At 66.7% G+C, this 55931-nt stretch carries 50 protein-coding genes and 1 riboswitch; of the genes, 19 read left to right on the forward strand and 31 right to left on the reverse strand.

What is annotated here, in order from left to right; translation table 11 throughout:
- The first annotated feature begins 108 nt into the window (after positions 1 to 108).
- Positions 109 to 798, forward strand: a complete 690-nt coding sequence (locus tag FHS28_RS09250) for a hypothetical protein (RefSeq protein ID WP_184294456.1) — start codon at positions 109 to 111, stop codon at positions 796 to 798.
- Between the two features lie 97 nt (positions 799 to 895).
- On the opposite strand, the gene FHS28_RS09255 is transcribed toward FHS28_RS09250, so the two are convergent.
- Positions 896 to 3373, reverse strand: coding sequence for a DEAD/DEAH box helicase (locus tag FHS28_RS09255; RefSeq protein WP_088454579.1), 2478 nt, complete (start codon positions 3371 to 3373; stop codon positions 896 to 898).
- Positions 3374 to 3829: 456 nt separating this feature from the next.
- Positions 3830 to 5704 (reverse strand): glutamine--fructose-6-phosphate transaminase (isomerizing), encoded by a 1875-nt coding sequence (gene glmS, locus FHS28_RS09260; protein ID WP_088454578.1) that lies wholly within the window; start codon positions 5702 to 5704, stop codon positions 3830 to 3832.
- 138 nt (positions 5705 to 5842) lie between these two features.
- On the opposite strand from glmS, the gene FHS28_RS09265 reads away from it, so the two are divergent.
- Positions 5843 to 6346, forward strand: a complete 504-nt coding sequence (locus FHS28_RS09265) for an Lrp/AsnC family transcriptional regulator (RefSeq protein WP_088454577.1) — start codon at positions 5843 to 5845, stop codon at positions 6344 to 6346.
- On the opposite strand, the gene FHS28_RS09270 is transcribed toward FHS28_RS09265, so the two are convergent.
- Positions 6330 to 7511 (reverse strand): class I SAM-dependent rRNA methyltransferase, encoded by a 1182-nt coding sequence (locus FHS28_RS09270; protein WP_088454576.1) that lies wholly within the window; start codon positions 7509 to 7511, stop codon positions 6330 to 6332. The genes FHS28_RS09265 and FHS28_RS09270 overlap by 17 nt on opposite strands.
- Before the next feature lie 64 nt (positions 7512 to 7575).
- On the opposite strand from FHS28_RS09270, the gene FHS28_RS09275 reads away from it, so the two are divergent.
- A complete protein-coding gene (locus tag FHS28_RS09275) occupies positions 7576 to 8196 on the forward strand; it encodes a cytochrome b (protein ID WP_184294458.1) in 621 nt (206 codons plus the stop codon).
- A 155-nt stretch (positions 8197 to 8351) separates the two neighbouring features.
- On the opposite strand, the gene FHS28_RS09280 is transcribed toward FHS28_RS09275, so the two are convergent.
- The 5 genes from FHS28_RS09280 to FHS28_RS09300 form a co-directional block, all read right to left on the reverse strand.
- Complete coding sequence (locus tag FHS28_RS09280; RefSeq protein WP_184294460.1) at positions 8352 to 10016, reverse strand: BamA/TamA family outer membrane protein; 1665 nt, start codon at positions 10014 to 10016, stop codon at positions 8352 to 8354.
- 164 nt (positions 10017 to 10180) lie between these two features.
- Complete coding sequence (locus FHS28_RS09285; protein ID WP_088454588.1) at positions 10181 to 11110, reverse strand: tyrosine recombinase XerC; 930 nt, start codon at positions 11108 to 11110, stop codon at positions 10181 to 10183.
- On the reverse strand, positions 11088 to 11786 hold the full coding sequence (locus FHS28_RS09290) for a DUF484 family protein (protein ID WP_088454573.1): 699 nt from the start codon (positions 11784 to 11786) through the stop codon (positions 11088 to 11090). The genes FHS28_RS09285 and FHS28_RS09290 overlap by 23 nt, the downstream gene beginning before the upstream one ends.
- On the reverse strand, positions 11783 to 12649 hold the full coding sequence (gene dapF, locus FHS28_RS09295; protein WP_088454572.1) for a diaminopimelate epimerase: 867 nt from the start codon (positions 12647 to 12649) through the stop codon (positions 11783 to 11785). Before dapF ends, FHS28_RS09290 begins: the two co-directional genes overlap by 4 nt.
- Positions 12650 to 12674: 25 nt before the next feature.
- Entirely contained in the window at positions 12675 to 13565 is an 891-nt protein-coding gene (locus FHS28_RS09300) for an LpxL/LpxP family acyltransferase (protein ID WP_088454571.1), read from the reverse strand.
- Between the two features lie 165 nt (positions 13566 to 13730).
- On the opposite strand from FHS28_RS09300, the gene metK reads away from it, so the two are divergent.
- From metK to FHS28_RS09315, 3 genes are all read left to right on the forward strand, one after another.
- Positions 13731 to 14909 carry a methionine adenosyltransferase gene (metK, locus tag FHS28_RS09305; protein ID WP_088454570.1) on the forward strand — a complete coding sequence of 393 codons (1179 nt, stop codon included), beginning with the start codon at positions 13731 to 13733 and terminating at the stop codon, positions 14907 to 14909.
- Positions 14910 to 15080: 171 nt separating this feature from the next.
- On the forward strand, positions 15081 to 16100 hold the full coding sequence (locus FHS28_RS09310; protein WP_088454569.1) for a GGDEF domain-containing response regulator: 1020 nt from the start codon (positions 15081 to 15083) through the stop codon (positions 16098 to 16100).
- 179 nt (positions 16101 to 16279) lie between these two features.
- Positions 16280 to 17380, forward strand: coding sequence for a DNA glycosylase AlkZ-like family protein (locus FHS28_RS09315; protein ID WP_088454568.1), 1101 nt, complete (start codon positions 16280 to 16282; stop codon positions 17378 to 17380).
- Positions 17381 to 17388: 8 nt separating this feature from the next.
- On the opposite strand, the gene FHS28_RS09320 is transcribed toward FHS28_RS09315, so the two are convergent.
- A complete protein-coding gene (locus FHS28_RS09320; protein ID WP_088454567.1) occupies positions 17389 to 18315 on the reverse strand; it encodes an AraC family transcriptional regulator in 927 nt (308 codons plus the stop codon).
- A 156-nt stretch (positions 18316 to 18471) separates the two neighbouring features.
- Between FHS28_RS09320 and FHS28_RS09325 the strand changes: the two genes are divergently transcribed.
- Positions 18472 to 19572, forward strand: a complete 1101-nt coding sequence (locus tag FHS28_RS09325; protein WP_088454566.1) for an aldo/keto reductase — start codon at positions 18472 to 18474, stop codon at positions 19570 to 19572.
- Between the two features lie 144 nt (positions 19573 to 19716).
- On the opposite strand, the gene FHS28_RS09330 is transcribed toward FHS28_RS09325, so the two are convergent.
- Complete coding sequence (locus FHS28_RS09330; protein WP_088454565.1) at positions 19717 to 20193, reverse strand: Lrp/AsnC family transcriptional regulator; 477 nt, start codon at positions 20191 to 20193, stop codon at positions 19717 to 19719.
- A gap of 205 nt (positions 20194 to 20398) precedes the next feature.
- On the opposite strand from FHS28_RS09330, the gene FHS28_RS09335 reads away from it, so the two are divergent.
- Positions 20399 to 22831 (forward strand): aminotransferase class V-fold PLP-dependent enzyme, encoded by a 2433-nt coding sequence (locus FHS28_RS09335; RefSeq protein WP_088454564.1) that lies wholly within the window; start codon positions 20399 to 20401, stop codon positions 22829 to 22831.
- A gap of 8 nt (positions 22832 to 22839) precedes the next feature.
- Here the strand turns inward: FHS28_RS09335 and FHS28_RS09340 are convergent, their stop codons facing one another.
- Positions 22840 to 23676, reverse strand: coding sequence for an HAD family hydrolase (locus tag FHS28_RS09340; protein WP_088454563.1), 837 nt, complete (start codon positions 23674 to 23676; stop codon positions 22840 to 22842).
- A gap of 30 nt (positions 23677 to 23706) precedes the next feature.
- Positions 23707 to 23802, forward strand: a riboswitch (S-adenosyl-L-homocysteine riboswitch).
- Between the two features lie 77 nt (positions 23803 to 23879).
- Here FHS28_RS09340 and ahcY point away from each other — a divergent pair.
- From ahcY to FHS28_RS09360, 4 genes are all read left to right on the forward strand, one after another.
- Complete coding sequence (gene ahcY, locus FHS28_RS09345) at positions 23880 to 25313, forward strand: adenosylhomocysteinase (RefSeq protein ID WP_088454562.1); 1434 nt, start codon at positions 23880 to 23882, stop codon at positions 25311 to 25313.
- A 42-nt stretch (positions 25314 to 25355) separates the two neighbouring features.
- Positions 25356 to 26132 (forward strand): TlyA family RNA methyltransferase, encoded by a 777-nt coding sequence (locus FHS28_RS09350; protein WP_088454561.1) that lies wholly within the window; start codon positions 25356 to 25358, stop codon positions 26130 to 26132.
- A 4-nt stretch (positions 26133 to 26136) separates the two neighbouring features.
- Positions 26137 to 26976, forward strand: a complete 840-nt coding sequence (gene metF, locus FHS28_RS09355) for a methylenetetrahydrofolate reductase [NAD(P)H] (protein ID WP_088454560.1) — start codon at positions 26137 to 26139, stop codon at positions 26974 to 26976.
- Positions 26977 to 27094: 118 nt separating this feature from the next.
- On the forward strand, positions 27095 to 27742 hold the full coding sequence (locus tag FHS28_RS09360) for an OmpW/AlkL family protein (protein WP_088454559.1): 648 nt from the start codon (positions 27095 to 27097) through the stop codon (positions 27740 to 27742).
- A 323-nt stretch (positions 27743 to 28065) separates the two neighbouring features.
- Here the strand turns inward: FHS28_RS09360 and pepQ are convergent, their stop codons facing one another.
- Both pepQ and FHS28_RS09370 read right to left on the reverse strand, forming a co-directional pair.
- Entirely contained in the window at positions 28066 to 29457 is a 1392-nt protein-coding gene (gene pepQ, locus FHS28_RS09365; protein WP_088454558.1) for a Xaa-Pro dipeptidase, read from the reverse strand.
- Entirely contained in the window at positions 29454 to 30074 is a 621-nt protein-coding gene (locus FHS28_RS09370) for a 5-formyltetrahydrofolate cyclo-ligase (RefSeq protein ID WP_088454557.1), read from the reverse strand. The genes pepQ and FHS28_RS09370 overlap by 4 nt, the downstream gene beginning before the upstream one ends.
- 82 nt (positions 30075 to 30156) lie before the next feature.
- Here FHS28_RS09370 and FHS28_RS24130 point away from each other — a divergent pair, with 82 nt between their 5' ends.
- The gene (locus tag FHS28_RS24130; protein WP_246409868.1) at positions 30157 to 30837 is read left to right on the forward strand and encodes a TfoX/Sxy family protein; all 681 of its coding nucleotides are present in this window, start codon (positions 30157 to 30159) and stop codon (positions 30835 to 30837) included.
- Here the strand turns inward: FHS28_RS24130 and FHS28_RS09380 are convergent.
- Positions 30719 to 31144, reverse strand: a complete 426-nt coding sequence (locus FHS28_RS09380) for a DUF2917 domain-containing protein (protein WP_184294462.1) — start codon at positions 31142 to 31144, stop codon at positions 30719 to 30721. The two genes, FHS28_RS24130 and FHS28_RS09380, sit on opposite strands and share 119 nt — an antisense overlap.
- A gap of 127 nt (positions 31145 to 31271) precedes the next feature.
- Between FHS28_RS09380 and FHS28_RS09385 the strand changes: the two genes are divergently transcribed.
- Entirely contained in the window at positions 31272 to 32270 is a 999-nt protein-coding gene (locus FHS28_RS09385; RefSeq protein WP_088454555.1) for a LysR family transcriptional regulator, read from the forward strand.
- Between the two features lie 131 nt (positions 32271 to 32401).
- Here FHS28_RS09385 and FHS28_RS09390 read toward each other — a convergent pair whose 3' ends face one another.
- Positions 32402 to 32998, reverse strand: a complete 597-nt coding sequence (locus FHS28_RS09390) for a 5-formyltetrahydrofolate cyclo-ligase (RefSeq protein WP_088454554.1) — start codon at positions 32996 to 32998, stop codon at positions 32402 to 32404.
- Positions 32999 to 33009: 11 nt separating this feature from the next.
- Here FHS28_RS09390 and FHS28_RS09395 point away from each other — a divergent pair, with 11 nt between their 5' ends.
- The gene (locus FHS28_RS09395; RefSeq protein ID WP_088454553.1) at positions 33010 to 35070 is read left to right on the forward strand and encodes a lytic transglycosylase domain-containing protein; all 2061 of its coding nucleotides are present in this window, start codon (positions 33010 to 33012) and stop codon (positions 35068 to 35070) included.
- An 86-nt stretch (positions 35071 to 35156) separates the two neighbouring features.
- The gene (locus tag FHS28_RS09400; RefSeq protein WP_088454587.1) at positions 35157 to 35864 is read left to right on the forward strand and encodes a glutathione S-transferase family protein; all 708 of its coding nucleotides are present in this window, start codon (positions 35157 to 35159) and stop codon (positions 35862 to 35864) included.
- 92 nt (positions 35865 to 35956) lie between these two features.
- Here the strand turns inward: FHS28_RS09400 and FHS28_RS09405 are convergent, their stop codons facing one another.
- On the reverse strand, positions 35957 to 36265 hold the full coding sequence (locus FHS28_RS09405) for an LPXTG cell wall anchor domain-containing protein (RefSeq protein WP_184294464.1): 309 nt from the start codon (positions 36263 to 36265) through the stop codon (positions 35957 to 35959).
- Between the two features lie 161 nt (positions 36266 to 36426).
- On the opposite strand from FHS28_RS09405, the gene FHS28_RS09410 reads away from it, so the two are divergent.
- A complete protein-coding gene (locus FHS28_RS09410) occupies positions 36427 to 37662 on the forward strand; it encodes a multifunctional CCA addition/repair protein (RefSeq protein WP_088454551.1) in 1236 nt (411 codons plus the stop codon).
- On the opposite strand, the gene FHS28_RS09415 is transcribed toward FHS28_RS09410, so the two are convergent.
- The 11 genes from FHS28_RS09415 to purE form a co-directional block, all read right to left on the reverse strand.
- Entirely contained in the window at positions 37650 to 38786 is a 1137-nt protein-coding gene (locus tag FHS28_RS09415) for a class I SAM-dependent methyltransferase (protein ID WP_246409936.1), read from the reverse strand. The genes FHS28_RS09410 and FHS28_RS09415 overlap by 13 nt on opposite strands.
- 44 nt (positions 38787 to 38830) lie before the next feature.
- Positions 38831 to 40933 (reverse strand): putative bifunctional diguanylate cyclase/phosphodiesterase, encoded by a 2103-nt coding sequence (locus tag FHS28_RS09420; RefSeq protein ID WP_088454550.1) that lies wholly within the window; start codon positions 40931 to 40933, stop codon positions 38831 to 38833.
- A complete protein-coding gene (locus FHS28_RS09425; RefSeq protein ID WP_088454549.1) occupies positions 40934 to 41956 on the reverse strand; it encodes a uracil-DNA glycosylase in 1023 nt (340 codons plus the stop codon).
- Positions 41953 to 42450, reverse strand: coding sequence for a ribosomal protein S18-alanine N-acetyltransferase (gene rimI / locus FHS28_RS09430; RefSeq protein ID WP_088454548.1), 498 nt, complete (start codon positions 42448 to 42450; stop codon positions 41953 to 41955). Before rimI ends, FHS28_RS09425 begins: the two co-directional genes overlap by 4 nt.
- Positions 42451 to 42461: 11 nt before the next feature.
- Positions 42462 to 43241: a tRNA (adenosine(37)-N6)-threonylcarbamoyltransferase complex dimerization subunit type 1 TsaB gene (gene tsaB / locus FHS28_RS09435; RefSeq protein ID WP_088454547.1), complete on the reverse strand. Its 780-nt coding sequence runs from the start codon at positions 43239 to 43241 to the stop codon at positions 42462 to 42464.
- 49 nt (positions 43242 to 43290) lie between these two features.
- A complete protein-coding gene (locus FHS28_RS09440; RefSeq protein ID WP_221193860.1) occupies positions 43291 to 43986 on the reverse strand; it encodes an OmpW/AlkL family protein in 696 nt (231 codons plus the stop codon).
- A gap of 26 nt (positions 43987 to 44012) precedes the next feature.
- Positions 44013 to 45407 carry an alpha/beta hydrolase family protein gene (locus FHS28_RS09445; RefSeq protein WP_184294469.1) on the reverse strand — a complete coding sequence of 465 codons (1395 nt, stop codon included), beginning with the start codon at positions 45405 to 45407 and terminating at the stop codon, positions 44013 to 44015.
- 339 nt (positions 45408 to 45746) lie between these two features.
- On the reverse strand, positions 45747 to 46685 hold the full coding sequence (locus tag FHS28_RS09450) for an SGNH/GDSL hydrolase family protein (RefSeq protein WP_088454544.1): 939 nt from the start codon (positions 46683 to 46685) through the stop codon (positions 45747 to 45749).
- A complete protein-coding gene (locus FHS28_RS09455) occupies positions 46682 to 47722 on the reverse strand; it encodes an L-threonylcarbamoyladenylate synthase (RefSeq protein ID WP_310736768.1) in 1041 nt (346 codons plus the stop codon). The genes FHS28_RS09450 and FHS28_RS09455 overlap by 4 nt, the downstream gene beginning before the upstream one ends.
- Before the next feature lie 56 nt (positions 47723 to 47778).
- The gene (locus FHS28_RS09460) at positions 47779 to 48939 is read right to left on the reverse strand and encodes a 5-(carboxyamino)imidazole ribonucleotide synthase (RefSeq protein ID WP_088454542.1); all 1161 of its coding nucleotides are present in this window, start codon (positions 48937 to 48939) and stop codon (positions 47779 to 47781) included.
- Positions 48939 to 49403 carry a 5-(carboxyamino)imidazole ribonucleotide mutase gene (gene purE / locus FHS28_RS09465; RefSeq protein ID WP_088454585.1) on the reverse strand — a complete coding sequence of 155 codons (465 nt, stop codon included), beginning with the start codon at positions 49401 to 49403 and terminating at the stop codon, positions 48939 to 48941. Before purE ends, FHS28_RS09460 begins: the two co-directional genes overlap by 1 nt.
- Before the next feature lie 174 nt (positions 49404 to 49577).
- Between purE and FHS28_RS09470 the strand changes: the two genes are divergently transcribed.
- Positions 49578 to 50534 carry a tetratricopeptide repeat protein gene (locus FHS28_RS09470; protein WP_088454541.1) on the forward strand — a complete coding sequence of 319 codons (957 nt, stop codon included), beginning with the start codon at positions 49578 to 49580 and terminating at the stop codon, positions 50532 to 50534.
- A gap of 94 nt (positions 50535 to 50628) precedes the next feature.
- On the opposite strand, the gene FHS28_RS09475 is transcribed toward FHS28_RS09470, so the two are convergent.
- The 4 genes from FHS28_RS09475 to fba all read right to left on the reverse strand — a co-directional run bounded on the left by FHS28_RS09475 (position 50629) and on the right by fba (position 54313).
- Positions 50629 to 51774, reverse strand: coding sequence for a tetratricopeptide repeat protein (locus FHS28_RS09475; RefSeq protein ID WP_088454540.1), 1146 nt, complete (start codon positions 51772 to 51774; stop codon positions 50629 to 50631).
- 11 nt (positions 51775 to 51785) lie between these two features.
- Entirely contained in the window at positions 51786 to 52682 is an 897-nt protein-coding gene (locus FHS28_RS09480) for a phosphoribosylaminoimidazolesuccinocarboxamide synthase (RefSeq protein ID WP_088454539.1), read from the reverse strand.
- Between the two features lie 106 nt (positions 52683 to 52788).
- On the reverse strand, positions 52789 to 53232 hold the full coding sequence (locus FHS28_RS09485) for a gamma-glutamylcyclotransferase family protein (RefSeq protein WP_088454538.1): 444 nt from the start codon (positions 53230 to 53232) through the stop codon (positions 52789 to 52791).
- A gap of 16 nt (positions 53233 to 53248) precedes the next feature.
- A complete protein-coding gene (fba, locus tag FHS28_RS09490) occupies positions 53249 to 54313 on the reverse strand; it encodes a class II fructose-bisphosphate aldolase (RefSeq protein WP_088454537.1) in 1065 nt (354 codons plus the stop codon).
- Positions 54314 to 54691: 378 nt separating this feature from the next.
- Between fba and FHS28_RS09495 the strand changes: the two genes are divergently transcribed.
- Entirely contained in the window at positions 54692 to 55711 is a 1020-nt protein-coding gene (locus FHS28_RS09495) for an STAS-like domain-containing protein (protein WP_184294471.1), read from the forward strand.
- Positions 55712 to 55931: the final 220 nt, after the last annotated feature.

A 55931-nucleotide genomic window follows, 5' to 3' on the forward strand; every position in this document is an offset into this window, starting at 1 on the left:
GGCACGCTCACGCACCTCGGGTGAGAACTTGTTCGACTTGCTCATGGCTCAATCCTCTCAGAGTGTTGAGCCTCCTCAAAACCCGGGTTGATTCAGTGGACCATTGGCATGGCAAAAGTTGTGTTAGACGAGATTCAGGGCCGCTTGAAGGTCATCAATGAACTGCGAATCAAGATTCAGATCGCAGGCATCGACGAGGTGAAGGAACTCCAGCCGCTATTTGCCAAGGGCCTCTGGATGTTCGGCGACAAGTTTGAGTCCATCCACTTCACGTCCAACAAGGGCATGACGACGATCATCCGGGAGCTCTTTGACGGCAAAGCCGAGAAGGCTTCGCTCAACCGCCCTGACTTCGTCATTCGCGGCGACGGCAGCACCGGCTTCTACTCCTTGCCTTCGTACAACGAGGATCACCAAGAAGCTGGCGTGCAGCACCTCGTCATCGTTGATCTGAAGACCACCAAGCTCTCCCTCGGGTCCAAGGAGAAGGAACAGATTTGGAAGTACGTGAAGGAGTTGAAGAAGCGGGGCCACATTCAGCCTGACACCCGCATTGACGGCTTCGTCCTTGGCGACCAGATTGAAAGCGGGGAAGGTGGCACTCGGACCGAAGACAACGACAAGGTCAAGATTCAGCCGCTGCTCTACGGCACGATTTTGAACAGAGCGGAACAGCGGCTTCTGAAACTCTACGACAAGGTCAAAGACGCCCCGTTCCTGCTCACCCAGCAAGAAGAGTTGGCTAAGTTCATTGAGCCGATCCCTGTCGCTCAAGCCTCGCTTGAGAGCGTTAAGTAAGGTCGGCGATCAACTGGGTCGCCGCCTATAACTATCTATTCGAGGCCATGAAAAGTGAGAACAAGGCGCTCTGTAGGTGGATCAACGTTCTGGAAGCCTATTTAGCACCCTGTGATACGGTGCACAGGTCGACGATTTGGTCCGCACCCAGCTTGTGAAACTGCTGCTGTCGCTGCACTTCGTTTGCCACCGTGAAGCCGCCCTTGCTTGCCAGTGCGACGACGTAGGCGCGAACTGCAGCACGCAGTCTTGTTAGGCCGGCCTCGTTGATGATCCGAATCCGGGCGTCAGGTGACGCTGCGTTTTCGAACACGGTTTTGGGGTGTACCAAGATGGGTGTCATGGAGCATGTGGCGTCGTACTGTTGTCCGAACCACACGATGGACCCGTTTAGCTGATTGGTGTCGTGTTTGCACACGCGATCCGCCTGTACAGCTCCGCTCTTGCATTCGATGACCAAGTAACGCCCGATACCGAGAGCCCAAAGGTTGTCGGGGCCACGGCCTACCTTGTCCTCAGGGCGTTCCGAGCCGAATCCCAAGAACAGGCCCAGGTCCTTCATAGCAGCCTCGAACCGCTTGGAGCCCTCCTCGCCCCAATCGAGATCATCGAGCAACCCGTTCACCCAGATTACGAGCTCGTTGCCCTCAATGAATTTGCTCATGAAATCCAGGGCAGCCGCCGTCTGGCCAGAAGCGGGTGCGCTCAGTCGGTAATAGGTTGCCCCGGCGAGCGGCTTTAAAAGACGATGGTTACCGGTCAACGCGGCGAGCTGCAGTTCCTGAGCCGCGGCGGGGTCGGAAAAGTTGGTGTACTGTGCGAGCTGCTGCTTCAAGTAGCTCTTGAGCTGGGAGTCCTGCGTCGCATTGACTGCGGCCTGCACGTGGTGCACTGCGAGGTCATATCTGGTTAGACGCGCGGCATCGAAGGCTTCTCGCAGGCTTACCTGGTTCACATCGAGATGCCCGCCATCGGGCTGCTCTGCATTGACCACTACATTGCGCCCAGCTGCTACCCAATCATCGTTCTGAGAGAAGCACAGGCTCATGATATCGACCAGCTTATTTAGCGGCTGATTGCGTAGTTGGCTAGCGACTTCTTTACCCAGTGCAATCTGCGCCCGCGTTGCCGCCGAGAACATGGCCTCAGTCTCGGGCTGATGCAGCCGCTGCGTCAGCCTGCCCCCCAGCAGCAGCACGACACAGTGATCGTCACTCGAGCGGACGCCTCGGCCCATCCCTTGTTCGATGCGCTGAACCTGACGGACCAGGGGACGCTTTGTGCCATCAAGCAGCACCATCTCCATCCGCTCCCCGAGCCCATATACCTCGGGTAGACCGTCGATGACCAGAAGCTCGCAAGCCTCGCCAGGAAGGTCGATGCCGTCGTACTTGTTAATGAGCACCGTCAGGCCGACATACTCCTTTTTCAGCCGGTCAACTCCCTGTTGAATGGAGTTCTTGTCGAGGGTCTGATTCGCCACGTCCTTCCAAAATTTGGATCGCTCCGTCGAGGGCACGATGACGACTACGTTGACGTCCTCAGCGAGCTTTGCAACCAGGCCCCGGATCTCTTCGAGCGAAAATTCGGGGTTGATCTCCTGCGGTGCCAGAATCATCCGATCGCCAATGTCGCCCCCGCCCTTGGGGCGGATGGGCTTGACGACATCCGCAGGGTCAGCCCTGAAGTGGCTGACTAAAATCGTGTCGTCCGCCAACGTCGCAGTCATGTAGATGCGCCGCTTCGCAGCAGAGAACGACGGGATGCGTTCGATGGGAATGAAATGAGGCGCAATCTCCAGCGTGTCGCCGCCGAATAGGCAGGTGCACAGCGGGATGCAGTCGCTTAAGAGCGGCCAGCTCCACGCCAGCTCTTCAGACTTGCGCTCAGCGTGCAGGAGCTTGATAACTTCGTCCTGTTTTGCTTGCCAGGCCCAGTACGGCACCATCATCACAATGGACCGTTCTTTGGCCTGGATGTCCAGCAAACCGGTCGGCGACTGCGCTTTGAGGTCTTCATCGAAAAGCTCCAATAGCTTGTCGTAAACCCTTGAGCCGCCCGACGCCCTGATAGAGAACTGTTCCTGAACGACGCCGAGGCAGGCGTGCGCATCGTCGATGACGACACAGCCGATCGGGATCTTGTTTTCACCCACACCGAACACTGAGCGGGCGTTGAACAGCTTGTGCACGTTCACGACCAAGATGGCGCGTCCAGCTAAGAACTCGGCATCCTTCTCGTCGTCGGTCGCAGCGATTCCCAGTTGTTGGGCTTCCTCTAGAACCTGCGAAACGAGGAAGTTATCCGGCGTGATGTAGACGGCAGGCCTCACGTTCTCGTTTAGCGAGCTTTGCAGGCACAGCAGCCCGACCACCGTCTTCCCGCCGCCAGTATTCATCTTGATGGTCAAGTCTTTGGCGGTACGGCGCGAATACCACTCGTCCAGAACGTCGGCTTGCTCATCGAGCGGTCGTTTGAAGCGTGCGTCTCGTTTGAGCGTCGTGAAGATCTTTCGGGGGTCGGTCTGTTTGGCGCCGCCAACGGCGTTCAGCTTGCCAAAGTCTAGAAGGCTCATCGCTCGCTCCCTTGCAAATGGTTATCGCCGTGGATTCTCTCTCGATCGGTTGATCGTCGGAACCCGTGCAAAGCGGGACAGTTATGGCGGCTCGCTGCCGTCTCAGAGTTTATTGGCACGGAACGGCTGAGGGACAGGGCTGCGCGCCTCGCGCAAATTAGCGAGCCCCAATCAGTGCCCGGCCCGAAGTGAGCTGGCGGCGGGGGCGGGCCCTGTCTACATGCGAATGGTGGCTTGTACTGGGGTTGCATCCCAGCCCCGAACGGCTTCGCCCCTCCCGCTTCAGGGCCCCTCCCCAATACGGTCTTGACTGAGAAGCTGACCCTGGGTCCTGTTGCTTAGGGCAAGGCCGGTGCCCCCGCGAGTTGTCTCAGACTTTGATGCCGCGTCTCGGACATTAATGCGCTGTCTCAGACATTAATGGCAAAGAACAACTCGCCAGTCCCTCCGCCCGCCTCACTCCACCGTCACGCTCTTCGCCAGATTCCGCGGCTTATCCACATCCGTCCCCCGCGCACATGCCGTGTGATACGCCAGCAACTGCAGCGGCACCACATGCAGGATCGGGCTCAGCGCGCCGTAATGCTCCGGCATCCGGATCACATGCAGACCGGGCTCGCTTTCAATCCGCGTATCCCCGTCCGCAAACACAAACAGCTCACCACCGCGCGCACGCACTTCCTGCATGTTGCTTTTGAGCTTTTCCAGCAGCGTGTCATTCGGCGCCACCGTCACCACCGGCATCTGCGCCGTCACCAGCGCCAGCGGGCCGTGCTTCAGCTCACCGGCGGGATACGCCTCCGCATGGATGTAGCTGATCTCCTTCAGCTTCAGCGCGCCCTCCAGCGCAATCGGATAGTGCAGTCCACGGCCCAGGAACAACGCGTTTTCCTTGCGGGCGAATTCCTCACTCCAGGCAATCACCTGCGGCTCCAGCGCCAGCACCGCCTGCACCGCCACCGGCAGGTGGCGCAGTGCCTTCAGATGCTCCGCTTCCTGCTCTTCCGTCAGATGTCCACGCGTCTGCGCCAGTGCCAGCGTCAGCAGGAACAGGCCCACCAATTGCGTCGTGAACGCCTTCGTCGACGCCACGCCAATCTCCGCACCGGCACGGGTAATGAACGACAGCGCGCATTCACGCACCATGGCGCTGGTCGCCACATTGCACACCGTCATCGTATGCAGCATGCCCAATGAGCGCGCATGCTTCAGTGCCGCCAGCGTGTCGGCCGTCTCGCCGCTCTGGCTGATGGTCACCACCAGCGTGCGCGGATTCGGCACGCTGTCGCGGTAACGGTATTCGCTGGCAATCTCAACGCTGGTCGGAATCTTGGCAATGCTCTCCAGCCAGTACTTGGCCGTGGAGCCGGAGTAGTAGCTCGTGCCGCAGGCCAGAATCAGCACGTTGTCGATGTCCTTGAAGACGCGGTAGGCGCCGTCTCCAAACAGTTCCGGCGTGATGCTCGTCACTGCGTCCAGCGTGTTGGCAATGGCCACTGGCTGCTCGAAGATTTCCTTCTGCATGTAGTGGCGATACGGGCCCAGCTCGGCCGCGCCACTGTGCGCATGCACCGTGCGCACTTCCCGCTCCACGCTCTGGAAGCGCCCCGTCACTTCACCGCGTGCAGTAATCCAGTAGCGGCCCAATTGCAGGTCCACCACGTCACCCTCTTCCAGATAAACGATCTGGTCGGTCACACCCGCCAGGGCCATTGCATCGGAAGCCAGGAAGAATGCGCCGGCATGCTCATCGCGACCGACACCCAGCACCAGCGGCGAACCTTCACGGGCACCGATCACGCGGTGCGGCTCATCCCGGTGGAACACGGCAATGGCGTAAGCGCCTTTGAGGCGACCCACGGCCTGCTGCACGGCATCCAGCAGGTCGCCCTGGTACAGCAGGTCCACCAGGTGGGCAATGACTTCGGTGTCGGTCTGGCTCAGGAACACATAGCCGTGGGCCTTCAGTTCGGCGCGCAACTCGTCGTGGTTCTCAATGATGCCGTTGTGCACCAGCGCCACGCGGCCCGGGCCCTGCGGAGCGTCCACGCCGGGGCCATACGAGAAGTGCGGGTGGGCGTTGTGCACCGCCGGAGCGCCGTGGGTGGCCCAGCGGGTGTGGGCGATGCCGGTACCCGCTGCGACACCATCCTGCGCGGCCAGGGTCTGCAGTTCGGCCACGCGGGAGGTGCTGCGCGCGCGGCGCAGTTGACCGTCCTGGTGCACCGCCACGCCGCAGGAGTCGTAACCGCGGTATTCCAGCCGCTTCAGGCCCTCGATCAGGATGGGAACGATGTCCTTCTGGCTGACGGCGCCGACGATGCCACACATGGGAAAACTCCAGAACTATTGCGAATGGCGGCATCGTAGGCAGGTCCATCGGCAAGAGGCTTTCAATATCACGGTGTAAATGCAATTTTCCTTCGCCGCCGTGGAACGTCGAATTTTCCTTTCATAATCGCCTCTACCGTGGAATATTCAAGCACCCTGGACGCCGTGGACCTTCGCTTGCTGGACCTGCTCCAGTCGGACGCGTCCCTGTCCAACCAGTCATTGGCCGAGCGCGCGCACGTGTCCCCTGCTACCTGCCTGCGTCGGGTCCGGCGGCTGGTGGACAGTGGCGTCATCGAAAAACAAGTGGCCCTCCTGTCTCCCGACAAGCTGGGCAGCGGGCTCAGCGCCCTGGTGGAGATCACGCTGGACCGTCAAGGCGCCGAGCATCTGGATGCATTCGAGGCCTTGGCCGTCGCCGCACCGGAGGTTCAGCAGTGCTGGCGCGTGGCCCCCGGCCCCGACTTCATCCTCGTGCTGCAGGTGCCGGACATGCCGGCCTATCACGCACTGGTGCAGCGGCTCTTCACCCAGCAGGCCAACGTCCGGAACGTGAAGGCCTTTTTCTCGGTGAAGCGGGCCAAGTTTGACCCGCGGGTGCCGCTGCCCGTGCTCAGCGCCTCACTTAGCGCTTCAGGATGAGCAGCCCCTTCAGGTACTCACCTTCCGGGAAATAGATGGTCTGCGGATGGTCCGGCGAGGCGCCGACGCGATCCATGATGAAGCCGTCCACCCCTGCGTCCATCCCCGCACCCGCCACGATCTTGTGGAACAGCTCGGGGCCCACGCCGCCAGAGCAGGAGAAGGTGAACAGCAGGCCGCCCGGCTTGAGCAGCTTCAGACCCAGGCGGTTGATGTCCTTGTACGCACGCGCGGCACGTTCCGCATGGGACGCCGTCGGAGCGAACTTCGGCGGGTCCAGGATGATGGCGTCAAAGCTGCGCCCCTGCTTGAGCATGTCGCGCAGGGTCTGATTGACGTCCGCATCCAGCGCCGTGTGGTGCGCCGGATCAAAACCGTTGAGTTCCACGTGCGCCGTCGCACGGGCCAGCGCGGGGCCGGATGAATCCACGCTCACCACTTCAGTGGCGCCGCCCGCCAGTGCCGCCACCGAGAAACCGCCGGTGTAGCTGTAGCAGTTCAGCACGCTCTGGCAGCCATAGTGGCGCACCAGGTCGGCGAACTTCTTGCGGTTGTCGCGCTGGTCCAGGTAGTAGCCGGTCTTGTGGCCTTCCGCCACGTCCAGGCTCAGCTTCCATTCGTGCTCGGAGATGACCACCGCCGTGTCGCCGTCGCCGCGCAGCCAGCCGGTCACCGGCTCCAGGCCTTCCAGCGTGCGCACGCCCGAATCAGAACGCTCATAGAGGCGCGTCAGGCCGGTGGCGGCCAGCAGCAGGTCGGCAATCACCCCCTTCCACTTCTCCGTGCCCGCGGACAGGAACTGCGCGCACAGCGTGCTGCCGTACCGGTCCACGATCAGGCCGGGCAGGCCGTCTGCTTCGCCGTGGATGAGCCGCACCGCATCGGAGGCGATGGGCATGCGGGCCCGCAAGGCGATGGCGGCCTCGATCCTGCGCTGGAAGAATGCTTCGTCGATGCGTTCATGCTCGTCGAAGCTCCAGGCGCGCACCCGGATCATGGAGGTGGGGCTGAACGACGCCCAGCACAGGAACTTGCCTTCCGCCGATTCCACACGGACGGTTTCACCAGGGTCGGCCTTGCCCTTGTCGATCGAGCCTTGGAAGACCCAGGGATGGCGGCGCAGCAGCGAGCGGTCCTTGCCCTCGCGGAGACGAATCACTTTCATGGGGCGATTGTCCCCGATACCGACTGACGATCGAGTCCGATGCAGCGGTTGCGGTGTGCGGGGCATGCAACGCCCGTCCGCCGTCCGCGAACAGCCTCACGAACTTCGCCTACGGCGTCAGGGACTGACCCGGATGCACATCCATGCCTTCCCTGCGGATCGGCGCCGCTACCCCGCCTTCCTTCGCCATGCCCATTGGCTCTCTGCCGCTCTGGTGCTGCTCGCCTATCTGTCCATCTATGGGCGGGACTGGCTGGCGCGGGGCTCCCCGGAGCGGCTGCTGGTCAGTCAGTTGCACACCTTGACCGGCGTGCTGGTGTTGCTGCTGACCGTGCCGCGATTGCTGGTGCGGTTTCAACAGACACCGCCGGCGATCGTGCCGGCGCCGCCCCTGCCCCAGCGCCTGATGGCCGCTCTCGCGCATGTGGCGCTGTTTGTCTATCTGCTGGTGCAGCCGCTGCTGGGCTTCGCCACGCTGATGGTGTCAGGCAAGGGGATGGGCTTCCCGCTCATCAGCTGGCGTCTGGCTGGCATGGCGGTGCCCAATGAGACGTTGGCCAAGGCGCTCAAGGAAGTGCACGAGTGGGTCGGCGTGTTTTTTCTTTATGTCATCGGCGCGCATCTGCTCGCGGCGCTGTGGCATTGGCGCATCCGCCAGGACAACGCATTGCAACGCATGCTCTGACACCGGGGCCCAGCTCACGCGGCAGCGTCTCTGCCTGAGAATCCGGGCACCGCGCGGCTCCGGGCGTGCCGCGATTCAGCGCCAGCAATTCAACGCCCTGCGATTCCACGCGTCTTGCGATTCCATGCGCCCTGTCGTTCAGAGCGCCCTGGGATTCAGAGCGACCGCGGCCCCAACGTGCCAAACGCCCAGCCGATGTTCAGGCTGACCATCGGCGTGCTCTGCTTGGATCCGCCCAGTGCTTTCCACTGACCCACGCCGACCTTCACCCGCAGGCGGTCCTTCGGCTCGCTGCCTTCCCACTGGGCCCACAGTTCGCCCTGGGTGACGGCACCGCCGCCCACCGCCACATTGCCGCCGCCCGCCGCACCGACCAGTGCTTCCGCCCCGACACGGAACCCGCCCGGCAGACGATGGGTCTTGGCACCCAGGCCGAACATCCCATAAGAGAACGCGCCGGCCTTGCCGAAGGCCGCGCTGCCCGCCTGCGCGGTGCCGTACCAGGGACCGCTGAAGTCGCGTGCCATGCCAATGCCGAGCCCCGTCACCGAGTCCTTGCTGCCGTCCTTGAATTCGAAGCTGTTGAAGCGCGGCATGCTGAGGTACCAGTCCTGCTCACGCACCGTGCCGGATTCCAGCGGCGGCGAGTTCAGCACGCGCGAGCCCTTCTCCAGCGGCAGCGCCAATGACGCACGCACCTGCATCGAGTCATAGTGGCCCCACGGCGCCTTCAGATAACTCGCATCCAGGCGCAGCGTCGGTCCCCACGGCGTGATCCAGCGCAGCGTGGGGCCGGCACGGAACAGCCAGCCATTGCCGGTGTCCAGGTTGCCGCCGCCGCCGAGGCCAGTGGAGATCTGCCCGCCCACCCGCAGGCGCGGCGAGATCACGCCCCAATCCTGACCGGCATTGGCGAAGATTTCCATGTAGCCGTCAGAGCCGCCGGAGGCCGCGCCCGACGCCTCCAGGCCCCACCACGATCCGCCGTTGCCAAAGTACTGACGCAGGTCCGCGCCCGCCTTGCCCTTGCGGTTGCTCACCGATCTGCCGTCGCGGGTGATGCTGCCGTCGCGCGGCTTTTCGACACCGGCGCTGAGGGCGATTTCATCGAAGCCCATGCCGGTGCGGTCCCCAGTGCGGCCATACAGACCCGCGTCGGCCGGCGAGAAGCTCAGCAGGCGGTCCATGCGGCCCAGCGTCAGGCTCCAGGTGGTGTCCTTGATGTTGCCGCTGGGGAAACGCACCTGCGTCACGCCGACGCCCGCATACCAGTTGCCGAATTCACCGCGCAGCGACACCTCCGGGCGCAGCATGAGGCCGCCCCCGGCGCGCACCTGCTCGGAGCTCACGCCGCCCCCCGCGCCCGCATAGACGCCGGTGGCCACGTGCCAGTCCTGAGACAGGCGCCAGCGGCGCTGGACCGTGAAGCCCGCCGTGAACAGACCGCCGTAGTTGCCCTTGGCGGCGCCATAAAACGTCGGCCCCAGGCCCCAGTCTTCATTGACCGCCACCATGTAGCTCAGCCCCAGCAGCGCGGTGCGCTCGCCCGTAGGCATCTTGAGCGGGGTCCAGTTCATCTCGAAGGCCGCCGGCCGGCTGTCGGTGGCGGTGACCGGCGTATCGGCCGTCTGCCCACGCGGCGCCTGCGGCTTCATGCCCGAGGGAGACCCGACGGCCGTGGCCGACAGGAAGCTCTGAGGGCCGCGCGTTTGCATCAGGGACGACGAGGACGCGCCAGCAGGGGTGGACGCGGACTGTGCCCCGGCGTGCCCGGTGACCGCCAGCAGCGCGGAGCAAAGCAGCAGCGGGCGATGCGCCATTGAGATCGGCAGGGACGCAGACAGTGCCCGCAGCGCACCCCGCAAGGAAGGCTGCGAGGTGGGTGCCACGAAGGCGGTCCCGCTGGACGGCTCGAAAGACGACTTGAAAGACGGCTTCAGAGACAGTGGGACAGGCGGCTTGGGAGATCGCATCGGACAGTCGCTTATTTCTTCTTGGCGCGCGGATGCGCGGCGTCATACACCTTGGCCAGGTGCTGGAAGTCCAGCCGGGTATAGACCTGGGTGGTGCTGATGTTGGCGTGGCCCAGCAATTCCTGGACCCCTCGCAGGTCGCCGCTGGATTGCAGCAGGTGCGAAGCAAATGAGTGGCGCAGCATGTGCGGATGGACATGCGTCGGCATGCCGGCATGCAGGGCCCGTTCCTTGAGCCGTGCGCGGACCTGATGGGCGGTGATGCGGCGACCGCGCTTGCCCACCAGCAGCGCCGGTTCCCCGTCCTGCGCCCACTGGCCGCGCACCGCCAGCCAGGCTTCAATCGCCTTCAGGGCCGGACCGCCCAGCGGCACCGCGCGTCGCTTGGACCCCTTGCCGAGCACATGCGCTTCCTGGTTGTCCGGCTCGATCCAGCCGAGCGAGGTCGGGAAGTAGCGCAGGTCCAGGCCCACCAGTTCAGACACCCGCACCCCACCGCCATACAGCAGCTCCACGAGGCAGCGGTCCAGCGCTTCGCCCACCGGATCGGCATTGGGCTCCTGATGGTCGGCCAGCCGCACCGCATCATCCACCGCCAGCGCCTTGGGCAGCGGACGGCCGACCTTGGGCGGACGCAGATCCACGATGGGATTCGCGGTGATCATGCCGTTGTGGCCCAGCCAGCGATACCAGCCGCGCCAGGCGGACAGGATCAGCGCCAGCGTGCGCGGCCCCAGCTCGGCCTGATGCAGCTGTGCCAGGAAGCGCCGGGCCTGGTGCGCGGTGAGCCGCAGCAGCGGCACGTCCGCCGCCTGCGCGAGCACCGTCAGCCGCTCCAGCGCTTCGGCATAGAGCGTGAGCGTGCGGTCCGCCAGACGGCGCTGCACACGCAGGTGGTCCAGGTAGCGCTGCTGCTCGTCAGTCAGCTTGGGCGGCTGCATGCGGGTCCGCGGTGAGCAGTCGCGACAGCGCGGCGCTGGCGATTTCGCCGACGCGCGTCAGGAACTCGGTGCCCATCTCCGCGGTGTAGCGGGTCGGGTCGGGCGAGCCGAGCACCAGCAGGCCAAAGGGCTGCGACGGCGTGCCAGCCGTCAGCGGCACCAGGGCCAGGGAGGCCACATCCTCTTCCAGCCAGCGGGCGGCTTCGAAGCCGGAATTGATGCCGCAATACGGCTGACTCAGGCTGCTGACGAAGGTCTTCACATCGCTGCTGACTTCCGCGGCGAACGGGGCCAGGGCATGACCGGTGTTGATGTTCCACAGGCGCAGATTGGCCTGGGGAATCAGGAACTGGTGACGCAGCTCGCGCAGCAGCACTTCGGGCAACTGGCCGTCCTCGCGGGTCAGCATCAGCGCCAGCGTCCAGCGATGCAGGCGGTCGGCAATGGCCACGTTCTCCTGGCCGTTGCGGATCATCTCGACGATCTTGTGCTCCAGCCCGCGGATCTTGTCCCGCAGCAGCTCGGCCTGACGCTCCTGCAGCGACACGGCGCGCTGCCCATGCGGATGGGAGATGCGCACATTGGCCAGCAGCTCGGCATGACGCTCGAAGAAGCCGGGGTGATTCGCCAGATAGTCGGCGATGTCTTGTTCGGTAATGCCTTCGATGCCACTCACAGTTCGATTTCTCCTTCAAAGACGGTCTGCGCCGGTCCCGTCATGAAGACCGACGCTGTCAGGCCCTCACGCAGGCCGGCCCATTCGATACGCAGGTCGCCGCCATGGGTGTGCACTTCCACGGTCTCGTCGAGCCAGCCCAGCCGGATGCCGGCCACCACCGCCGCACAGGCGCCGGTGCCGCAGGCCAGGGTTTCGCCGCTGCCGCGCTCAAACACCCGCAGCTTCACTTCGCTGCGGCTGACCACTTGCAGGAAGCCGGCGTTGACCCGGCGGGGGAATCGCTCGTGCGCTTCGACCTGCGGGCCGATCAGCGCGACCGGCGCATGGTCCACGTCCTCCACCCGCTGCACGGCGTGGGGGTTGCCCATGGAGAGCACGGCCACCTCGCAGGCCATGCCATCGCCCAGGGCCAGCGGCCACAGTTCGAAGCCGTTCACATCCCGCGGCGTCAGGTCCTCCGGCTGGAAGGGCACGTCGGGCAGATGGAACACAGGGGCGCCCATGTCCACCGTCACCCGGCCGTCCTCGCGCAGGCGCAGCTCCAGAATCTTGTTGACGGTCTGCACCCGCACCGTGTGCTTGTCGGTCAGGCCCTTGTCCACCACATAGCGCACGAAGCAGCGCGACCCGTTGCCGCAGTGCTCCACCTCGGAGCCGTCGGCATTGAAGATGCGATAGCCGAAGTCCACGCCGGGCGTGCGGGCGGCTTCAATGACCAAAATCTGGTCGCACCCCACCCCGAAGCGGCGGTCCGCCACATGGCGCAGCTGCTCATGGGTGAGCTGCATCGGATGCTGCGTGGCGTCCAGCACGACGAAGTCGTTGCCGGCGCCCTGCATTTTGGTGAAGCGCAGTTTCATGGGCGGATTATCACCGTGGCGGGTGTCAGCGCTGATACAGCGACGGCTCTCCCGGCGGGCGGGTCTTGAAGCGCTTGTGCACCCAGAAATATTGCGCCGGATTCTCCAGAATCCGGGCCTCCAGCCATTCGTTGAAACGCCGGGCGTCGGCTTCAAGATCGCCGCTGGGATAGTTCTCCAGCGCGTCATAGGCGGTGACGCGGATGCCCTGCCCCTTGGGCAGCATGGTCACCACCACCGGCTGCACCACCATCTTCATCGTCTGGGCGATCTTGGCCGGCGCCAGCAAGGTGTTAGCCGGTACTCCGAAGAAGGGCACGAAGGCGGAGTCCTTGGGGCCGAAGTCCATGTCTGGCAGGTTCAGGAAGCCGTAGCCGTCCCGGATGTGGCGCAGGATGCTGCGCACGCCTTCATGCCGGTCGGCCAGCTTGGTGGTGCCAAAGCGCGAGCGGGCGCGGCGCAGGGCGACGTCGAAGGTGGCGTTGCTCTGGCGCTGATAGATGCTGCTGCCCGGCTTGGACTGATTCAGCATGATGGCCGGCCCCACCCAGTCCAGGCCCACGAAGTGCGGCATCAGCCACATCACCGGCCGGTCCACCTGCTCGGACAGCTTGATGTTGCCCTCCACCTTCATCATCCGCTGCAGCCGCTCGGGTGAGCAATACCAGAGGAAACCCCGCTCCAGCAGGCTCCGGCCCAGCCAGCCAAAGTGCTCGCGCACCAGCGCCTCACGCTCGGCCTGCGGCATCTGCGGAAAGCACAGCTCCACATTGCGCAGGGCGACCCGGCGACGGGAGCCGGCCAGCCGGTGCAGCACCCCGCCCAGCCCCCAGCCCAGCGCCGCCACCCAGCGCAGCGGCAGCCAGTGGAGCAGCCACAGCAGCCCGATCAATGCATAAGTCGCCAGTTTTCCCATCCGTGCCAATTCCATAGGGCGGCACAGGGCCGCCTTTTTTCTATAATGCGCCCCGTCGCCGAGTTAATCTGGACAACTTGCGGGGCGACTGAAAAATGCCGCTAAAGCGTTCGCCGCCTGATTCTCAGCACGGCAACGCCCGTAGACTGAACTCAGGAGTTTAAATTGGCGAGCGATTTCCTCTTCACTTCGGAATCCGTGTCTGAAGGCCACCCGGACAAGGTGGCCGACCAGATCTCCGATGCCATTCTGGATGCCATCCTGGCCCAGGATCCCCGTTCCCGCGTAGCCGCCGAGACCCTGTGCAACACCGGCCTGGTGGTGCTGGCCGGCGAGATCACCACCAACGCGCATGTCGACTACATCCAGGTCGCCCGCGACACGATCAAGCGCATCGGCTACGACAACACCGACTACGGCATCGACTACAAGGGCTGCGCCGTTCTGGTCGCCTACGACAAGCAGAGCAACGACATCGCCCAGGGCGTGGACCATGCCTCGGACGATCACCTGAACACCGGCGCCGGTGACCAGGGCCTGATGTTCGGCTACGCCTGCGATGAAACGCCGGAGCTGATGCCCGCCCCGATCTACTACTCGCACCGTCTGGTGGAGCGTCAGGCCCAGCTGCGCAAGGACGGCCGTCTGCCCTTCCTGCGTCCGGACGCCAAGAGCCAGGTGACGATGCGTTATGTGGACGGCAAGCCGCACAGCATCGACACGGTGGTGCTGTCCACCCAGCATGCCCCCGAGATGTCGCTGGGCGACAAGATGAAGCCCGAGTTCTACGAGGCGGTCATCGAGGAAATCATCAAGCCGGTGCTGCCCAAGGAATGGCTGCAGGAGACCAAGTACCTGGTGAACCCGACCGGCCGTTTCGTCATCGGCGGCCCGCAGGGCGATTGCGGCCTGACCGGTCGCAAGATCATCGTGGACACCTACGGCGGTGCCTGCCCGCACGGCGGCGGCGCTTTCTCCGGCAAGGATCCGACGAAGGTGGACCGCTCGGCGGCTTACGCCGCCCGCTATGTGGCCAAGAACATCGTGGCTGCAGGCCTGGCCCGTCAGTGCCAGATCCAGGTGGCCTATGCCATTGGCGTGGCCCGTCCGATGAACGTGACGGTCTACACCGAAGGCACCGGCGTCATCCCGGACGAGCAGATCGCCGCGCTGGTCAATGAGCACTTCGACCTGCGCCCCAAGGGCATCATCCAGATGCTGGACCTGCTGCGCCCGATCTACGGCAAGACGGCGGCCTACGGCCACTTTGGCCGCGAAGAGCCCGAGTTCAGCTGGGAGCGCACCGACCGCGCCCAGGCGCTGCGCGCCGCCGCCGGACTCTGAGGTGCCTGGCCGGGCCCGGGCCGTTGCCTGGGCCGGCTTTGCGCAACATGTCACGGTCTTTGCAGGCACTGCAGAAAACCGGGCTTACTGCGCAGTCCAAAGCCTGAAATACCCCTCATCCAGGGCCGCTTCTCGCGGCCCTTTTCATTGGGGCGTGGGCAAAATCGCGGCATGCATGCTGCACCGACTCCGCTGACCATCCTCATCGTCGACGACCAGAACGCCACCCGTGTGGCGCTGACCGCCGAGCTGGATCGCGTCGGCCATCGGGTGCTGGAAGCGGACAGCGCGGAATGGGGCCTGGAGCTGTTCCGCCGCTACCGTCCGGACGTCGTGCTGATGGACGTGGAAATGCCGGGCCATGACGGCTACTGGACCGCCCGTGAGATGCGCGCGGCCGAGCCGGGCGGCTGGACCCCGATCATCTTCCTCTCCCAGTTCAAGCAGGACCTGGACATCTGGAAGGGCATCGAGTCCGGCGGGGATGACTACCTGGTCAAGCCGGTGTCCCCGATGATCCTGCATGCCAAGTTGCGCGCCATGCAGCGCCTGGCCCAGATGCGGCAACGGCTGGTGACGATGTCCGAAGAATTGCGGGCGGCCAATGCGCAGCTGGAAGAGCTCTCCAGCGTGGACGCCCTGACCGGCCTGATGAACCGCCGCGCCCTGGACGCCCGGCTGCAGCAGGAGCTGGATCTGGCCCGCCGCGAAAGCAAACCGCTGACGCTGGTGCTGTGCGACGTGGACCACTTCAAGCGCTACAACGACGCGGCCGGCCATGTGGCGGGCGATGCCTGCCTGCGCCGTGTCGGCCAGCTGCTGAAGGAGACCTGCCGCCGCCCGAGCGACTGTGCCGGTCGTTATGGCGGCGAGGAATTTGCGCTGATCCTGCCCAACACCCCGCGCTCCGGCGCGATGACCTATGCGCGGGCGCTGATGCGCACCATCGAGATCTCGGCGATTCCGCATCCGGATTCGCCGACGGGGGCCAACATCACCCTCTCCGGTGGCATCACCACCTGCGTGCCCGACGAAAGCACCAGCGTGGAAGGCCTGATCATCCGGGCCGACGAAGCGCTCTACAACGCCAAATCCACCGGCCGCAACCGCTTCTTCAGCTTCGAGATGCAGATGGACACGCAGGAGCAGAAGTCCGCGTTCGGCACGCTGGACGGCGGGCGCCGGCCCTGACGCAGGTCGAGCGCGGCAGGGCGCCGGATGCGGCGACCGGACCCGGCCTGCCATAGGATCCCGAAGCGCAGCAGGGGCGGCCCGTCTCCGGCCTCCTGACGACAGCGTCTGCGCTGCTGCCAAAATCCAGCATCACCCCGACGTATCGTGCAGGCTGACCTCAGCCTCACCGCGCCCCGATGCCTGTGATCGATCCTGATGCGCTGCGCCGGCATGCCATCGCCCGCACGCTGTTCCCGCCCACCACCTTGCTCAAGGCCATCCGGCGCCTGGGATTCGTGCAGGCCGACCCGATGCGGGCGCCTGCGCGGGCGCAGGACCTGATCCTGATGCAGCGGGTGCAGGACTACCGCGCCGGTGAGCTGGAACGTCGCTACACCAAGCTCCCTGTGGATGAGGACTGCCTCGTCAACTACGGCTTTCTGCCGCGCGAGCATCTGGCGCTGATGCATCCCCGCACCGCCAAGCGGCCGTGGGATGCCGACACCCACGCACGTGCCGCCGATGTCCTGGCCTTCGTGCGCGAGAAAAAACGCGTCCATCCGTCCGAGGTGCTTGCCGCCTTCAGCCACCATGGCCGGGTCGCCGGCTATTGGGGTGGAGAGCTCAACGCCAGCACTCAGCTCCTGGACGGCATGCATTACCGCGGAATGCTGCGCGTGGTGCGACGCGATGCGGGGACGCGGGTGTATGAAGCGATCGACCATCCGGAAGTGGACGACAGTCCTGCCGCCCGTGAGGCGCGGGCGCTGGCGCTGATGGACCTCGTGGTGTCCCTGTATGCGCCCCTGCCCGCCGCCACCCTCGGCTACCTCACCACCTTGCTGAACTACGGCGCTTTCGAGCTTCGTGCGGAGACCCGTGCCGCCTGCAAGGCGGCGGCGTCCCGATATGCCCATGCCACCCTCGACGGCGAGCGCTGGTACTGGCCGGCGGACGAAAACCCGGCCTCCCGCCGCCACCGGGTGGACATGGAACGGGTGCGCCTGCTGGCGCCCTTCGATCCGCTGGTCTGGGACCGCCGACGCTTCGAGCGGCTGTGGGGCTGGGCCTATCGCTTCGAGGCCTACACGCCGGCGGAGCGCCGCACCATGGGCCATTACGCGCTCCCGATGCTGTGGGGCGATCAAATGATCGGCTGGGCCAACCTGAAGGTGGACCGCCAGCGGCTGGTGCCGGACCTGGGGTTCATCGGTCGGCGCCCCCGCGAGGCGGCCTTCCGGCAGGCGCTGGACGAAGAGTTGCACCGCATGTCGGTCTTCCTCGGCCTGGAAGACTGAGGCGCTGCTCAGCTGACCCGCAGGATCTGCTCGATGTCGGCGCGCGGCGGCGTGCCAAACAGGCGCCGATATTCGCGGCTGAACTGGGAGGCGCTCTCGTACCCCACCTGATGCGCCGCACTGGCCGCATCCAGCCCTTCGGCCAGCATCAGCCGCCGCGCATGCTGCAGCCGCAGCTGCTTTTGGTACTGCATCGGCGAGAAGCTGGTGAGCTGCTTGAAGCGCTGGTGCAGCGTCGACGGGCTCATGTGCGCGACTTCGGCCAGATGCTCGATGCTCAGCGGTTCGTTGAAGCGGCGGGTCAGCTCGTCGATGGCGCGGGACAGGCGGCGCGTCGCGCTGTCCTGCTGGGCCAGCGAGCGCAGCTTCGGGCCCAGCGGCCCGGTCAGCACCCGGTAGAAGATCTCCCGCTGCAGCAACGGCCCCAGCACCCGCTGGTCCTGCGGGTTGTCCAGCAGCTGCATCATGCGCAGCGCCGCGCCCAGCAGCGCTGCATCCACGGGCGCCACATTCAACGCGCTCTGCGCCTGCGGCATCGCGTCCGAACTCATCGGCCCCACTTCCAGCATCAGATCGGCCAGCGTCTGGGTGTCGCAGCTGACGCGGATGCACAGGTAGGGCTTCTCCGGCGTGGCATCGATCACCTGGCCACGCGGCAGCATCGTCATCGACACCAGCAGGAAATGCAGCGGGTCGTAGAACAGCGTCTCGTCGCCCAGCTCCACCTTCTTGCGGCCCTGCAGCACGATCACCACGCCGGGCTCATACAGCGCCGGGCCTTTGGTGGTGGTGGTGCAGGCCCGGATCAGGTGCAGGCAGGGAATCGCGCTTGGATGCGAGCCCTCGCCGCCGACATGGCGCAGGGTCAGGTCCACCATCTGGGCGCGCAGGGCCTGGAGTTCGTCGGCCACGGGGAGGGAAGTGGGAGCAACCATGCTCCGGATTGTGCAAAGAGATCTCGCGCGTGCACAGGGTGCGCACAAGGGGTCTGGAGGATTGGGCAATGACGGGCGAGGTTTGCGCTGGTTCTGGAGGGGGTGGAATTTCTAAGCTGTCGGACATCGCCCCCTCTGCCTTCAAGGAGTGCCGCCATGACTGTCTTCTCCCGCGAACCCCTCAACCAATTGCCGCAAGTCCCCCGCCGCCGTCTGGGCGCCCATGGTCCGGAGGTGTCCGCCCTCGGGCTGGGCTGCATGGGCATGTCGGACTACTACGGGCCGACCGACGACGGCCACTCGCTGGCCGTGCTGCACCGCGCCCTGGATCTGGGCATGAACTTCCTGGACACGTCCGATATCTACGGGATGGGTGCCAATGAGCGGCTGCTCAGCGGTCTGCTGGTCAACCGGCGTCGCGAGGTGGTGCTGGCCACCAAATTCGGCATCGTGCGCAATGCGCAGGGCCTGTCCAGCGGCGTGGACGGCCGCCCGGCGCATGTGCACCGGTCCTGCGACGCCAGCCTGCGTCGGCTGGGCGTGAACCACATCGACCTCTACTATCTGCACCGGGTCGATCCGCAGGTGCCGATTGAAGAGACGGTGGGGGCGATGTCCGAGCTGGTGCGTTCCGGCAAGGTGCGGCATCTGGGGCTGTCGGAAGCCTCGGCCGACACCATCCGGCGGGCCCACAAGGTGCATCCGATCACGGCGGTGCAGACCGAGTATTCGCTGTGGACGCGGGAGGTCGAGGACGAGATCCTGCCGACCTGCCGGGAGCTGGGCATTGCGCTGGTGCCGTACAGCCCGCTGGGCCGAGGCTTCCTGACGGGTGCCATCCGTACCGCCGATCAGTTGGCCGCCGACGACTGGCGCCGGATGAACCCACGCTTCCAGCCGGCCCATCTGCGGGCCAATCTCGGCCTGGCCGACGGGCTGGCGGCGCTGGCGGCAGACCACGGCATGACTGCGGCCCAACTGGCGCTGGGATGGCTGCTGGATCGCGGGCCGGACATCGTGCCGATTCCGGGGACACGCAGCCTGGCGCGGCTGGAGGAAAACGCGCGGGCGGCGCGTCTGCGGTTCAACGATGTGCTGCGGGAGGACGTGGCGGCGCTGCTGGCGCAGCATCCGGTGTCGGGCCAGCGGTATCCGGAGGTCTCGATGGCGCTGCTCAATGGATCGACGCCGGTCCGGGGCGGGGTGGCAGACGAGGCGGCAGCATCGGCGATGGTGGCGCATCGGGATGCGGCTTGAGCATGCGCGGGGTCGTCGCTGCGTGGCCGGCTAGCTGGGTAGCTCGATAGCTCGGTAGCCGAGTCGCTGGGTCGCTGGGTCGCCGCCGCTGTTTGCTTGAGGCTTGAGTGCGGGTCACGCCGCGCATGAATACGCGCGAGGTGCTCAGGGGATGTAGGACAGCGGCAACGCGGTGGTGAACTTGAGCTCCTCCATCGCGAAGCTGGAGGAGACGTCAAACAGCTGCGTGCCGGCGATCAGGCGTTTGTAGACCTGGTCGTAGGCGGCGATGTCTGGCACCACCACGCGCAGCAGGTAGTCCACGTCGCCGCTCATCCGGTAGAACTCGACCACTTCCGGGATGGCTTCGACGGTGGCCCGGAATCGGTTGAACCATTGCTCGGTGTGGGTGTTGGTGCGCACCGCGACGAAGACGGTGACCGCCACGTTCACCTTGCTCCGATCCACCAGCGCCACCTGCCGGCTGATGACCCCGGCATCCTTCAGCCGCTGGACCCGCCGCCAGCACTGTGTGGCCGACAGGCCCACATCCGCGGCAAGATCCGCGACCTGCCGCTCGGCGTCCACCTGGAGCAGATCGAGAATCTTTCGGTCGATGGAATCCAGTTTCGTGCGGGACATGAGGTGGGAAATAGAACTGCAACTCTAGGTGAGCATTGGGCCACAGAGTGGGCCTACTTATCCATGGCGAGATTCAACGTAATGCGCCATCAGCGGAATCTGGTTTCATCGACGTACGCTTTGACGATCGCCAATTTCGTTTTCGACATGTCGATATGACGAAACTGCAATCCATTCCCGGCATCGCCTTCCGACAATTCCGGGGATGGACATCTATCTGGACGCCAACGCCACTACCCCCGTACTCCCGGCAGCCCGCGAAGCGGCACTGGCGGTGATGGCCGAGACCTTCGGCAACCCCAGCAGCATTCACGGGGCGGGACTCAAGGTGCGCGCCTTGATGGATGAGGTACGGGCCACCGGCCGTCGCGTGCTCGACGCACCGACTGGCCGGCTGCTGTTCACCAGCGGCGCCACCGAAGGCATCCAGACCGCCGTGTTGTCCGCGCTCATGCATCTGCGGCAGCAGCGGTCGTCGGCGACTTCGTCCGCCGCCCTCTCTGGCGACCCGGCCCTCCTCCACCGCATCCCGCACCCTGCTCCCCACCGGGTCCTCTACGGCGCCACCGAACACAAGGCCGTGCCCGAGGCGCTCGCGCATTGGAACGAGGTGCTCGGCCTCGGCCTGGAAATCATGGCCATCCCTGTGGGCCTCGACGGCCGTCATGACCTGCGCTGGCTGCGCGATCACATGGACGGCACTGGTCTGGTCTGCACGATGGCCGCCAACAACGAAACCGGCGTGATCACCGATATCGACGGTGTCGCCGACGCCCTGCAAGGCCACAACGCCCTGTGGCTGGTGGACGGCGTGCAGGCATTGGGCAAGTTGCCGTTGCATCTGATCCGCCGCCGCATCGACTACGCGCCCTTCTCCGGCCACAAGCTGTACGCGCCGAAAGGGATCGGCATGCTCTACGTGCGAGAAGGCGCGCCGTTCACGCCCTTGCTCGCGGGAGGCGGGCAGGAAAGCGCCTCGCGTTCCGGCACCGAGAACACCGCCGGCATTGCCGCCCTCGGTGCGGTCCTCAAGGCGCTGGAATCGGGAAACACGTTTGGCAAGGCGGCGGTGCTGCTCGGCTACCGCGACCAACTCGTCCAGGCTCTGCGCGACGCCTTCCCTGGCGTGATCTTCAACGCACCCTTCGACATCACGCTGCCCACGACGCTCAACGTGTCGGTCCCGGGCCTGAGCGCCCGCACCCTGCTGGATCTGTTTGATGCGGCCGGCATTCGCGCCAGCGGCGGCTCGGCTTGCGGTGCCGCCAAGGCTCAGCCCAGCTACGTGCTGCAGGCAATGGGACTGCCGCAGGCGCAGACAGCGTCGGCGGTGCGGCTGTCGTTTGGCCCCGCTGATGCACCGGCGGTGATTGCGGAGGCGTGTCGCCGACTGCGCGCCTGCGGGGAGGCCCTGACAGCCGCCTGTCAGCCGTTCGCAGCCACAAGGGCCGCTGGGGGTTCTTCTGCCATGGATGGGGAGACTGCGGGGCAGACTGCAACGCCCACTTCAGCAGGCGCCGACGCACCTGCCGCTGGTGACTCCGAGCGCATCACCCGCTGGGTCGTGGACGGTGCCTGTTGTTATGCAGTGTGGGACGCGACCTCCAACCAGTGCGTCATCATCGACCCGCTGCCCGAACTGACCGGGCCCCTGCTGCAGTGGGTCACCTGCCGGGAAGCCCGCGTCGCCGCAGTGCTCGACACCCACGGCCATGGCGACCACGCCTCATCGGCGCCGCAGCTGCGCGACCGATTGGCGGATCGCCTCCTGGCCACCGGCCCATTGGATGCACTGGGCTGGCCGGAACAATCGGACGGGATCGCCCTGGGTTCGCTCCAGCTCAAGCGCCTGTCGGTGCCGGGCCACACCGTCGATTCCACCGCCTATCTGCTCGAAGATGCGCAGGGGCTGAGCGCCGTGTTCATCGGAGATACCGTGATGCCCGGTGCCCTCGGCCGCAGTGATTTCCCGGTGAGCGCCCCACTCTCTTACGTCGACTCGCTGCATCTGCTGCATCGCCTCATCGGGCGCGACACGCTGCTGCTGCCGGGCCACGATTACGACAACCGCTTCGCCACCACGCTGGCCATCGAGTGCGCAGCACAGCCGCTGCTGGAAGGTGTGCTCACCGGGCGTCTGCAAGCGCCGGAGTTCACCACGGCCAAGGCCGATCTCGAGCGACATTTGCCGCCCACGCAATACCAGACCATCGCTTGCGGCGCCCGCATCGCAGCCGGTGAAGGCGAAGCTTGCGTGAACATCACCCAGGCCGAGGTGGCTGCAGCGCTGGCAAAGGCGTCGAACACTTCGAACGACTCGAACGAGTCACCAGCGATGGGCGCCCCGCGTTTGCCCACTCCCACGCGCCTGGTGCTGGTCGACGTGCGCGAAGCCTATGAACATCAGATGGGACCACTGGCACGCCGCTGGCCGGTGGCAGCGCAAGCCGACGTCCAGGTGGTGCCGCTCTCCCAGTTGCTGAACCAGCTTCCGTCCTGGCAGGCGCTGCCCGCGGAGACCACGCTGGTCTTCTGCTGCCGCAGCGGCAATCGCAGCACTCAAGCCGCCCGCGCATTGCGCCGCCTGGGTCATGCACAGGCGTACAGCCTCGTCGGCGGACTGGCCTTACTGCCCTGAGCCGAGACTCACAGGGATGGAGTGCTCGCGGCAGGCCTGTGAGCCGCGAGCAGTGCGTCCACGACCTCCGCGAAGCCGGCTCCACGCTCGGCGCGCGTTATGTAGGTCGGTCGATGCGTCAGCACCGGCAGGAACCGCTCGATGTTGGCCACGGCCACCGTCAGCGGCAGATGCTCGAACATCAATTGATCGTTGCTTGAATCACCCACATAGACCCACTGGTCGGGATCGAACGCCTGCCCGGTGAGCCGTGGCACCGCCCATTGCGCGGCGGTCCATTTGTTGTGGTCGCCGATCCATCCGTTGATGTGGATGGAGCTGACCGTCGCCCGCAGACCATGCGCGCGCATGACGGCGCACACCGCCTCGATGGCCTCCGGCGCGAGGTGCGTGTGCTCGCTGTGGTCGATGGCGATGTCGGTGAGCCGTCCAGCGCTGTCGGTGGCGAGTTGCGCGCCGGGGACCTGCGCGAGGATTGCGGCCGCGCACTGCTGGAGACGCGCCGCATTGCGCGCACGCGTGTCGGCGTCCTGACTGAACTCGACGAAAAGCGTGTGCGTCGTCTCCTTGGCCGAAGCGCCTTTGACCCGCTCCCGCGTCAGCAGCACCCCACCGTTCTCCGCCACGATGCCGCAGATCGGCCAGCGGCGCGCCATCGGTTCGCTCCAGCCTGCAGGCCGCCCGGTGATGGCGATCACCGGCACTCCGGCGGCGGCCAGCCGCTCCAGGGCCTGCCGTGCGGGCTCCGCCAGCGCGCCATCGGTGGTCAGGGTGTCATCGATATCGGTCAACACGCCACGCACGGCGCGCCATTCCTCACGAGAACAAGACATCAAGGGCTTCATGGCCGGCGATTGTGCGTCTAGAATCTGACCCGTTCCGAGGAGCGTTGCGACCTCTCACCGCCAGAGGCCAGGCTCGGAACTGCTGTGTTGTATCCCCTCACAGCCCAGCAACCGCGCTCACCCGTTGACCTTTCAGGCGGCCGGGTGGGTGTGTTGTCCCCACGGCCCCAGGTGTCAACGGCTCAACCCACGCAGGAGCCCGTATGAACGCCGTTCTCAAGCCGCTGGCACAAGACCAGTACCTGATCAAAGACCTGTCGCTCGCCGACTGGGGCCGCAAGGAACTCAGCATCGCTGAAAGCGAAATGCCCGCCCTGATGGCCATCCGCGAGGAATACGCCGCCAGCCAGCCGCTCAAGGGCGCTCGCATCACCGGCTCGCTGCATATGACCATCCAGACCGGCGTGCTGGTCGAAACCCTGCAAGCCCTGGGCGCCGAAGTGCGCTGGGCCTCCTGCAACATCTTCTCCACCCAGGACCATGCCGCCGCCGCCTTAGTTGCCCGCGGCACGCCGGTGTTCGCCTACAAGGGCGAGACGCTGGAAGATTACTGGGACTACACCCACCGCATCTTCGACTTCGGGCCCAAGGGCTCGGCCGGCGAAGGCCCCAACATGATCCTGGACGACGGCGGCGATGCCACGCTGCTGATGCACCTGGGCCAGAAGGCCGAGAAGGACCTGTCGGTGCTGTCCAACCCGGGTAGCGAAGAAGAGCGTGTCCTGTTCGCCGCCATCAAGCGCAAGCTGGCCGAAGACAGCACCTGGTACACCCGCAAGAGCGCCGAAATCATTGGCGTGACGGAAGAGACCACCACCGGTGTGCACCGTCTGAAGGAAATGGCCGCCAAGGGCACGCTGCTGTTCCGCGCCATCAACGTGAATGACTCGGTCACCAAGAGCAAGTTCGACAATCTCTATGGCTGCCGTGAATCGCTGGTGGACGGCATCAAGCGCGCCACCGACGTGATGATCGCCGGCAAGATCGCCGTGGTGGCCGGTTATGGCGACGTGGGCAAGGGTTCGGCCCAGGCCCTGCGCGCCCTGTCCGCCCAGGTGTGGGTGACTGAAGTGGATCCGATCTGCGCCCTGCAGGCCGCCATGGAAGGCTACCGGGTGGTCACGATGGAATGGGCGGCCGACAAGGCCGACATCTTCGTCACCACCACCGGCAACAAGAACGTCATCCGCCATGAACACATGGCCGCGATGAAGCACAACGCCATCGTCTGCAACATCGGTCACTTCGACAACGAAATCGATGTGGCGTCCCTGGAAAAGTACGAGTGGGACGAGATCAAGCCGCAGGTGGACCATGTGATCTTCCCGGACGGCAAGCGCATCATCCTGCTGGCCAAGGGTCGCCTGGTCAACCTGGGTTGCGGCACCGGCCATCCGAGCTATGTGATGTCGTCCAGCTTCGCGAATCAGACCATCGCCCAGATCGAGCTGTTCGCCCACAAGGACGCCTACGACATCGGCAAGGTCTATGTGCTGCCCAAGCATCTGGACGAGAAGGTCGCCCGCCTGCAGCTCAAGACCCTCAACGCGCAGCTGACCGAGCTGACGGACGAGCAGGCCGCCTACATCGGCGTGCCCAAGCAAGGCCCGTTCAAGCCTGACACCTACCGCTATTGATGAGCGCCGCGGCCTGCACCCGCGGGCCGCGCCCCACCCCCGATGAGAGCTGACCAGTTGCTGGTGTCCACCGGCCTGGCCCCCACCCGATCCGCCGCCCAGCGGCTGATCGAGCAGGGGGCTGTTTCCTGGCATTCGCCCAAGGGCTGGATGCCGCTGAAAAAGGCCGGCGAGGCCCTGCCCGAGCATGCCGAGCTGCGCATCACCGACGATGCGGAGCTGCGGTATGTCTCGCGCGGTGGTCTCAAGCTGGAGGGTGCGCTGCGCACCACCGGTCTGAATGTGACCGGCCTCACCGCGCTGGACGTGGGCCAGAGCACCGGCGGTTTCACCGACTGTCTGCTCAAGGCCGGCGCCACGCGGGTAGTGGGACTGGATGTGGGCCACGACCAGCTGCATGCGTCGCTGCGAAGCGACTCGCGTGTGGCCGCGCTGGAAGGCACCCATGTGCGCGCGCTGGCGGAGAGCCCGCTGCGCACGCTGGCGCCGTCCGAAGGCTTTGATCTGGTGGTGGGGGACCTGAGTTTCATCTCCATGGTGGGCGCCCTGCCCCATCTGGATCCGTGGCTGGCCGAAGGCGGCCAGGCGCTGCTGCTGGTCAAGCCGCAATTCGAGCTGGGGCCGCAGGCCATCGGCAAGGGCGGGCTGGTCAAGGATGTGTCGCTGTATCCGCAGCTGGAGCAGCAGGCGCGCGATGCGGCGCAGGCGCTGGGCTGGTCGGTGCAAGGCTGGATGGACAGCCCCATCACCGGTGGCGACGGCAATCGAGAATTTTTCCTGTGGGCACGCAAAGACGTCCCGCAGCCTGGGAGGGAATGACCCCATGAGTACACCTGTCAGCATCGAGTTCTTCCCGCCCAACACGCCGGTGGGCAGCGAGAAGCTCAAGACCGTGGTGCAAGAGTTGCGCGCGGTGAATCCGCAGTATTTCAGCGTCACCTATGGCGCTGGCGGCTCCACGCGCGAGAAGACGCTCGCCACGGTGGCCGAGATCGCCCAGCAGGGGTTCGATGCGGCACCGCACCTCTCGTGTGTGGGCTCCACCCGCGAGAACATCGCCGAGATTCTGGCCACCTACCGCGCGCAGAACATCCGCCGTGTGGTGGCCCTGCGCGGTGATCTGCCCAGCGGCACCGCCACCGCCGGTGAATTCCGCTATGCCGCCGAGCTGGTGCGATTCATCCGCGAGACGCAGGGCGCGGACTGGGACATCGAAGTCGCCGCCTATCCCGAATACCACCCGCAGCAGCGCTATGCCGCGCGGGACCTGCAGTTCTTCGCCGACAAGATGAACGCGGGCGCCAGCGGCGCCATCACGCAGTTCTTCTACAACCCCGACGCCTACTTCCATTTCGTTGACGCAGCGCGGGCGCTGGGCGTCACCGCACCGATCGTGCCGGGCATCATGCCGATCAACAACTACGCCCGCATCGCGCAATTCGCGCAGCGCGACGGCATCGAGATTCCCCGCTGGGTGGCGCTGAAGATGGAAGGCTACATGGACGATGCCGCGTCGGTGCGCGCCTTCGGCCTGGATGTGGTGACCCGTTTGTGCGAGCGGCTGATCGCCGGGGGCGTGCCGGGGCTGCACTTCTACACCCTCAACCAGTCGGCGCTCACCCTGGAGTTGTGTTCCCGCCTCAGTTTGCTGTCCAAGTCTTGATTTCTGACAAGGCGGCCGACCCGGGAGGGTCGGTGCAGCCAAACCTTGTGCGGCATCAAGGTTTCTACTGATCGGCAGGCGTTCAATTCACCTTGTTCGCTACCAAGGAGAAACCTGAATGAACGTCCTTCGCTCTCGTGCTGCCCGTGTGTCCTCGGGCCTGGTGGCCGCCGCTGCTGCGGTGGCGGGTCTGTGCGCACCGGTGATGGCCCAGGCCCAATCGGTGGAAAACCCGTGGCTGGTGCGCGTGCGCGCCCTGCACCTGGATTCGGCCAACAAGGACTCGACCGGGCTGGACCTGAACATCAACAACAAGACCTTCCCGGACGTTGATGTTTCCTACTTCTTCACGCCCAACATTGCTGCGGAACTGGTGCTGACCTATCCGCAGAAGCAGCGCATCTATTCGGGTGATACCCAGATCGGCACGTTGAAGCATCTGCCGCCGACCCTGACGCTGCAGTACCACTTCATCCCGAACGGCCAGTTCCGCCCGTACGTCGGTGCCGGTGTCAACTACACGCACTTCTCGAGCGTGCACTTCGACCCGGCCGTGCAGGCCGCACTGCAGCCCAGCATCAAGAGCAACAGCTTCGGCCTGGCCGCACAGGTCGGCATGGATGTGATGCTGGACAAGAAGTGGTCGCTGAACGTGGACATCAAGAAGGTGCAGATCCGCACCAAGGTGTCCTCGGCCGGGACCGAAGTCGGCAAGTTCAAGGTGGACCCGCTGCTGATCGGCGTGGGCGTGGGCTACCGCTTCTGAGTCTTCGGGGCGCTCAGCCTCCCGCGCAGCCGCTCAACATGAGCTGCGCGTGAGAGCAGCCTTTGACGGCTGCATCGACAGTTTCATGGCCGACGCACATAGACGATATGGGGCACCGCGGCGGCTGTGATGATGGCGCCCTCCTTCACCGGGGGGCGCCATTTTTTTCGTCACTTTGTTCCGACAACGCTGGAGGCGCCGCATCCCCTTGATCGGGGAACGAGCGACGTCATGGCTGTGTTTGCAGCCCTGAGGCCCGGAAGCGCCTGTGAGACCGTCGATCCCGGGTGGCTTCGCATGGTCCCGGGAATCGGCCGTTGGCCTCACACCAGTCGCTCAAACGCGTCTCGCGTGAGGTTCTCCGGCGCACCTTCCTCACGGCAGGCCACATCGTCTTCGATGCGCACGCCGCCAAATGCGCTCAGGTGCGTCACCATCGCCCAATCCACGTGGGCGGCGGCCGGCGTGGCGCGCAGCTTCTCCAGCAGCATCGGGATGAAGTAGAGCCCCGGCTCGATGGTCACCACCATGCCGGGTTGCAGCACCCGCGTCAGGCGCAGGTAGGGGTGGCCGTCCGGTTTGGGCAGCAGCCCGCCGTCTTCATCCTTCATGAAGCCACCGATGTCGTGCACCTGCAGACCGAGCAGATGGCCGATGCCATGCGGCAGGAAGGTGCTGGTGACCCGCTGGGCCAGCATCGCCTCTTCCTCCATCTTCACGATGCCCACTTCCCGCAGCACCCGCGCACATTCGGCATGGGCGGCGAGGTGGATGTCGCGGTAGTCGGTCCCGGCGCGGACCCGATCGACCAGGCGCAGCTGCGATGCTTCCATTGCATCCAGCAGTGCCTGGAAGGTGGCGTCCCCATTGCCGGTGGTGCGGGTGATGTCCGACGCATAGCCGCAGCTATGTGCGCCCGCATCGACCAGCAGCGACAGGGACTGCGCCGGCGGCGCCACGTCCTGATACTGATAGTGCAGCACGGCGCAATGCTCATTCAGCGCCACGATGTTGCCGTAGGGAAGCTCGCGTTCCGCCAGACCCACGGCGGTGAGATAGGCACGGTGCACCTCGGCCTCCGACGCTCCTTCGCGAAATGCGCGCTGCGAGGCCAGGTGACCCTTGGCACCCAGCACAGACGCTTCGCGCATGCGCATCAGCTCGTAAGGCGTCTTGACCGCACGTGCGTAATGCAGCGGGTTCAGCACCGTCGCGGGATTGTTGGGCACCAGCTCGCCCAGGGCGGCATCCGCCTCGCCGATCACCGCGAGGCGGCCCGGCACCTGCAGATGCGGCAGGGCCTCTTCAGCGCGGCGCACGATGATCAGTTCGAAATGCTCCACCCAGAAACCGCTGGGAGCGGCCGGCGGCACATGCCAGTAGTCTTCGGGCTGGCAATAGACCAGGCGCGGCTTGTGGCCCGGGCGGATCACCAGCCAGCTGTCAGGATGCTGCACCAGCGGCACCCACAGCTTGAAATGGGGATTGGGCTGGAAGACATAGGGCCGGTCGTCGAGGAAGGCGAACTTCTCGATGCCGGAGGCAATCACCAGCGCATCAAAGCCGCCGCGCTGCAGCGCATGCTCGGTGCGCCGCTGCTGCTCGGCCAGGTGGTCGGCATAAAGCGCGGACAAGGAGGACTGCGTGGACAGGTCCGACGGCGTGCGCACGGCACGAGGGGCCGCAGAGGCGGAAGCGGGAGTGGCGGTCGTCATGCGCGAGGATTCTCCCAGACCAGGCCCATCTCGGTCAGCATCGCATCCAGCCGCACATCGTTCGGCAGTGCGGTCAGCGTCGGTTGGAAACCGTGGCCGTAGCCGACACCCACCACCAGCGGCCGAGGCTCGATCCGCGCAATGGTGCGCTTCATGAAGCCGCCGCCATACCCCAGGCGGATGCCGCCGGGCCCGTAACCGAGGCACGGCAGCAGCAGCAGTTGCGGCTCGAAGGCTTCGGTGTCCTTGGGTTTGGTGATGCCGGTGCCGTCCTCTTCCATCGGACAGCCCGGATACCAGATGTGAAAGCGCAGGCGCTGTTCGTCCCGGTCGACCACCGGCAGGCCGATGCGGCGCTGGGCGTCCGCCTCGCTCCAGCGGTAGAGCGCCGGCATCGGGTCGAATTCACCCTTGATGGGCCAGTAGGCGGCGATGCGCGACTCCTTGCGCGCCACCAGCCACACCCGCAGCACCCGCTGCAACTGCTCGGCCAGGGCCAGACGGCCCGGCAGGTCCAGCCGCTCCTGGATCAATCGGTCCCGCAGCGCGCGGCGTTCTGCCAGCGCGGCTTCTGATCCGCCGAGACCCGGCTCCGGCGTCGTGTCCTGAGATTCCATCCCGCTCCCGATGTCCCGGACCCCGTGGCCCAGGCTGCGCCGATTGTGGCCGTCCCACCCGGGCCGCGCTAGAGTGCCCCCCATGGGAACGACTCGTCTGGACAACGGCTTTGTGGCGCACTGCATGGAACTGCTGGCCATGCTGGGACCGATTCGGCCCAAGCGCATGTTCGGCGGCCACGGGCTGTATGCCGATGACGTGTTTGTGGCCATCATCACCCGGGACCAGCTCTACCTGAAGACCGACGACCAGACCCGTCCCCGTTTCGAGGGAGCGGGGTGTGAGCCCTTCCGGTATGAGCGGCGGTCCAAGGACGGGTCGGTCACGACTGCCTCGCTGGGCTATTACCAGCCTCCCGAGGAGGCGCTGGAATCGGCCGCGCTGATGGCGCCCTGGGCGCGTCTGGCGATGGAAGCCGCCTTGCGGTCGGCCAATGCCAAACCCTCCAAGCCTACCAAGCCCTCAGCCGCGGCCCGTCCGCCCACCGCCGCCAGGCGCGATCCCCAGGCCAGTGCTGGCCGGAGCATCCGTGCCACTCAGGGTGAAGATCCCGGACGGAATGCCGGTTCCAGCCGCAGCGCCAGTTCCGGCGGCACCAGCACCAGCACCAGCACCAGCACCAGCACCAGCAGCAAGGCCAAGGTCAAGCAACCGTCGGACGCGAAGCGCCCTGCAGCCGCTGCGACCACTGCACCAGACGCGAAACCGGCGCCAGCCGCAAAAGCCGCGAAAGCCGCCCCGAAACGCCGCCCCCCGCGCTGAGCCGCCGGGCGGCCGCGCGCTGGGCACAGGCCTGTGGCGGCACCAGCAACTGGAACCGCGCCTGCGGCCACGCCTCGATCACCAGGTCGGCACCGCTGGGCAGATCCAGCGCGTCACCGGCTTCCAGCCAGTAGTCGTCCGACGGCAGATCCAACGCCCCTTGCTGGGTCACCCACACCCGTCCCTCCAGCACCCGAAGTTCGCGCTGCCCGGGACCGATCGGCAGGCGCATGGTCTCGCCGGCCTGCATATCCCAGGCGCCGTCCCGCCGGGTGGGATGGATTGATGCGGAATGGGTCTTGGACATGATGAACTCCCCTGCGGCCTCCGCACCCGAACCACCGGGTGTTTCCCTTGAAGGCATGGGGGAATGCTAGGGTTGTCCCGGGCCTGGGTCCAATGAGACTTGGGTTCAGGATTGATAGCATTTGCGCATGAATACGCCCCGCCACCGTCCCTTGAGCATCGGCCCGCTGCGGGCGTTTGAAGCCGTGGCCCGGCGTTTGAGTTTCAGCGGCGCGGCGGAGGATCTGTTCCTCACCCAGTCGGCGGTCAGCCGGCAGATCCGGGCGCTGGAGGAGGAACTGGGCACGACCCTGTTCCAGCGCGGCACCCGGCATGTGGCGCTGACGCCGGACGGGCAACTGCTGCAGAGCACGGTGGCGCCGCTGCTGGAGCGGCTGGACGGCACGGTGCGCCAGATGCGTCAGACGCGCGGTCGCCGCGTGGTGAACGTGACCACCTTCGCCTCGTTCGCCTCGCTGTGGCTCATTCCGCGGCTGGAAGCCTTCCAGCGCGACCATCCGGACATGGACATCCGCGTCTCCGCCCACGATCAGGTGGTGGACCTGGAGGACAGCGAAATCGACATCGCCCTGCGTTATTGCCCGCCGCGGGGGGTGCCGCCCACGGCGCAGCGGCTGTTCGGCGAAGTGCTGACACCGGTGGTCAGCCCCTGGATGGCGAGCCAGGCGGCCGCCGGCCAGGCACCGCCGCTGGCCAGCGCCGCGGACCTGCGGCAGCACACGCTGGCGGAAGAAGACGATCAACGGCCCAGCGGGCTGTTCCTGAGCTGGCGCCGGTGGCTGGCCGAGCGTGGGTTGCCGGACTTGCAGCCCCGTCGCTGGATGTACCTGAATTTCACCTATCAGCAGGTGCAGGCGGCGGTGTCGGGACAGGCGGTGGCGCTCGCGCGGCTGCCGCTGGTGGCCGAGGCCCTGCAACGGGGTGAGCTGGCCGAACCGTTTGGCGAGCAGGGACGCATGGGCGCGCCGACGGTCTACTGGCTGATGCTCTCCCGGCAAGGCCGCGCCCGGCCGGAGGTCATGGAATTCGCTGAGTGGATCCTGGAGCAGGCGGCCGGCACGCGCAGCGCCATCGGGGAGGCGGAGCCGCCGCTCGCGGCACCGTTCAGCATCGAAGCTGATCGTTAGAAGCGCGGACGCGGCGGAAGTCGCTGGACGAGCAGGATCACAGGGGGCGGGCGCCGCCGCGGCACGTCTGCGGCACGATCACTGCAGCATCACCTCCACGACTACACCACCCTGGCGTCAATACGGGGTGGTCACGGCGCGATCAGCTCGTTCTCCGTCAGCACGATCGTCATCGGCTGATCATGCGGCTGCACCTCGAACGCCGCCTCGCAGCAGCTCCAGGCCAGTCCGATCGTCGTCACACCGGGGTGCGCTTCCAGCCACCGGTCGAAATATCCCCCGCCATAGCCCAGCCGGTACCCCTCCCGGGTGAAGCCCAGGCACGGCACCAGCAGTACTTCCGGCACCAGGACGGCTCCGGTGGCGGTGGGGATGTCGCATTCGTCCTTCTCGGTGGGCGTCCTGCCGTCCCACCGATGAAAACTCATGCGCGCCGGCCCCCGATCGGGTCCCGCCTTTCGGGCGAACGGAAGCGCCAGTTGCAGAGACACATCGAGTTTGTGGGCCAGAGCCCAGTCGGCTGCGTTAAATTCACCCTCCAGGGCCCAATACAGCCCGAGGCTCAGCGGCTCGAGTTGGCGCAGCAGGCCTTGCAGCTGTTCACCCAGACGGTCCTCCGCAAGGCGGGCGTCCGGGCCGGCCATCCATTCCCGGCGGCGCGCCCGCAAGGCGCGACGCAGCTCGTTTCTCTCATGGGGCCAGGTGTTGTCCGTGGGGGAGGCATTCATCGCAGTACGGCATGAAGTTCGCTCGGATCACTGTAACCGCCCTCGCGCTTGGCGCCATCGGCCTGTCGCCCCTTCCTTCCATCGCGCAGGCGCCCTCGCCCTTTGCGGTGGTCCCCAACCCGCCCCCGCCCAACGCCGACCTGGTGCTGGACGCCCGCGACGCCTGGCAAAAACGCGACCGCGTCCGCCTGGCCGCGGACCGTCAGATGGCCCTGGACCAGCAGCATCCGCTGGCGCCATGGTTCGACTATTGGGAACTGAACAACCGCCTCTCGGAGGCGACGCAGGCGGAACTCAGCGCTTTTTACGCCCGCTGGCCCGGCAGCTATGTGGAAGACCGGCTGCGCAACGACTGGCTGCTGGAGCTGGGCCGCCGCCGTGACTGGGTGAATTTCCGGCGCGACCATGCCAGCTACAAGATGCAGGACGACCGGGAGGTGGTCTGCTACGCCCTGCTGGCCGACCCGGCGCTGGACCGCAGCAAGGAGCTGCGGGAGCAGGCGCGCAGCGCGTGGCTCAACCAGCGGGACATGGATGAAGGCTGCCATCAGCTGGCCACCACGCTGCTGGAAGGCGGCAAGCTGAAGGACACCGATGTCTGGCTGAAGCTGCGCCAGTCGGTCGAGGCCAATCGTCCACGGGCCATCAAGCAGGTGAGCGCTCTGCTGCCCAAGGCGGACGCCCAGGCGCTGACCGAACTGATGGACAAGCCGGACCGCTATCTCAAGCGCAAGGGGTCCGCGCGTCCCCGTGCACAGGCCGAGCTGACCGCCCTGGCGCTGCAGCGCATGGCGGTGCAGGACCCCGCCACCGCCGCCGACGATGTGCAGGCCTGGGCCGCCCGGCTGCCGACCGATCTGGCCGCCTGGCTCTGGGCCCAGCTGGGGCGCCAGGCCGCCCTGCGCCAACAGGATGTGGCCAGCGACTACTTCGATCGCGCCCTGCGCCTGCAGGCCCGCGCCGGCGGTGCCATGGAGTGGAGCGACGACACGCTGAGCTGGATCGCCCGCGCCGCGCTGCGGGCCGATGGCGGCAATGGCCGGCCGGAGCAGTTGCTGGAAGCCATCGCGCTGATGAAGCCGTCCGAGCAACGAGACCCGGCCTGGGTGTACTGGAAGGCCAAGGCCCAGCAGACGCTGGCCGCCAAGGGCCCGGCCGGTGATGCGCAGCGCAAGGAAGCGCTGGACGCCCTGCGCGGCATTGCCTCCCCGCTGCACTACTACGGCAAGCTGGCCGCCGATGAATTGCGTCTGCGCCTGCCGCTGCCGCCCCAACCGGCCGACCTGACCGCCCAGGAACGTGCGCAGGCCCTGGCCATGCCGGGCGTCTCCCGGGCGATGCTGCTGCTCGCCGTGGGGCTGCGCAGTGAAGGCCAGCGCGAATGGAACTTCAGCATGCGCGGCCTGGGGGACCGGGAGCTGCTGGCGGTCGCCCAGACGGCCTGTGAGCGTGAACTGTGGGAGCGCTGCATCTCCACCAGCGAGCGCACCCGCCAGGAAATCGACCTCAACACCCGCTATCCGATGCCCTACCGCGCCGATGTGTTCCGCACGGCCGCCGCGTCCGGGCTCGACCCGACCTACGTCTATGGCCTGATCCGTCAGGAATCCCGGTTCATGATGGACGCGCGCTCGCATGTCGGCGCTTCCGGCCTGATGCAGGTCATGCCGGCCACCGCCAAGTGGACCGCCAAAAAGCTGGGCCTGGATGTGAAGCCGGAGATGCTGCATGACCGGGATGTCAACCTGCGTCTGGGCACCGGCTACCTGAAGCTGGTGCTGGACAGCTTCGACGGCTCGCAGGCCATGGCCGCTGCGGCCTATAACGCCGGGCCGAACCGGCCGCGCCGCTGGCGCGAAGGCTCGACGCTGGATGCCGCCGTCTGGACCGAGAACATTCCCATCAACGAGACCCGGGACTATGTGCGCAAGGTGCTGTCCAACGCCACGGTGTATGCCCAGTTGATGGGCCGCGAAGGCGGCACCCAGCTGCGGGAGCGCCTGGGCCGGGTGATCGGCCCGGCGGGCACCACCGCCGCGGTGTCTCAGGACCTGCCGGCCAACGGCAACTGAACCTGCCCGGAGCGCCACGCGGACCTGCCGCGAAGAGGCGCCCACCCCACACGCCACAGAACGACACCACGGAGCTGCGCATGACCCTGAAGCTGATCATCGGCAACAAGAACTACTCGTCCTGGTCGATGCGCCCCTGGGTGCTGATGAAGGCGATGGAGATTCCGTTCGAGGAACAGGCGCTGCGCTTTGATTTCTCGCCGGACTCGGCTTTCTACAAAGCCACACGCGCCGTGGCGCCGACCGGCAAGGTGCCGGTGCTGGTGGACGACGGACTGGCCATCTGGGACAGCCTGGCGATCGTCGAATACCTGGCGGAGCTGTATCCGGACCTGGGCATCTGGCCGGCGGATCGCACCCGGCGCGCACGGGCGCGCACCGTCTGCGCGGAGATGCACAGCGGCTTTGGCGCGCTGCGCTCCCAGTGCCCGATGAACATCGATGCCGATCTACGGACGGTGGGCCCGCAACTGCTGGCGCGCCACGAAGGTCTGCGAGCCGATCTGGCGCGCATGGGAGAGTTGTGGACCGACACGCTGCAAGCCTGCGGCGGACCCTTCCTCTTTGGCACCTTCAGCGCGGCAGACGCGTTTTTTGCGCCGGTGGTGATGCGGGTCACCCGCTATGGCTTGCCGTTGCCGCCCCTCGCGCAAGCCTATGCCGAGCGCCTGGAGGCGACGCCCGCCGTGCAGGACTGGGTGGCCGCAGCGCTGGCGGAAAAAGACTTTTTGGATTTCGAGGAACCGTACCGGGACGTGAGCGGTCCGGTGCCGGTGGTGAAGTCCGTGATCTGAACGCAGCAGCGCGGCACACGCGCGCTCCGCAGGGACCTTCAAGGTGAGACAGACGGGCGCCAGACTCTGGCACCCGTCCGGCTGGGACAGCCTTATTCCTCGCGGCGGCGGCGGACGAGGAAGCCCATGGCCAGCAGGCCACCCAGCATCAACGCTTGCGTTTGCGATTCACTACCCAGCGAAGGCAGGATCGAATCCGCACCTTCCTGTTCATTGACATCCGGCAACTGGACCGGCTCGGACTGACTGCGTTGGGTGAAACTGGTCTCCGCGGTCACCGGCTCGCTGGCGAGCTGGGACAGTCCGCGGGCCGACAAGGACAGCTGTGATGGGACCTGCTGTTCCTTGGCGTGGGCGGCGAGACTCAGAAACATCAATCCGAGAGCGACGACTACCTTCATTCATACACTCCCTACTGCTAGTCACTTGCCTGGCTCGGTGTCTCTCTCGGCCCTTTGGTCCGCTGAAGCGGACACTCATGTGCAGGTGACATGGGTGAATATACCTAGCTAGAGTAAATTAACTACCCCCACTGTTGGGGATGCTGCACCGCAACATGAGTATGCAAATGTATCTGGTCGGCGGCGCCGTCCGCGACGCCCTGCTGGGTTTGCCGGTGCAGGACCGGGATTGGGTGGCGGTTGGGGCCGACCCGCAAGCCTTGCTGGATGCGGGCTACCTGCCGGTCGGCAAGGACTTCCCGGTGTTCCTCCACCCGCAGACGCATGAAGAGGTGGCCCTGGCGCGGACCGAACGCAAGGTGGGGGCCGGCTATCGCGGATTCACGGTACACGCGGCGCCCGATGTGACGCTGGAAGAAGACCTTGCTCGCCGCGACCTCACCATCAATGCCATGGCCCAGGCCGGGGATGGGTCGCTGGTGGACCCCTACGGCGGCCAGCGCGATCTGCAGGCCAAGGTGCTGCGGCATGTGTCGGACGCCTTTGTGGAAGACCCGGTCCGCATCCTGCGTCTGGCCCGCTTTGCCGCCCGCTTCAGCGATTTCACCGTGGCGCCGGAGACGGTCCGCCTGATGCGCCAGATGGTGGAGGACGGCGAGGTCGATGCCCTGGTCCCCGAGCGGGTCTGGCAGGAGATGTCCCGCGGCCTGATGGAGGCCCGGCCGTCCCGGATGATCGAAGTGCTGCGGGATTGCGGCGCCCTGGCGCGTCTGGCCCCGGCACTGGACCGGCTTTTCGGCGTGCCCCAGCCACCGGCGCATCATCCGGAGGTGGATACCGGCGTGCACCTGCTGCTGGTGCTGGACCAGTGCGCCAAGGTGCAGGCGCCGCTGACGGTGCGCTTCGCAGCCCTGTGTCACGACCTGGGCAAGGGCGAGACGCCCGAGGCCGACCTGCCCCGACACCCCGGCCACGACCAGCGCGGGGTGCCGCTCGCCGAAGCCTTGTCCCTGCACTGGAAGGTGCCGACCGACTGCCGGGAACTGGCGGTGCTTGTGGCGCGGGAACATATCCACGTCCACAGCAGCCTGACGTTCACCCCCGACGCGCAGATGCGGCTGCTGGAGCGCTGCGACGCGCTGCGGCGACCGGAGCGTTTCGAGCAGATGCTGCTGGCCTGTGAATGCGACGTGCGCGGCCGCACCGGCATGGAGCAGCGGGACTATCCGCAGCGGCCCAAGTTGATGGAGGCCCTCGCCGCGCTGCAGGCGGTGGACACCGCAGCCGTCTCGGCGCAGGCCATCGCGGCGGGCCGCCGGGGACCGGACATCGGCCAGGCGATTCATCTGGCCCGGTTGAATGCCTTGCGAACCCTGGCGACGGCTCAGAGCATGTAAGAGCGGTCGCCGCGCTGGAAGCCGATGGCGTCGAACTCGTCGCCCGGCACAAAGCCGATGACCTTGAACAGCTCGCCCATTTCATGCTCGGCGATCAGCCGGTGGGCCATGCTGCGCTGGGCGATGTCGGCGTGCTCCATCAGGTCCACCAGCCCGCAGTTCATCAGGAAATGCGCCTGACTGGTGTAGCCCAGCACCGTCAGCCCGGCCTCCTGCCCCGCCAGCGCAATGCCGGTGAAGTTCACATGCGTGGTGATGTCCTTCTGCCCGGGCAGGGACAGTGGATCCGGGTCGGCACGGTGCAGGTGGTGGCACATCAGGGTGCCCCCGGTGCGCTGCGGGTGGTAGTACTCCGATTCCGGGAAGCCGTAGTCGATGAAAAACGCGGCGCCACGCTTGAGGTGGTCGGCCAGGGTGCGCACGAACGCCTCCGCCTGCGCATGCACTTCGGTCACGGTGCCCGGCACGAAGGTCATGTCCGCCTCGGGCGGCGTCGGCGGGCGGGCCGTGGTGGGGCGGTCGGCGAAGCAAAGCTGGCCCTGCCCGTCCATTTCCACGCCACGTTCGCGCCACTGGCGGCCGGTCCAGTGCAGCAGCTGCACCGGCATCGCATCCAGCAGTTCATTGGCCACCAGCACGCCGTGAATCTCGGTCGGCCACTGGTCCAGCCATTGCACCCGCGGCGCAAAACGCGCGAGTCGCTGGGCCTGCCGCTCGCGCAGCGTGCCGGAGAGATCCACGATCTGATAGGACTCGAGCGGCGTGCCCAGCGCGTCCAGCGTCTCGATCAGTTGCTCCGCCAGCGCACCGCTGCCAGCGCCGAATTCAATGACGGTGCGGGTGTCGCTCACCGTCAGCGCCTGCGAGACCTGACGGGCCAGCGCCTGTCCGAACAGCGGGGAGAGCTCCGGTGCGGTGACGAAGTCCGAGCCCTGCTGCGGCATGGTGCCGAACTTGCGCAGGCTGTTGGCGTAGTAGCCCAGACCCGGCGCATACAGCACCAGGCTCATGTAGCGGTCAAACGGCAGCCAGCCGCCCGCGTCGTCGATCGCCTGACGCAGCAGCGCCTGCATCGCGGCGCTGAAGTCGGCGTCCGCGCCTGGTGGAACGGCAGCAGCGGCCATGGAAGCGGCGGCCACTGATGTGGCGGGAACGGGGGCAGCAGTCATCAGTCGATCCTGGGCAGCAACGCCCGGCCGCGTCGGGCCAGCCAGGCTTCAAACTCATCCGCCGGCATGGCACTGGCAATCGCCTCGCCCTGAAGCTCGTCGCAGCCCCATTCGGCCAACAGGTGCCATTGCCGGGCGTTGCGCACGCCTTCGGCGCCCACCCGCAGGCCCAGGCCTTTGGCCATCTGCACCATCGCGCGGGTGATCGCGGCGGCGCCGCTGTTGTCCGGCAGCTCCGCCACAAAGCTCTGATCGATCTTGAGCTTGTCCAGCGGCAGCCGGGTCAGCTGGTTCAGGGCGGTGTAGCCGGTGCCGAAGTCGTCGATGGAGATCGCCAGCCCCTGGCTGCGCAAGGTCTTCAGCAACTCCGGCAGGCGCTCGATCTCTTCGGTGAGCATGCGCTCGGTCAGCTCCAGCTCCAGCCAGTCGCCGGGCACCCCGGCCGACTTGAGGATCTGTCCGACCGACTTCGAAAAACTCGCCAGCCGGAATTGCATGCTGGAGAGGTTCACCGCGATGGGCACCGCGGCCACGCCGCCGTCATGCCAGAGCCGCGCCTGACGCGCAGCCTCGCGCATGACCCATTCCCCCAGCGGCAACATGAGCCGGTGCCGCTCCGCCACCAGGATGAAGGCATCCGGCGTGAGCAGGCCCCGCACCGGATGGCGCCAGCGCAGCAGCGCCTCGGCGCCCACCAGCACACCGGTCCGGGCATCCACCTGGGGCTGATAGAACAGCACGAACTCGTCGGCGGTGAGGGCCTGCGCCAGTTCGCCTTCCAGCACCAGGTCCGCATAGGCGGTGGCGGCCATGGCCGGCTCGAAGAATCGATAGGTGGCCCGGCCGGCGGCCTTGGCCAGATACATCGCCGTATCGGCATGCTGCAGCAGCTCTTCGGGCGTGCTGCCGTGTTCCGGATAAAGCGCCACGCCGATCGATGGCGTCACCGACAGGTCGCGCCCATCCGCCCGCACCGGCACTTCCACCACGCTCAGCAGCGCATGGAGCACCACCAGCACATCCTTGCGCTGGGCGACATGCTCCAGCAGCACCACGAATTCATCGCCGCCGAAGCGGGCCACCAGGTCGCCTGCGCGCAGACCGGCGCGCAACCGGTCGGCGACGGTGCGCAGCACCTGATCGCCTTCCAGATGGCCCAGCGAATCATTCACCCGCTTGAAATTGTCCAGGTCGATGAACAGCAGCGCGGCGCCCTCGCCGCCGCGGGCCAGGCACTCCCGCAGCCGCTCCATCAGCGTGTTGCGGTTGAGCAGACCGGTCAGCGGATCGTGATGCGCCAGATGATGGATGCGCGCCATGGCTTCGTGCTGGGCCCGCAGGTCCCGCACCACGCCCATGCGGTAGCTCTGGCCGCCGCAGCTGAGCGTGCGCACGATCAGCTCCACCGGCAGCCGATGTCCTTGCCCATCGAGGATGACGGTCTCATAGTGGGTTTCGTCGCCCGCCTCCATCACCGACCGCACCATCGCCACTTCTTCCGCCGCGACGAGGTCCAGCGCCTGCCGGCCGACCAGCGACGACAGCGGCAGCTTGAGCAGCTCGCACAGCGCCGGATTGGCATCGGTGATCACACCGTCACGATGGAAGACGATGCCCTCCATCGAGGCCTGCATGAACTTGGCCATGCGCTCTTCCGACTCCCGCACCGCCTGTTCGGCCTCGCGGTAGCGGGTGATGTCGTTGATCAGCACAAAGGCCGATTGCACCTGGCCGTCATCCGGCGAGAGATGCGGGATGAGGTTGACCTCCATCCAGCGCACCTGCCCATCCGGGCCCTGCAGGCGGCGCTCATAGTTGACGCTCACATGCTCATCCAGCACCCGTCGCACCTGCGGCTGGATCTCGCGGGCGGCGTCCTCGCCAATCACTTCGCTCACCGTCAGGCCCAGGATGTCGTCTTCATCCAGACCAAAGGCCGCGGCGTACTGGCGGTTGGCAAACAGGCAGGTGAGGTCATGCGCGTCGAAAACCGCAATGAGCACCGGCACGTTGTCCGCCAGCAGCCGGAACTGGGCAGCCTGGTCCTGTGCCGACAGCTGCGGACGGACCCGGTGGGGGGACGGCGACGTGTCGCGGCTCATTCAGCCTCCGGCCTCCAGCGTCTGGCGGGCCAGACAGAGGTCTTCCCAGGCGCGCGCCTTGTCCGGCAGGTTCCGCAGCAGGTAGGCCGGGTGATAGGTGACCACCAGCGGCACGCCCTGGTAGCGGTGCACCCGTCCGCGCAGGCGGCCGATGGCCTCCTGGCTCTGCAGCAGCTGCTGCACCGCGAAGCGGCCCATCGCCAGGATGATGCGCGGCTGGATCAGCTCGATCTGCCGCTGCAGGAAGGGCTCGCACTGCGCCAATTCGGCCGGGTCCGGATTGCGGTTGCGGGGCGGGCGGCACTTGAGGGTGTTGGCAATGAAGACCTGCTGCTCCGGCGGCCCTTCGCTGCGGCTCAGGCCCAGCGAGCGCAGCATGCTGTCCAGCAGCTTTCCTGCGGGGCCGACAAACGGTTCGCCCTGCAGGTCTTCCTGCTCGCCGGGCGCCTCGCCAATGATCATCCAGTGCGCCTGCGAATGACCCACGCCGAAGACGGTGTTCTTGCGGGACTCGCACAAGCCGCAGGCGCGGCAGTCCGCCACGGCGCTGCGCAGGCCGTCCCAGTCCAGCGCGGCGATGGCCTCGCGGCTGAGACCTTCGCGCGCGGGATGGACATCGTTTCCGGCAGGCGCGCCGGTGGCGTCGGCCAGCGGGTCACGACCGGCCCCGGGTAGCGCCCGTGCCAGGACTTCGGCGACGCGCTGCGGCGCGGGGGCCGGGCTGCGGTCCGTCGGCGGCGCGGCGCGGGGACGCTCGACCGGCGGCCGTGCTGCGGGAGCCGTGGGACGGGTGGCGGGAGGCGCAGCATCCGCGTCGATCGATGCGCGCGGACGCTCCGCCACGGCCACCCCGGCTGACGCTTCGCCCGCACCCGCGGCTTCGCGATGCACTGCGGGCGCCGACCCGTGCGCGGCCGCACGCTCGCCACCCGCTGCAGTGACATCGGTGGCCACCGATGGCGGCACCCAGATCTTCAGGCCCATGGCCTCCAGCATCCGGCGTTGACGTTCACTCCAGCTCATGGGCTGCCTCCGGTCAGTCGCAGCGTCATCAGCAGCGCATCCTCGCGGCCCTCGGCGCAGGGGTAGTACCCGCGCCGCAAGCCGCTCTGTACAAATCCATAGGCCTCGTAGAGGCGACGGGCCCGTTCATTGCTCACCCGCACTTCGAGCCAGATCTGCTCGCAGCCCCGGGCGCGGCCGAGCACCGCCAGTGCGTCCAGCATGCGGCGGGCCAGCCCCTGACCTTGCAGATCCGGGGCCACGGTGATGTTGAGCAGGTGCATCTCATCGATCACCTGCATCGCCAGGAAGTAGCCGCACAAGCGGCCCTGTCCGTCCCGCAGCACAAAGCCGACATAGCCGGCGGCCAGCGAGTCGATGAAATTGCCACGCGTCCAGGGATGGCTGTAGGCCACGTTCTCGATGGCCATCACCTCATCCAGGTCGATGGTGCGCAGCGGCTGCAGGGCCTGCAGCGCGGGCGAGAGAAGAATGTCCTTGGCTTGGGCACTCATGCGGAGCCTCCTCAGCCGGGAATGGCGCCCGGGCCGGTGGCGGGGGCCATGCCGGCAGCCACAGTGGCCGCAGGGGTCGCAGCCGCCGCAGCCGCCGCAGCCGCCTTGTCCGCGGCCCGCTCTGCCGTGGTCTGTGCGACCTTGTCCCGCACATACAGCGGCAGCGCCTGGGCCGGATCCTGGGCCAGGCCCTGGTCCCAGGCCTGCTGCGCCAGCGATCCCAGCGCCCGGGCGCGGGACCGGGTCTGCTCCACACGGCGCGCCGCGCCAGTGTCCAGTTGCAAGGCCAGCAGCGCGGTCCCGGCGACGCACGCGGGCGGCTGGTCGGCCCAGCGGGCCAGCAGCGGCGCCGGATCGGTCAGCATCGGCGCTTCCAGCACGTCCCAGAACGTGCCGTTCCAGCGGTAATGGCCGGCATAGATCTGGCCCATGCGGGCGTCCATGGCCACCCAGACGTCGGTGTGATCGTCCGATTGCAGGCGCGCGTCTTCGGCCACCAGCATCAGGCTGTCCAGCGCCAGCACCGGTTTGTCCGCTCCGAAAGCCAGGCCCTGCGCCACCGAGCAGGCGGTGCGCAGACCGGTGAAGGCGCCCGGCCCCTGTCCGAACGCCACCGCATCGACCGCCGACAGCGACACCCCCGCAGACTTCAGCAACTGCAGGGCGTCCGGCACCATGCGCTGCGAGGCCTGGGCACCGCCATCGGCATCCACAAAAGCAGAATGGCCCTGACCCCAAAGGGCCAGAGCCATGTGTTCGGTGGAGCTATCCAGGGCCAGTAACACGCTCATGCAGCAAGTGTAGTGGCCCCGGCCGGCCCGGGAAGGGCCTCCCCCTCGTTTAGAAGGAGTAGCCGAGCGACAGCGAATACACCATCGGACGGAAATTGATGCGCGTGCGCAGCGTTTCCTCGCCCGTATTGGTGGTGGTCACGGCGCGCATGTTGCTCTTCACATCCGCATAGGCGGCGGTGCCGACCAGCGACCAGTTCTCGTTGTAGCGCAGCGTGAAGCCCACGTGAGCCGCGGCGCCCCAGGAGTTGCTCAGGTAGATCTTGGTGGGGCCGCCCGAGACCGCGTCACCGGTGGCGGTGCTGCGGGTCTTCTCGAAGTAGGTGTAGTTCACGCCCAGGCCGACGAACGGATAGAGCTTGGGCAGCAGCGGACCGAAGTGGTAGTTGACGAACGCGGTCGGCGGCATCTGACGCACGACGGCGATCTGACCGGCATTGGCCAGCACGCCATTGCCATACACCTTGTGCGAGGGCGGGATGCCCAGCACCAGCTCACCGCTCCAGCTCTCGGCGAAGCGGTAGACCAGGCCGAAACCGGTGGTCGTCTGGTCGCCCACGCGAATCTGGGCGCCCGGCTCGGGGAACTGCTTGGAGCCGCCTGACAGCGCGGCGGCCTTGCTGTTCACGTCGATGTGGGCCAGGCCCACATACACCGTGGTGGTGCCAACGGCCGACTGGGCGCTGGCCAGACCGCTCAGCGCCAGCAGGGCGGCACCGGCGACGAGGGAAATGTTCTTTTTCATCATGTGTCTCCGAATCTGTTCAAGCATCAGCCGCCGGCGGCCAGCACGCTCTGGAAGTAGCCGCGCACGACAGCGTTGCAGAACGGAGGCACCAGGGTGCCGTGATACTGGGCCTGGACCGCACGGGGACCGGCGGTCGGGTCGGTCGGGGCCGAGGCGGCAGCGGCCGCGGACACGGCGGCCTGGGCCTGCTTGAAGCCACCGTTGACGGTCGGGCCGACGGAGGTCGCGTCTTCCAGGTTGAAGGCGGTCACACGGGCGCCCAGCGCCGTCTTGGCCACCGGGGTGTTGACCGCGTAGAACACGGTCGGGTCATTGGCGCCACCGCACAGGGCGACCGGATGCTGCGGCGACCAGTTCAGCAGCGTGTTGGTCTGCAGCGCCTTGCGGAAGTTCGACGTGGCGTAACCGGCGCGGAAGGTGTCGGTCAGCAGGCCACCAGTGCCGAACAGCTTGGTGAAGGTGCCACCGTCGTTGGGCAGCTTGCCAGCGGCGATCAGGTCGGTCAGCGGCGTGTCCGTCGGGAACAGCGTTTCGGCCGTGGCGGCGTACGGCGACTGGTAGACGTCCGTCGTGGCGCTGTAGATGTTGCCGTAGGCCTTCTGGAAGCTGGTCATCATCAGCGGCAGGAACAGCGTGGCGCCGGCATTGACCTGGCCGCTCGGCGACACGATCGTGTCACCGAAGCCCACCAGGTTGTAGGGGCCGGACATCGGGCCCGAAGCGGTCACGGTGAACTCGCTGGCGTAGTCACGCTCCAGCACCTTCTGGGTCGCCATGGCCACGTGGCCGCCTTGCGAGTAACCGGCCACCAGCAGCTTGGTGGACGGCTGGGTGGTCGTGGCGGACGAGCTCAGGTAGCTCTTGGCTGCGCGCAGGCCGTCGATCATGTCGACAGCCGAGGCTTCCGCATTCAGGTAGGGCGTGTAGTTCAGGCCCGAGCGGTCATAGCCCAGGTAGTTCGGCGCCACCACGATGAAGCCCTGGGCGGCGTAGAACGCCATCACCAGCGAGGCTTCGGTGTTGGTCGTCACCTGAGCCATGTTGAAGCTCTTGGTGGTGGTGGTGCCGTGTGCATACAGCAGCACCGGACGGTTGCCGGTACAGGCCGCATTGGTGCCGGTGGGCAGCAGCACGGCAGTGGAGGCGGTGGCCGGGTTGCCGCCCGGATCGCGGGTCATGTAGTAGACGTAATGCACGTCCACATCGCACTTCGCAGCGCCGGTCAGCGTCTGAATGTTCTTGCTGGAGGTGCCCGCATCGATCTGGGTGGTCGTGGCCTTGCCGCCGAGCTGACCCAGGATGACGGTGCCACGTGCCGGCGGCGCGTCATCGCTGGCGGAATTGCTGCCGCCGCCGCAGGCGCTCAGCATCACAGATGCAGCCAGAGCCAGGCCGGCCAATGGGAAATGGCGATTCATTCAGACTTCTCCAGGGTTGTCTCCGTCGCTTGTGCTCCGGGAGAGAGGCACTAAATCGAACGGTCGTTCGTTTTTGTCAGTGATCACTATAGGCAGGGGTCGATGCGTTCTAAAACGTAAAAACCCTGACACGGCGACAGCATGCCAGGGTCGGGCGCACACACGCATCAAAGTCGCGGCGCGGCCGCAACACATTTCAGTCCGCTGTGCGATTGCGGCGGTGATGCCAGAGGAGATTCGCCGAAATGGTGCGTGAATCGCCACCAATGAAAAAGGGACAGGCATGACCTGTCCCTTTGGATCGTGTGCGGTGTCCGGCAAGCGCCGGACCGCGGTGGATCAGAACGGATTGTTCGATGCGCGCGACTGCGCCAGGGACCCGATGCGGGACTGGATCGCCGGGCCGAGAACCGTGTTGCTGGCCCACATGTAGTTCGACGAGGTGGCCGAGGTGGTCAAGGTCTTGTCGGTACACAGCGGCGGCTGGTAGGCCGCCAGGCACGCCGCTTCCGTCGAGTTGGCCAGGCCGTAGGCACTGGGGTACTTGGCGGCCGTCTGGCTCAGTTCGTCGGTCAGGATCAGGCCGATCTTGTGGCCGTCGTTGGTGACGTTCAGGCGCAGGCCGAGGTTGAAGCGGGACGACAGCTCGGAGAGCAGCCGGGCGCGGTCGGTGTCCGCATGCGACTGACGCTCCGCCACGGCGAACGGCGTCACGCCGACGTCCGGCATGGTGGAGATGATCACCTTGCCGCCCGCATTCGCGATGGCGTTGACCGTCTTGGCCAGGGCCTTGCCGCGCGCTTCGGCTTCATCGCCGAGCACGGCTTCGCTCTGGGCGCCGTAGGAGGCATAGAGCTCGAGGATGTCATTGGCACCCGCCAGCACCGTGACCAGGTCCTTGCCATTGAAGCCGTCCAGGGCGAACTGCTGGTCCACCTGCGAAGCGACATCGGCGACCTTGGCACCGGCGGTGGCATACATCACCGCCGTGGTCGCGGCCAGATTGGACGTATTGCACTGCTTGAAGACCAGGCCGTAATACGACGCCAGCGTCTGCACCCAGATCGGGTTGGACGAGCAAGCGATGGCACCGGTGGTGGTGTCCGTCGCATTGATCGTGTACTTGGTGCCGTCGGAGCGCAGTGCGCTGGTTTCGTCACCGAAGGCGATCAGACGCGCGGGCCGGAACGGATCGACTTGCGAACTACCGCCGCCGCAGGCAGCCAGCAGCGCGGTCGCCCCCAGCAGGACGGCCAGGTGGCGCTTCAAACTCTTCATGAATTCTCCAAATCATCAAACTCCGGCGTCGCAAAAGCCGCCGCCGCTCGGGACAATCGATCCCGGATACCGTCCCAGGCCGCATCGGCCGGCGGTGCTTCCACCCAGATCTGCGCCGCACCGGCCGCATCCAGCTGCCGCAGGACCGCGAACAGCTCGCGGGCCACGGCTTTGGCCTCGCCGGGCATGGGATGGTGCAGCACCCCCGCCACGCCCGTGAGACCGGCATGACGGGAATATACCGCCAGCCCCGGCGGCAACGGACCGGTCAGGGCCTGTTGCAGCGCCTCGGAACTCAGAAGCCGCACGGTGGCCCGCGGCGCATAGTGCGCGGCCAGGGTCCCGGAGGCTTTGGGGGCCGAACGGTCCGGCGCGCGCAGCGGCTCGCCGGCCGCGGCCTCGAGTTGCGCCGGGGTCAGCACCCCGGGACGCAGCAGCACCGGATGACCGCGGCTGCAGTCCACGATGCTCGATTCGATGCCCACATCGCAGGGGCCGCCATCCAGCACCAGCAGCGACGGACCGAATTCGTCGGCCACATGCGCGGCCGTGGTCGGGCTGACCCGGCCGAAGCGGTTGGCGCTGGGCGCCGCCAGGCCTTCGACGCCGAGCGCGCGACAGGCCGTCATCACGGCGCGGGCGACCGGATGGGACGGGCTGCGCAGGCCGACCGTGGGCTGTCCGCCCGCTGCCGCCGCTGCCACCTCGGGACGTCGCTGCACGATCAATGTCAGCGGGCCGGGCCAGAAGGCGTCGATCAGGCGGTGGGCCACCGGCGGCAGGTCCTGCGCGAAGTGGCGGGCGCCCTGCTCGTCCAGCACATGGACGATCAGCGGATGGTCACTCGGTCGGCCCTTGGCGGCGAAGATGCGGGCCACGGCGTGGTCCTGATCCGCACGGGCGGCCAGGCCATAGACGGTTTCGGTGGGCAGACCCAGCAGCTGGCCGTCGGCCAGGGTGCGGGCGGCGCGATCCACCGCCTCGGCGGCGTGACCGTCCAGCACCTGGGCACTGCCCTCAGACCTGGTGCCGTCCACGCCCATTCCTACGCCAGTTCCTACGCCAGTTCCCACGCTCATCTCCTGCGTCTGGCTCACCACTGCTCGGGCAAGCCCAGCAAGGCACAGGCGCGGCGAGCGCTGTCGCGCGCGGCCTCGGGTGTCGCGCCGACCAGATTGAGGTGACCCATCTTGCGTCCGACCCGTGCCTGGGCCTTGCCATACAGATGCAGCGACGCACCCGGCAAGGCCAGCACGCCCGCCCAGTCCGGCGTGCGCTCCTGGCCTTGCGCATCGAACCAGAGGTCGCCCAGCAGATTGAGCATGACGACCGGGGAATGCAGGCGCGGCTCGCGCAGCGGCAGGCCGGTCATGGCGCGGACCTGCATCTCGAACTGAGACAGGTCACAGGCATCCATCGTGTAATGGCCGGAGTTGTGCGGCCGTGGTGCCATCTCGTTGACCACAAGACGACCGTCCTTCAGCACGAAGAACTCCACGCACAGCACGCCGACATACGACAGCCCCTGCGCGATGGCCACGGCGCTTTGCCGGGCCTGGGTCTGCAGCGCCTCGGGCACATCCGGCGCCGGCACTTCGGTCACGGCGAGGATGCCGTCGCGATGCAGGTTCTGCTGCACCGGGAAGGTGACGGCCTGGCCATCCGCGCCGCGCACCACCAGCACGCTCAGTTCCAGCGCCAAAGGCAGCATCTGTTCCAGCACGCATTCGACTTCGCCAAGTTCCTGAAAAGCGGTGGCGAGCTGGCCGCGGTCGGTGACCCGGCGCTGGCCCTTGCCGTCGTAGCCAAGGCGGGCGGTCTTGAGGATGCCCGGCAGCAGCTCGTCGCCGACGGTGGCGAGGTCGGCGGGGCTGCGCAGCACCGCATAGGGTGCACACGGCACGCCGCTGGCCACGAAGTGCGCCTTCTCGCGGCCACGGTCCTGGCAGACCGCCACGGCGCTGCCGGCCGGTGCCACGGTGCGGGTGGCCGCCAGCGAGTCCAGCGCGCGGGCGGGGACGTTTTCAAATTCGGTGGTGATGGCGTGGCAGCGCTGGGCGAGCTGCGACAGCGCGGCGCCGTCCAGATAGTCCGCCTTCAGGTGGGCCTGCGCGACCGCGCCGGCCGGGCTGGACGCATCCGGATCCAGCACCACGCAGGTGTAGCCCAGCGACTGGGCCGCCTGCACGAACATGCGACCGAGCTGGCCGCCCCCCAGCACCCCCAGGGTGGCTTCGCCTGGCAGCAACGGCATCAGCGCAGCTCCTCGGTCATGGCGGTGGCGGCGGCGGTCTGGCGCTTGCGGAAGGCGTCGAGCTTGTCGCGCAGCGCGGGATTGTCCCGGGCCAGCATCGCCACCACGAAGAGCGCGGCATTGCCGGCGCCGGCGTTGCCGATGGCGAAAGTGGCCACCGGAATGCCCTTGGGCATCTGGACGATGGAATGCAGCGAATCCACCCCCTGCAGGTGACGGCTGGCGACCGGCACGCCCAGCACCGGCACCAGCGTCTTGGCGGCCAGCATGCCGGGCAGATGGGCGGCGCCGCCGGCCCCGGCGATGATGGCCCGCAGGCCGCGACCTTCGGCCGCTTCGGCGTAGGCGAACATCTCGTCGGGCATGCGATGTGCCGACACCACCCTGGCCTCAAAGGGCACACCGAACTCGGTGAGAATGTCGGCGGCGTGCTTCATGGTCTCCCAGTCGCTGCTGGAGCCCATCACCACGCCGATCAGCGCGGCAGTCTGGGGAGCGGTGTCGGGCGTGTTGGCGCTGCTCACGGGGTCGTCCTGATTCGTGTAATCCAGAAACCTTGAATTGTAGGCGTCCAGCCTCAGTTGCCATGTTTCCGGCCTTTGCTACGCTGTACTCCACTGTTCCCAGTTGAATTCGCCATGACCGACATCACCCTGCAAAACTTTGAATCCGAGCTGTTGCAAGCTTCCATGCAGCAGCCGGTGCTGCTGGACATCTGGGCCCCCTGGTGCGGCCCGTGCCGCACGCTGGGTCCGATGCTGGACAAGCTGGAGGTGGCCTATGCGGGCCGCTTCAAGCTGGCCAAACTCAACAGTGACGATCAGCCGGAAATCGCCACGCAGCTGAGCCAGGCCTTTGGCGTGCGCTCGATTCCGTTCTGCGTGATGTTCGTGGGCGGCCAGCCGGTGGATGGCTTTGTCGGCGCCCTGCCGGAAGCGCAGATCCGCGAATTCCTGGACCGTCATGTGCCCAGCGGCGAGGAACTGGAAGCCGAGGAAGACCTGGCGGAAGCCCAGGCGCTGATGGAAGAAGGCGATAACGCCGCGGCGCTGGAGAAGCTGCACGCCGCAGTGCAGGCCGACCCGTCGAATGAAACCGCCCGCTTCGACCTCGTCCGCGCGCTGCTGGAGGCCGACCTGCTGGACGACGCCAAGGCGGCCTTCGAGCCGGTGGCGCATCGCGCGGCGGACACCCTGACGCCGCATCCGCGCTTTGCGGCGCTGGGCACCTGGATCGCCGCCGCGGAGCGTGCATCTCAAGGCATGGACCCCGCCGGCCTGCAGGCCGCCATCGCCGCCAACAAGCGCGACTTTGACGCCCGCTTCACCCTGGCGCAGGGCCTGCTGGCCGGTCGCGACTTCACCGGCGCGATGGATGAGCTGCTGGAAATCATCATGCGCGACAAGACCTGGAACGACCAGCTCGCCCGCAAGACCTACGTGGCCATCCTCGAGTTGATGACCAAGCCGGCGGCTGCGCATGCCGCTGCAGCCGATCCAAAGGGCAGTCTGCAACTGGCCGGTCCGAGCGCCGTGGCATCGGCGGATCCACTGCTGGATCAGTACCGCCGCAAGCTGAGCATGGCGCTGTTCTGATCGAGGCCGCGGCGCGCGATACACGCGCGCGCCGTGGGACGGTGCGGGCGCGGAGCGGCCTCGTGGCCACAGCGCCTGGGCGCCGACGAACTCGTCAGTGCGAAGCGCTCAGGCCGGCCTGGCTCAGTGCCTGCCGCCAGTGTTGCTGGTGGGCGGCGTATTGCCCCCACACCTCATCCGCCAGCGCTTCATGGCGCTGGGCGTCGTCCGTCTGGCCCAGCAGGCGGAAGACCTGCGCCAGCCGGCTGTGGGTGATGGCGCGATCGTCCAGATCGCAGCTGGGATCCAGCTCGATTTCCGCTTCCCGCGCCTGCAGCAGCGCCAGCTCCTGCTGACCGCTGTTGGCGCGGCACCAGGCCATGTCCGAGAGCAGGCTGCTGCCCAGTCGCTCCAGCCCCTGCGCCATGGCTTGCGGCAGATGCTGTTCATACAGCTGCCGGGCCTGCTCAAACCGCCCCTCCACCGTCAGCACCTGCGCCCGCAGCACGGGCGTGAGCTCGTTCATCATGGCGGCGCCGACGGCGGCGTCGTAGTGATCGACCGAATCCACGCTCAGCAGCATTTCCTGCACCCGCACCGCGCCGTTGAGGCTGTCCCGGCGCAGTTGCGCCACCCGCATCGCCGCCATGTTGTACATGAGCGCGGACAAGGTGGTGTCGTCCCCTTCCGCGGTCGCGTGGCGGCGGGCCTGCTGATACCAGCGCTGGGCCACTTCGCTGTCGCCGGTGAAGTGCCAGGCCACACCCAGCGCCATGCTCAGGCGCGCCAGCGCGCCGTGGTCCACCTCGGGGCGGGCCTGCGCCAGGCAGCGGCGGGCGTGATGGATCAGGGCGTCCAGCTCATGCCGCACATAGGCCAGTTGCGCCAGCCAGGCATCGGCCAGCACCTGCACGTCGCCCAAAGCGCTGTGAGCCGTGGCAATGGCATGGGCGCGGGTGATGCGCTCCAGCGCCGGCTGCACCGCGAAGCCGTTGTAATAGGCCATCAGCCCTTCGGCCAGGTGGAGCCACGCGCCGATCTCGGCATGCGGATGCTGGAAGGAGAGCTGGTGCAGCACCGTCAGCGCCTCGCGGGCTTCGGACAGCGCGCCGTGCCGGGCCAGCTGCATGGCGCGCCGGGCACGGGGCGCCACCGAGGCCATGGGCGACTGAGCCGTGGCGACCTGCTGGTCCAGCTGCTTGAAGAGACGCGATTTGACAGCCGCGGCGGCGGCGCTGGAGACCGGTGTGGGGGCATCCATGGCCGGCCGCCTCAGCGTGTCAGCCGTTCAAGGGCTTCCTGGTACTTCTCGGAAGTCCTGGTGATGACGTCGTCCGGCAGCGCGGGCGGCGGGGCGACCTTGCCCCAGGGCTGGCCGTTGACGGTGGCCTGCTCCAGCCAGTCGCGCAGGAACTGCTTGTCGTAGCTGGGCGGGTTGCTGCCGACGGCATAGCTTTCGGCAGGCCAGTAGCGGGAAGAATCGGGGGTCAGCACCTCGTCCATCAGGGTGAGGGTGCCGTCGGCGTCGAGGCCGAATTCGAACTTGGTGTCCGCGATGATGATGCCCTTGGTCAGGGCATAGTCGGCGGCGCGGCGGTAGAGCTGGATGGCGATGTCGCGCACCCGTTCGGCCATCTCGCGGCCGATGATGGCGGCGCAGCGCTCGAAGTCGATGTTTTCATCGTGGTCGCCCATCTCGGCCTTGGTGGCCGGGGTGAAGATGGGCTCGGGCAGCTTGCTGGCGTTCTGCAGGCCGGGCGGCAGTGGCACGCCGCAGACCTTGCCGCTGTCCTTGTATTCGGACCAGCCGCTGCCGGCCAGGTAACCGCGCACCACCGCTTCGATGGGCAGCGGCTTGAGCCGCTTGACCAGCATCGCGCGGCCGCGCACCTGGTCCTGCTCCTGCTCGGTGACGACCGACAGCGGGTCATCGCCGGTGAGGTGGTTGGGGACGATGCCGTCCAGCTTCTCGAACCAGAACAGCGCCATCTGGGTGAGCAGCGCGCCCTTGCCCGGGATGGGCTGGTCCATGATGACGTCGAAGGCCGAGATGCGGTCCGACGCAATCATGAGGATGCGGTCTTCCCCCACGGCATAGTTCTCGCGCACCTTGCCGCGAGCGATGAGAGGGAGGGAGCGGATCGAGGAGGTGTGCAGGGCGGCGGTCATGGACGGTGCGCAACTTTGCAGTGCGGGGCTGGTGCGGGAGAACTTCGGGATTCTAGGGAAGTTCTGCGTCGGGTCCGTGATCGGCGCGCTGGTGTTCTGGGGGGTGTCAGCCCGGGGCAGCCTTGGGCGTGGCGTGGAAACCGGTGTAGCGCTCGACGAAGCGGGCCTTGCCTTCGCGGTCAAAGCGGTCTTCGTCCCAGGCGCCTGGGTCGAGCGCGTGGGCGCGGTCGTCCTTGAAGAGGTAGGTCCAGGCCCGCAGGGGCAGGCCGTCCGGACCGGTGATCAGCACTTCGCTGCGCTGGTAGTCGTCGCCTTCGAAGGCGTCGAGGCGGGGCCAGGCGGCCTCGGGCAGGTCGAGGTAGACCCGTCCGGCGACCTCAGCCCCTGTGTGGGGGCGCAGCCCGGGGTAGTCCTGGCCGCGCACCGGATGGCGCGCATGGTCGGTCAGCCGGGCGGGCTGCGGCGGATGGGCGGGCGCGGCGTCGGGTCCGCAGACCCGGGCCATGATGTCGGGCCACATGAGCGAGCCGTAGACAAACAGGTGAGCCACGTCGCCGCCCTCCGGCTTATTGGACGACCTGGGCCAGTTCGCCGCTGGCGTAGGCCTTGGCGGTGTCCACCAGGCTGCGCGGCTTGATCTTGCCGGCCTGACCTTCGCAGCCGAACTCGAGGTAGCGCTGCTTGCAGACCAGCTTGGCGGCTTCGCGGGCGGGCTTGAGCCATTCGCGGGCGTCAAACTTTTCCGGGTTCTCATGCAGGAACTTGCGGACGGCGCCGGTCATGGCCAGGCGGATGTCGGTGTCGATGTTGATCTTGCGGACGCCGTACTTGATGGCTTCCTGGATCTCCTCGACCGGCACGCCGTAGGTTTCCTTCATGTTGCCGCCGTACTGGCGGATGATTTCCAGCAGCTCCTGGGGCACGCTGGACGATCCATGCATCACCAGGTGGGTGTTGGGGATGCGGGCGTGGATTTCCTTGACGCGGCTGATGGCCAGGATGTCGCCCGTGGGCATGCGGGTGAACTTGTAGGCACCGTGGCTGGTGCCGATGGCAATCGCCAGGGCGTCCAGGCCGGTGGCCTTGACGAACTGGGCGGCTTCTTCGGGGTCGGTCAGCAGGGCCGAATGGTCCAGCACGCCTTCGGCGCCGATGCCGTCTTCTTCACCGGCCATGCCGGTTTCGAGGGAGCCCAGGCAGCCCAGCTCGCCTTCGACGGTGACGCCGACGCGGTGGGACAGCTGCACGACCTGACGGGTGACGTCGATGTTGTAGTCGAACGAAGCCGGGGTCTTGCCGTCGGGCATGAGCGAGCCGTCCATCATGACGGAGCTGAAGCCCAGGTCGATGGCGCCCTGGCAGATGGCCGGGGTCTGGCCGTGATCCTGGTGCATGACCAGGGGGATGTGCGGATACGCTTCGACCGCGGCCTGGATCAGGTGCTTGATGAAGCTTTCGCCGGCATATTTGCGGGCGCCGGCGCTGGCTTGCAGAATGACCGGCGCATTGACTTCGTCGGCCGCAGCCATGACGGCCTGGACTTGCTCGAGGTTGTTGACGTTGAATGCGGGAATGCCGTAGCCCTGTTCGGCGGCATGGTCCAGCAGTTGGCGCATCGAGACGAGTGCCATGAGAGTTCTCCGGAGAAGTGAAAAATTCTGGAGGCGCGGACTGCCGTCCATCGTTCCGAAGCGGAGCCGGAAGCACGATGGAGGCGATGTAACCACGCCGTAACTGCAACGATTCTAGCGAGCCCCTGTGTGCTGCCCGTGTCGGGACCTGTAACGTCCCCCAAACAAGTGCTGCAGGGTCTGGAGAGAAAACCGGCCCCAGATCCGGGGTGATCCGGGGTCTGTTCGCTTGCACACCCAGGACGGGGGCCGGTACGCTTGCGAATGGGTGAGCAAGCTTCGTGCCCTGGCGCATGGCCTGGCACCCGTTTTCGCCCTGCGTGGCCCGCCGCATTGCGCTGCGCACGCCGCCTCCGTGTTGCCGCCCCCAGGAGTTTCATGACCCGACTTGTGCTGGACCAGTTGTCGCTGTGGATCACAGCGGCCGCCAATGAACACGGGCTGGATCTGGCCGCGCATGTGGAAGAGCGCACCGGGGCGAGCCGGCGGGCGGCACAGGCGGCGCTGAAGCGGCTGGTGGACGCACAGTGGCTGGTGCGCAGCGGCACGAGCCGGCGGCCGGTGTACGGGCCGGGCGCCCTGCGGCAGGTGGTGCGCAGCTTCACGCTGCACCAGTTGCAGGAAGATGTGGCCTGGCAGCGGGATTTCGCGCCCCATTTTGACTTCCCCCGGCATGTGCAGCGGATGGTGCAACATGCCTTCACCGAGCTGGTGAACAACGCCATCGACCACAGCGGCGGCACCAGTGTGACGGTGTCGCTGCGGCAGACGCCGCGGCATGCGCAGCTGCTGGTGTCGGACGATGGCTGTGGGGTGTTCGACAAGATCTGCGGGACCTACGAACTGACGGATGCGCAGCATGCGATGCTGGAGCTCAGCAAGGGGCGGCTGACGACGCAGCCACAGGCACATACCGGGCGCGGGCTGTTCTTCAGCTCGCAGTTGGCGGACGTGTTCGATATTCATGCCAACGGGCAGGCGTTCCAGCGGCGCGCGTGGCAAGGCAATGCCTGGCTCCCGGGAAAGGGACTGCCGCGTCAGGGCAGCTCCATCTACATGGCGGTGGCCCTGGACACGACCCGCACCCTGGAGCAGGTGCTTCAGCAGTGGAGCGTGGATGGCAGCGGCATCGCGTTCGACCAGACCCGCGTGTTGCTCCAATTGGTCGTCGGGCCCGGACAAATGCTGGACTCGCGCGCCCAGGCCCGGCGCGTGACGTCCAGGCTCCCGCAGTTCAAACGCGTGGAAATCGACTTCTCCGGTGTGGAAGACGTCGGGCACGCCTTCGCGGATGAGCTGTTTCGGGTGTTCGCGAAGTCGCATCAGGCGGTGGAGTTGGTGCCGCTCAATATGGCGCCCAGAGTGGCGGCGCTCGTGGCGGCGGTGCAAAACGGGTGAGGCGCTAGCAGCTGCGGTTTGCGCTTTGCAGCACTCAAGCGCGCGCTGATGGCAGAAGCCGCCGCTCACCATTCGCTCCATTCAGCGCTCGGCCGTAAAGGTCCTCCCCCATCAAGACCCTTCAGACTCTCGAAGTCTCCATGGGTGGTCATGTGCGCGCGAAAGGAAAGAAAAAGGCGCGAGGGTCACCTCGCGCCTTCGCCTTCGGATGGGAAGGGGT

This window comes from Roseateles terrae (genome assembly GCF_014192155.1).
Lineage (GTDB): Bacteria > Pseudomonadota > Gammaproteobacteria > Burkholderiales > Burkholderiaceae_C > Roseateles > Roseateles terrae.

Excerpts from the sequence above, each read along its gene's own strand:
- FHS28_RS09250 (WP_184294456.1), top strand. The coding sequence starts at position 109 with ATGGCAAAAGTTGTGTTAGACGAGATTCAGGGCCGCTTGAAGGTCATC.
- FHS28_RS09255 (WP_088454579.1), bottom strand. The coding sequence starts at position 3,373 with ATGAGCCTTCTAGACTTTGGCAAGCTGAACGCCGTTGGCGGCGCCAAA.
- glmS (WP_088454578.1), bottom strand. The coding sequence starts at position 5,704 with ATGTGTGGCATCGTCGGCGCCGTCAGCCAGAAGGACATCGTTCCCATC.
- FHS28_RS09270 (WP_088454576.1), bottom strand. The coding sequence starts at position 7,511 with ATGAAAGTGATTCGTCTCCGCGAGGGCAAGGACCGCTCGCTGCTGCGC.
- FHS28_RS09275 (WP_184294458.1), top strand. The coding sequence starts at position 7,576 with ATGCAACGCCCGTCCGCCGTCCGCGAACAGCCTCACGAACTTCGCCTA.
- FHS28_RS09280 (WP_184294460.1), bottom strand. The coding sequence starts at position 10,016 with ATGGCGCATCGCCCGCTGCTGCTTTGCTCCGCGCTGCTGGCGGTCACC.
- FHS28_RS09285 (WP_088454588.1), bottom strand. The coding sequence starts at position 11,110 with ATGCAGCCGCCCAAGCTGACTGACGAGCAGCAGCGCTACCTGGACCAC.
- dapF (WP_088454572.1), bottom strand. The coding sequence starts at position 12,649 with ATGAAACTGCGCTTCACCAAAATGCAGGGCGCCGGCAACGACTTCGTC.
- FHS28_RS09300 (WP_088454571.1), bottom strand. The coding sequence starts at position 13,565 with ATGGGAAAACTGGCGACTTATGCATTGATCGGGCTGCTGTGGCTGCTC.
- FHS28_RS09310 (WP_088454569.1), top strand. The coding sequence starts at position 15,081 with ATGCATGCTGCACCGACTCCGCTGACCATCCTCATCGTCGACGACCAG.
- FHS28_RS09315 (WP_088454568.1), top strand. The coding sequence starts at position 16,280 with ATGCCTGTGATCGATCCTGATGCGCTGCGCCGGCATGCCATCGCCCGC.
- FHS28_RS09320 (WP_088454567.1), bottom strand. The coding sequence starts at position 18,315 with ATGGTTGCTCCCACTTCCCTCCCCGTGGCCGACGAACTCCAGGCCCTG.
- FHS28_RS09325 (WP_088454566.1), top strand. The coding sequence starts at position 18,472 with ATGACTGTCTTCTCCCGCGAACCCCTCAACCAATTGCCGCAAGTCCCC.
- FHS28_RS09330 (WP_088454565.1), bottom strand. The coding sequence starts at position 20,193 with ATGTCCCGCACGAAACTGGATTCCATCGACCGAAAGATTCTCGATCTG.
- FHS28_RS09335 (WP_088454564.1), top strand. The coding sequence starts at position 20,399 with ATGGACATCTATCTGGACGCCAACGCCACTACCCCCGTACTCCCGGCA.
- FHS28_RS09340 (WP_088454563.1), bottom strand. The coding sequence starts at position 23,676 with ATGAAGCCCTTGATGTCTTGTTCTCGTGAGGAATGGCGCGCCGTGCGT.
- ahcY (WP_088454562.1), top strand. The coding sequence starts at position 23,880 with ATGAACGCCGTTCTCAAGCCGCTGGCACAAGACCAGTACCTGATCAAA.
- FHS28_RS09350 (WP_088454561.1), top strand. The coding sequence starts at position 25,356 with ATGAGAGCTGACCAGTTGCTGGTGTCCACCGGCCTGGCCCCCACCCGA.
- metF (WP_088454560.1), top strand. The coding sequence starts at position 26,137 with ATGAGTACACCTGTCAGCATCGAGTTCTTCCCGCCCAACACGCCGGTG.
- FHS28_RS09360 (WP_088454559.1), top strand. The coding sequence starts at position 27,095 with ATGAACGTCCTTCGCTCTCGTGCTGCCCGTGTGTCCTCGGGCCTGGTG.
- pepQ (WP_088454558.1), bottom strand. The coding sequence starts at position 29,457 with ATGACGACCGCCACTCCCGCTTCCGCCTCTGCGGCCCCTCGTGCCGTG.
- FHS28_RS09370 (WP_088454557.1), bottom strand. The coding sequence starts at position 30,074 with ATGGAATCTCAGGACACGACGCCGGAGCCGGGTCTCGGCGGATCAGAA.
- FHS28_RS24130 (WP_246409868.1), top strand. The coding sequence starts at position 30,157 with ATGGGAACGACTCGTCTGGACAACGGCTTTGTGGCGCACTGCATGGAA.
- FHS28_RS09380 (WP_184294462.1), bottom strand. The coding sequence starts at position 31,144 with ATGTCCAAGACCCATTCCGCATCAATCCATCCCACCCGGCGGGACGGC.
- FHS28_RS09385 (WP_088454555.1), top strand. The coding sequence starts at position 31,272 with ATGAATACGCCCCGCCACCGTCCCTTGAGCATCGGCCCGCTGCGGGCG.
- FHS28_RS09390 (WP_088454554.1), bottom strand. The coding sequence starts at position 32,998 with ATGAATGCCTCCCCCACGGACAACACCTGGCCCCATGAGAGAAACGAG.
- FHS28_RS09395 (WP_088454553.1), top strand. The coding sequence starts at position 33,010 with ATGAAGTTCGCTCGGATCACTGTAACCGCCCTCGCGCTTGGCGCCATC.
- FHS28_RS09405 (WP_184294464.1), bottom strand. The coding sequence starts at position 36,265 with ATGAAGGTAGTCGTCGCTCTCGGATTGATGTTTCTGAGTCTCGCCGCC.
- FHS28_RS09410 (WP_088454551.1), top strand. The coding sequence starts at position 36,427 with ATGCAAATGTATCTGGTCGGCGGCGCCGTCCGCGACGCCCTGCTGGGT.
- FHS28_RS09415 (WP_246409936.1), bottom strand. The coding sequence starts at position 38,786 with ATGGCCGCTGCTGCCGTTCCACCAGGCGCGGACGCCGACTTCAGCGCC.
- FHS28_RS09420 (WP_088454550.1), bottom strand. The coding sequence starts at position 40,933 with ATGAGCCGCGACACGTCGCCGTCCCCCCACCGGGTCCGTCCGCAGCTG.
- FHS28_RS09425 (WP_088454549.1), bottom strand. The coding sequence starts at position 41,956 with ATGAGCTGGAGTGAACGTCAACGCCGGATGCTGGAGGCCATGGGCCTG.
- rimI (WP_088454548.1), bottom strand. The coding sequence starts at position 42,450 with ATGAGTGCCCAAGCCAAGGACATTCTTCTCTCGCCCGCGCTGCAGGCC.
- tsaB (WP_088454547.1), bottom strand. The coding sequence starts at position 43,241 with ATGAGCGTGTTACTGGCCCTGGATAGCTCCACCGAACACATGGCTCTG.
- FHS28_RS09440 (WP_221193860.1), bottom strand. The coding sequence starts at position 43,986 with ATGAAAAAGAACATTTCCCTCGTCGCCGGTGCCGCCCTGCTGGCGCTG.
- FHS28_RS09445 (WP_184294469.1), bottom strand. The coding sequence starts at position 45,407 with ATGAATCGCCATTTCCCATTGGCCGGCCTGGCTCTGGCTGCATCTGTG.
- FHS28_RS09450 (WP_088454544.1), bottom strand. The coding sequence starts at position 46,685 with ATGAAGAGTTTGAAGCGCCACCTGGCCGTCCTGCTGGGGGCGACCGCG.
- FHS28_RS09460 (WP_088454542.1), bottom strand. The coding sequence starts at position 48,939 with ATGCCGTTGCTGCCAGGCGAAGCCACCCTGGGGGTGCTGGGGGGCGGC.
- purE (WP_088454585.1), bottom strand. The coding sequence starts at position 49,403 with ATGGGCTCCAGCAGCGACTGGGAGACCATGAAGCACGCCGCCGACATT.
- FHS28_RS09470 (WP_088454541.1), top strand. The coding sequence starts at position 49,578 with ATGACCGACATCACCCTGCAAAACTTTGAATCCGAGCTGTTGCAAGCT.
- FHS28_RS09475 (WP_088454540.1), bottom strand. The coding sequence starts at position 51,774 with ATGGATGCCCCCACACCGGTCTCCAGCGCCGCCGCCGCGGCTGTCAAA.
- FHS28_RS09480 (WP_088454539.1), bottom strand. The coding sequence starts at position 52,682 with ATGACCGCCGCCCTGCACACCTCCTCGATCCGCTCCCTCCCTCTCATC.
- fba (WP_088454537.1), bottom strand. The coding sequence starts at position 54,313 with ATGGCACTCGTCTCGATGCGCCAACTGCTGGACCATGCCGCCGAACAG.
- FHS28_RS09495 (WP_184294471.1), top strand. The coding sequence starts at position 54,692 with ATGACCCGACTTGTGCTGGACCAGTTGTCGCTGTGGATCACAGCGGCC.